At 63.6% G+C, this 48,106-nt stretch carries 46 protein-coding genes; 28 read left to right on the forward strand and 18 right to left on the reverse strand.

Features of this window, described 5'->3' with window-relative positions:
* Together MLGJGCBP_RS34355 and MLGJGCBP_RS34360 are read left to right on the forward strand one after the other, a co-directional pair.
* The coding region (locus MLGJGCBP_RS34355) for a hypothetical protein (RefSeq protein ID WP_236581532.1) at positions 1–902 on the forward strand (902 nt) is incomplete at its 5' end.
* A gap of 438 nt (positions 903–1,340) precedes the next feature.
* The gene (locus MLGJGCBP_RS34360; RefSeq protein ID WP_160101378.1) at positions 1,341–2,153 is read left to right on the forward strand and encodes a hypothetical protein; all 813 of its coding nucleotides are present in this window, start codon (positions 1,341–1,343) and stop codon (positions 2,151–2,153) included.
* Between the two features lie 1,099 nt (positions 2,154–3,252).
* Here the strand turns inward: MLGJGCBP_RS34360 and istB are convergent.
* A complete protein-coding gene (gene istB / locus MLGJGCBP_RS50780) occupies positions 3,253–4,017 on the reverse strand; it encodes an IS21-like element helper ATPase IstB (protein ID WP_201453287.1) in 765 nt (254 codons plus the stop codon).
* A gap of 66 nt (positions 4,018–4,083) precedes the next feature.
* A complete protein-coding gene (istA, locus tag MLGJGCBP_RS50785; RefSeq protein ID WP_201453288.1) occupies positions 4,084–5,622 on the reverse strand; it encodes an IS21 family transposase in 1,539 nt (512 codons plus the stop codon).
* 259 nt (positions 5,623–5,881) lie between these two features.
* Between istA and MLGJGCBP_RS52240 the strand changes: the two genes are divergently transcribed.
* The 15 genes from MLGJGCBP_RS52240 (at position 5,882) to MLGJGCBP_RS34440 (ending at position 18,602) form a co-directional block, all read left to right on the forward strand.
* The gene (locus tag MLGJGCBP_RS52240; protein WP_160101380.1) at positions 5,882–6,226 is read left to right on the forward strand and encodes a hypothetical protein; all 345 of its coding nucleotides are present in this window, start codon (positions 5,882–5,884) and stop codon (positions 6,224–6,226) included.
* Positions 6,183–6,371, forward strand: coding sequence for an SDR family oxidoreductase (locus MLGJGCBP_RS52245; protein ID WP_236581533.1), 189 nt, complete (start codon positions 6,183–6,185; stop codon positions 6,369–6,371). Before MLGJGCBP_RS52240 ends, MLGJGCBP_RS52245 begins: the two co-directional genes overlap by 44 nt.
* A 546-nt stretch (positions 6,372–6,917) precedes the next feature.
* A complete protein-coding gene (locus tag MLGJGCBP_RS34380; RefSeq protein ID WP_160101382.1) occupies positions 6,918–7,829 on the forward strand; it encodes a GAF domain-containing protein in 912 nt (303 codons plus the stop codon).
* Positions 7,802–8,683: a PucR family transcriptional regulator gene (locus tag MLGJGCBP_RS34385; RefSeq protein ID WP_160101384.1), complete on the forward strand. Its 882-nt coding sequence runs from the start codon at positions 7,802–7,804 to the stop codon at positions 8,681–8,683. Before MLGJGCBP_RS34380 ends, MLGJGCBP_RS34385 begins: the two co-directional genes overlap by 28 nt.
* Before the next feature lie 336 nt (positions 8,684–9,019).
* Positions 9,020–10,042 carry a fumarylacetoacetate hydrolase family protein gene (locus MLGJGCBP_RS34390; protein ID WP_160101386.1) on the forward strand — a complete coding sequence of 341 codons (1,023 nt, stop codon included), beginning with the start codon at positions 9,020–9,022 and terminating at the stop codon, positions 10,040–10,042.
* A gap of 14 nt (positions 10,043–10,056) precedes the next feature.
* Positions 10,057–10,209 (forward strand): hypothetical protein, encoded by a 153-nt coding sequence (locus tag MLGJGCBP_RS34395; RefSeq protein WP_160101388.1) that lies wholly within the window; start codon positions 10,057–10,059, stop codon positions 10,207–10,209.
* 279 nt (positions 10,210–10,488) lie between these two features.
* Complete coding sequence (locus MLGJGCBP_RS34400) at positions 10,489–11,349, forward strand: enoyl-CoA hydratase/isomerase family protein (protein WP_160101390.1); 861 nt, start codon at positions 10,489–10,491, stop codon at positions 11,347–11,349.
* A 634-nt stretch (positions 11,350–11,983) separates the two neighbouring features.
* Positions 11,984–12,388 carry a carboxymuconolactone decarboxylase family protein gene (locus tag MLGJGCBP_RS34405; RefSeq protein ID WP_160101392.1) on the forward strand — a complete coding sequence of 135 codons (405 nt, stop codon included), beginning with the start codon at positions 11,984–11,986 and terminating at the stop codon, positions 12,386–12,388.
* Between the two features lie 250 nt (positions 12,389–12,638).
* On the forward strand, positions 12,639–13,172 hold the full coding sequence (locus tag MLGJGCBP_RS34410; protein WP_160101394.1) for an SDR family NAD(P)-dependent oxidoreductase: 534 nt from the start codon (positions 12,639–12,641) through the stop codon (positions 13,170–13,172).
* A 22-nt stretch (positions 13,173–13,194) separates the two neighbouring features.
* On the forward strand, positions 13,195–13,659 hold the full coding sequence (locus MLGJGCBP_RS54430) for a hypothetical protein (RefSeq protein ID WP_160101396.1): 465 nt from the start codon (positions 13,195–13,197) through the stop codon (positions 13,657–13,659).
* Positions 13,660–13,964: 305 nt separating this feature from the next.
* On the forward strand, positions 13,965–14,387 hold the full coding sequence (locus tag MLGJGCBP_RS52255; protein WP_236581535.1) for a LuxR C-terminal-related transcriptional regulator: 423 nt from the start codon (positions 13,965–13,967) through the stop codon (positions 14,385–14,387).
* A gap of 189 nt (positions 14,388–14,576) precedes the next feature.
* Positions 14,577–15,692 carry a DUF7064 domain-containing protein gene (locus MLGJGCBP_RS34425; RefSeq protein ID WP_236581536.1) on the forward strand — a complete coding sequence of 372 codons (1,116 nt, stop codon included), beginning with the start codon at positions 14,577–14,579 and terminating at the stop codon, positions 15,690–15,692.
* A gap of 83 nt (positions 15,693–15,775) precedes the next feature.
* Complete coding sequence (locus MLGJGCBP_RS34430) at positions 15,776–16,927, forward strand: NAD(P)-dependent alcohol dehydrogenase (RefSeq protein ID WP_160101398.1); 1,152 nt, start codon at positions 15,776–15,778, stop codon at positions 16,925–16,927.
* 2 nt (positions 16,928–16,929) lie between these two features.
* Positions 16,930–18,096 carry a phosphotransferase family protein gene (locus MLGJGCBP_RS34435; protein WP_160101400.1) on the forward strand — a complete coding sequence of 389 codons (1,167 nt, stop codon included), beginning with the start codon at positions 16,930–16,932 and terminating at the stop codon, positions 18,094–18,096.
* Positions 18,097–18,104: 8 nt separating this feature from the next.
* The gene (locus MLGJGCBP_RS34440) at positions 18,105–18,602 is read left to right on the forward strand and encodes a hypothetical protein (protein ID WP_160101402.1); all 498 of its coding nucleotides are present in this window, start codon (positions 18,105–18,107) and stop codon (positions 18,600–18,602) included.
* 101 nt (positions 18,603–18,703) lie between these two features.
* Here the strand turns inward: MLGJGCBP_RS34440 and MLGJGCBP_RS34445 are convergent, their stop codons facing one another.
* The 7 genes from MLGJGCBP_RS34445 to MLGJGCBP_RS34475 form a co-directional block, all read right to left on the reverse strand.
* Complete coding sequence (locus tag MLGJGCBP_RS34445) at positions 18,704–19,579, reverse strand: helix-turn-helix transcriptional regulator (protein ID WP_160101404.1); 876 nt, start codon at positions 19,577–19,579, stop codon at positions 18,704–18,706.
* Positions 19,580–19,589: 10 nt separating this feature from the next.
* Positions 19,590–20,711 carry a helix-turn-helix transcriptional regulator gene (locus MLGJGCBP_RS53855; protein ID WP_328799659.1) on the reverse strand — a complete coding sequence of 374 codons (1,122 nt, stop codon included), beginning with the start codon at positions 20,709–20,711 and terminating at the stop codon, positions 19,590–19,592.
* Positions 20,712–20,778: 67 nt separating this feature from the next.
* The gene (locus tag MLGJGCBP_RS34455; RefSeq protein WP_160101408.1) at positions 20,779–22,236 is read right to left on the reverse strand and encodes an aldehyde dehydrogenase; all 1,458 of its coding nucleotides are present in this window, start codon (positions 22,234–22,236) and stop codon (positions 20,779–20,781) included.
* Between the two features lie 328 nt (positions 22,237–22,564).
* Positions 22,565–23,107: a hypothetical protein gene (locus MLGJGCBP_RS34460; RefSeq protein ID WP_160101410.1), complete on the reverse strand. Its 543-nt coding sequence runs from the start codon at positions 23,105–23,107 to the stop codon at positions 22,565–22,567.
* Positions 23,107–24,327 carry a phosphotransferase family protein gene (locus MLGJGCBP_RS34465; protein WP_160101412.1) on the reverse strand — a complete coding sequence of 407 codons (1,221 nt, stop codon included), beginning with the start codon at positions 24,325–24,327 and terminating at the stop codon, positions 23,107–23,109. The genes MLGJGCBP_RS34460 and MLGJGCBP_RS34465 overlap by 1 nt, the downstream gene beginning before the upstream one ends.
* A gap of 11 nt (positions 24,328–24,338) precedes the next feature.
* Entirely contained in the window at positions 24,339–25,328 is a 990-nt protein-coding gene (locus MLGJGCBP_RS34470) for a DUF7064 domain-containing protein (RefSeq protein ID WP_160101414.1), read from the reverse strand.
* A gap of 49 nt (positions 25,329–25,377) precedes the next feature.
* Positions 25,378–26,769 (reverse strand): MFS transporter, encoded by a 1,392-nt coding sequence (locus tag MLGJGCBP_RS34475; protein WP_160101416.1) that lies wholly within the window; start codon positions 26,767–26,769, stop codon positions 25,378–25,380.
* 404 nt (positions 26,770–27,173) lie between these two features.
* Between MLGJGCBP_RS34475 and MLGJGCBP_RS34480 the strand changes: the two genes are divergently transcribed.
* On the forward strand, positions 27,174–28,349 hold the full coding sequence (locus tag MLGJGCBP_RS34480) for an IS701 family transposase (protein ID WP_160101452.1): 1,176 nt from the start codon (positions 27,174–27,176) through the stop codon (positions 28,347–28,349).
* Here MLGJGCBP_RS34480 and MLGJGCBP_RS34485 read toward each other — a convergent pair.
* Positions 28,293–30,134, reverse strand: coding sequence for a PucR family transcriptional regulator (locus tag MLGJGCBP_RS34485; RefSeq protein WP_160101418.1), 1,842 nt, complete (start codon positions 30,132–30,134; stop codon positions 28,293–28,295). The two genes, MLGJGCBP_RS34480 and MLGJGCBP_RS34485, sit on opposite strands and share 57 nt — an antisense overlap.
* Positions 30,135–30,247: 113 nt before the next feature.
* Here MLGJGCBP_RS34485 and MLGJGCBP_RS53320 point away from each other — a divergent pair, with 113 nt between their 5' ends.
* Positions 30,248–30,370, forward strand: coding sequence for a hypothetical protein (locus MLGJGCBP_RS53320; protein ID WP_268960797.1), 123 nt, complete (start codon positions 30,248–30,250; stop codon positions 30,368–30,370).
* A gap of 77 nt (positions 30,371–30,447) precedes the next feature.
* Here MLGJGCBP_RS53320 and MLGJGCBP_RS34490 read toward each other — a convergent pair whose 3' ends face one another.
* From MLGJGCBP_RS34490 to MLGJGCBP_RS34520, 7 genes are all read right to left on the reverse strand, one after another.
* Positions 30,448–31,851, reverse strand: a complete 1,404-nt coding sequence (locus MLGJGCBP_RS34490) for an MFS transporter (RefSeq protein ID WP_160101420.1) — start codon at positions 31,849–31,851, stop codon at positions 30,448–30,450.
* Positions 31,852–32,132: 281 nt separating this feature from the next.
* Complete coding sequence (locus MLGJGCBP_RS34495) at positions 32,133–33,233, reverse strand: NAD(P)-dependent alcohol dehydrogenase (RefSeq protein ID WP_160101422.1); 1,101 nt, start codon at positions 33,231–33,233, stop codon at positions 32,133–32,135.
* A 43-nt stretch (positions 33,234–33,276) separates the two neighbouring features.
* A complete protein-coding gene (locus MLGJGCBP_RS34500) occupies positions 33,277–34,716 on the reverse strand; it encodes an aldehyde dehydrogenase (protein ID WP_160101424.1) in 1,440 nt (479 codons plus the stop codon).
* 254 nt (positions 34,717–34,970) lie between these two features.
* The gene (locus tag MLGJGCBP_RS34505) at positions 34,971–35,786 is read right to left on the reverse strand and encodes a mycofactocin-coupled SDR family oxidoreductase (RefSeq protein ID WP_160101426.1); all 816 of its coding nucleotides are present in this window, start codon (positions 35,784–35,786) and stop codon (positions 34,971–34,973) included.
* 240 nt (positions 35,787–36,026) lie between these two features.
* Positions 36,027–37,028 (reverse strand): CoA transferase, encoded by a 1,002-nt coding sequence (locus MLGJGCBP_RS34510; protein WP_160101428.1) that lies wholly within the window; start codon positions 37,026–37,028, stop codon positions 36,027–36,029.
* Entirely contained in the window at positions 37,028–38,185 is a 1,158-nt protein-coding gene (locus MLGJGCBP_RS34515; protein WP_160101430.1) for a CaiB/BaiF CoA transferase family protein, read from the reverse strand. Before MLGJGCBP_RS34515 ends, MLGJGCBP_RS34510 begins: the two co-directional genes overlap by 1 nt.
* Before the next feature lie 62 nt (positions 38,186–38,247).
* Positions 38,248–38,817 (reverse strand): MarR family transcriptional regulator, encoded by a 570-nt coding sequence (locus tag MLGJGCBP_RS34520; protein WP_160101432.1) that lies wholly within the window; start codon positions 38,815–38,817, stop codon positions 38,248–38,250.
* A gap of 235 nt (positions 38,818–39,052) precedes the next feature.
* Between MLGJGCBP_RS34520 and MLGJGCBP_RS34525 the strand changes: the two genes are divergently transcribed.
* The 3 genes from MLGJGCBP_RS34525 (at position 39,053) to MLGJGCBP_RS34535 (ending at position 42,413) form a co-directional block, all read left to right on the forward strand.
* The gene (locus MLGJGCBP_RS34525) at positions 39,053–40,096 is read left to right on the forward strand and encodes an NAD(P)H-dependent flavin oxidoreductase (protein ID WP_236581538.1); all 1,044 of its coding nucleotides are present in this window, start codon (positions 39,053–39,055) and stop codon (positions 40,094–40,096) included.
* The gene (locus MLGJGCBP_RS34530; RefSeq protein WP_160101436.1) at positions 40,093–40,950 is read left to right on the forward strand and encodes an enoyl-CoA hydratase/isomerase family protein; all 858 of its coding nucleotides are present in this window, start codon (positions 40,093–40,095) and stop codon (positions 40,948–40,950) included. The genes MLGJGCBP_RS34525 and MLGJGCBP_RS34530 overlap by 4 nt, the downstream gene beginning before the upstream one ends.
* 104 nt (positions 40,951–41,054) lie before the next feature.
* Complete coding sequence (locus MLGJGCBP_RS34535; RefSeq protein WP_160101438.1) at positions 41,055–42,413, forward strand: MFS transporter; 1,359 nt, start codon at positions 41,055–41,057, stop codon at positions 42,411–42,413.
* A 121-nt stretch (positions 42,414–42,534) separates the two neighbouring features.
* Here MLGJGCBP_RS34535 and MLGJGCBP_RS52260 read toward each other — a convergent pair whose 3' ends face one another.
* A complete protein-coding gene (locus MLGJGCBP_RS52260; protein WP_236581540.1) occupies positions 42,535–42,765 on the reverse strand; it encodes a hypothetical protein in 231 nt (76 codons plus the stop codon).
* Here MLGJGCBP_RS52260 and MLGJGCBP_RS34540 point away from each other — a divergent pair.
* The 6 genes from MLGJGCBP_RS34540 (at position 42,676) to MLGJGCBP_RS34560 (ending at position 47,901) form a co-directional block, all read left to right on the forward strand.
* Positions 42,676–43,641 (forward strand): phosphotransferase family protein, encoded by a 966-nt coding sequence (locus tag MLGJGCBP_RS34540; RefSeq protein WP_236581539.1) that lies wholly within the window; start codon positions 42,676–42,678, stop codon positions 43,639–43,641. The two genes, MLGJGCBP_RS52260 and MLGJGCBP_RS34540, sit on opposite strands and share 90 nt — an antisense overlap.
* The gene (locus MLGJGCBP_RS34545; protein WP_160101442.1) at positions 43,638–44,153 is read left to right on the forward strand and encodes a hypothetical protein; all 516 of its coding nucleotides are present in this window, start codon (positions 43,638–43,640) and stop codon (positions 44,151–44,153) included. The genes MLGJGCBP_RS34540 and MLGJGCBP_RS34545 overlap by 4 nt, the downstream gene beginning before the upstream one ends.
* Positions 44,150–45,604, forward strand: coding sequence for an aldehyde dehydrogenase (locus MLGJGCBP_RS34550; protein ID WP_160101444.1), 1,455 nt, complete (start codon positions 44,150–44,152; stop codon positions 45,602–45,604). Before MLGJGCBP_RS34545 ends, MLGJGCBP_RS34550 begins: the two co-directional genes overlap by 4 nt.
* A 44-nt stretch (positions 45,605–45,648) precedes the next feature.
* Positions 45,649–46,752, forward strand: coding sequence for an NAD(P)-dependent alcohol dehydrogenase (locus MLGJGCBP_RS34555; RefSeq protein WP_328799660.1), 1,104 nt, complete (start codon positions 45,649–45,651; stop codon positions 46,750–46,752).
* Positions 46,753–46,862: 110 nt separating this feature from the next.
* The gene (locus MLGJGCBP_RS53325) at positions 46,863–46,991 is read left to right on the forward strand and encodes a hypothetical protein (protein ID WP_268960798.1); all 129 of its coding nucleotides are present in this window, start codon (positions 46,863–46,865) and stop codon (positions 46,989–46,991) included.
* 43 nt (positions 46,992–47,034) lie between these two features.
* Positions 47,035–47,901, forward strand: a complete 867-nt coding sequence (locus MLGJGCBP_RS34560) for an enoyl-CoA hydratase-related protein (RefSeq protein ID WP_160101446.1) — start codon at positions 47,035–47,037, stop codon at positions 47,899–47,901.
* The last annotated feature ends 205 nt before the right edge of the window (positions 47,902–48,106 follow it).

The following is a 48,106-nucleotide window of genomic DNA, read 5'->3' on the forward strand; positions in this document are numbered from 1 at the left end:
CAACCGCTACAGTAATCACCGCTCACAGGTGGGCACTTTCACCGAGCAAGTCTGAGCACTTTCGCCGAGCGTCATCACCGTTGCTCGAGAACGCCGACGGCGACGCGATCGCAGTGATTTACCGACCACATCGAGGGGCATCCGAGGTCTGGTACCTGCCCGAGGAAGCGGCCGGCAACCTTGACCCGTTCTTGTTCGCGGCCTTCCGCGAATGGAACGAACAGGATCCGAAACGCTTTCCAGCCGCGCCTGGATGGCAGTCCGATGTGCGCTGGATGAGCGCGATCCAAGAGAAGCGGTACCGGGAGATCAGCGACAAGATCGGCGAAGCGGCGACAGAGATCGAACGTCTGCAGCGGGTAGTCGCGGATGCCGAGAATGCGCTCGACGCACTGAGCCGCGATGCGCAACTTTCCCAACAGCGACTGTTGACCGGCACTGACGACTCCCTTGTAGCCGCAGTGAAAGAAGCACTGGAGGGCCTCGGTTTCGCGGTTGTGGACCTCGATATTCGACTCGACAGGAATCAGGCGAAGGGGGCCGATCTGTCAGTATCCGACGGTGACTGGATGGCCGTCGTCGAGGTGAAAGGCTACGGCAAGGGCGCGAAGTCAAACGATCTGATCAAGGTCGGTCGACACCGACGCGTATATGAGAGGGCGGATGGGGAGGTTCAGCGCATGTGGTACGTCGCGAACTCGTTCCGGTTCGATAGCCCTGACAGCAGGGCGCAGATCCTAGACGGCGCTGACGAGCATGTTCAAGACTTCGCTGAAGATGACGGCTTGGTGATCGACACCCGAGACATCTTCCTTTTGCTGAAGTCGGTCGAATCAGGCGACCGACAGAAGGCTGAAGTCCGGGAAACCCTCAAGGACGCTACCGGCAGATTCACTCTTTAGCTCCTTGTGGCGCGGGCGCATCGGCCGGGCCGCTTGAACCCGGCATCAGCACCCACCCGGTGGCCATCCGCTGTGATCGCGCACAAGAGCATGCCGCCGCGACGAGGAAGCTGCACCGGGTGGTCGAGGATGTCGAGTTGGGATGCTCAAACAGCGAAGAGCCGTGCGTCGTTGACACCGCGATCCATCCAGATCTGTCCGAGTGGGCTGTAGGTATGAGACGCGGCGGATGTACCGGATAGCGCCAGCGCCGGAGAGTGTATGAGCACCGGCTGGCACAGATCCACCTGTTGGGGGCAGATGGACGCTACCCCGGGGATGCGCACAAGGCCGCGGCTATCAGTTCAACACGTGGATCGCCCGACAACAGACTGGAAGGGGAGACCAGGCTAACAGTCAGTAATCCGGACTGTCGGGTGTCACGGCTACTATTACGACATGGAAAATAGGCGTGAGCGCCGCGCTCGCAAGTCCGCTGGAAGTAACAGTGTCGGCAAGTACTATCCGCCGAGTCGTGATCTCGAGTACGACGAGTATGTCGGGGAACTGGGTCCGGCGCGCAACGGTATCCACACCGAAATGCACGTGAGGTACGGAGTGCTAAACGACCAGTATTTGGACTGGTCAGTAACCCTTTATGCTCGGCGCGGCGACCTCGACGAGATCTTGCGTACCCAGAAGCAACTCGAGCGTCGCAAGATCGAGTCGGTGGCGATCACCTCCACAGCGATTCAAAGGCAGACGTTTGACGTCGACAACCCCGACGCGCCCCCCACTACTGTGAATCTAGTGGCGCTCCGTGCAGGCTCGGAACACACCGTTGACACGCAATTCGATGAAACCCTCAAGGCGCTCAGTCACAAGTGGGCAAACAAATGCAACGTCCTCGGCCCCGGCGTAGCGCATCCGCGGACCGTCGCTACGTTCGCTTTCGCGCAAAACAATCGTGATCCGGAGTTTCGGAACGGCATCTACTCCTGGGTACGGAACACCATCATCGCGCACGACTCGGACACCGCCGAGGAGGTGCTCGTCGAGAGAGGCGGATACTACTTCCCCCGCCAACCCATCAGCGCTGCAGTTCGGGTCGGCGAACGCATGAAGTTCTTGAAGGCTAAGCGACCTGTGAGAAAGATAGCGTCAGAAGACCATCCAATCATTGCGACAACCGGCACCACGATGGGAATGATCGTCGAGGCAGTGAACAGCGGTGACTGGACGGACGAGATCGGCCAATTTCTCGACGACTGATCCCTCATGGCTCAAGGTGAGGTGACCGGGATGGCCGCCCCCCGCGGAAAGTGTCTCCGCTTGACGGGGCGGGAGGTCGACGTCCGGCAATTCGGGATCAGGGGCCGAGCCCCTCGCGTCTCGCGAGGGGGCGCTTGACCGCTTATGCCATCCGGGCGCACCCGCTTCGCGGCAAGACCACCCCATCTTCTCTGACAGGCAGAACGCACCGGCGTCCGGATATGGAGCAAACGTGTTAGAAGCAATACTGGCAATGCAGTCGGTACAGCGGACAGTAGTCGCGTCGACGGTGCTGGGAATCTCGGTCGACCTCGTTTCACGGAAGCAGCAATATACGACGACCAGCGCAGTTGGTGCTCTCCGGATCCTGGCGGAAATCCAAGCGACGGTCGACGGCACACCGATCGAGCGTGGCAAGCAGGCCGCGGAGCTCGGTTGGCTCGATAGCATCGATGGTGAGGTGGCATCCCGTACCGCTGATATCGTCCGGAGCACCGGCGGACTGGTGTTCGCGCCGCGGGCCATCTCCGGATCGTCGACGTCCCCAAAGCCACGACGAATAGTGGGCAGATGCTCGTGTACACCAAGGAGTCGTGAAAGGTAAGGCGGGTCGTGTGACCATGCCCGGACTACAACAGTCAATTGATCGATGCCCAACGCGAGTGTGTGAACCTCCCAAGGCCGCGAACCTGGAGTGCGGGCAGTGAGCCTCTGCGCCAGCGATGACAGGAAACGTAGCTCCCAGTCTCTCTGATCCGCGTCCCCATAGCGGTGCGCCGATCTATCGAATGCGGCGTCGTCGTATCCGACTGCCGACGATACGTCGCCACCTGCCTGATCCATAAACCCAAGTTTGCACCGCAACCGTCACTGCTGTCGGTTCTCCCCATCCTCGACCTGATAGGCGACCCCGACCTGCATGCGAATGTTCCAGACGGCCCGGTACGGGCTCTAGTTCCGTTGGCGGATCCACTTCCGGAACACATCGGTGAGACGGTTCCCTGTCGACCGTCACGTAATTCCCCAGGGGTTTCCGTCACGTAATTCCCCATGCTCGGGCGTGCTGAGTCGAGGGTAACCCGCGCGGTGGGGGCGCGGGTCAGGTTGCGCTGGCGGTGCGGTGCCCGGGTCGTTTGCGGGGTCGGTAGGACGGTCCGTCCATCAGGGTTTGATGGCTGGTGTTGATGAGGCGGTCGAGGAGCGATTCCGCAACGACCGGGTTCGGGAACAGCGGATACCAGTCCTTCGGGGCGCGGTTGCTCGTCAGAATCAGAGGTTTGCCGGCGATCGCCCGATCGGAAACCAGGTCGTAGAGGTCATCGGACTGGGTGGTGGTGTGCTCACGCATCGCGAAATCATCGATGATCAACACCAGCGGTCGGGTGTATTCCCGCATCCGCTGACCGATCGTGCGGTCGGCGTGGCCGCCGGCGAGGTCGGCGAGCATTCGGGAGCACTTGACGAACCGCACGTCCCCACCTCGGCGGGCCACATGATGCCCAAGTGCCTGTGCCACATGTGTTTTGCCGACACCTACGGGACCGTAGAGGATCACCGACTCGCCGGCGTCGAGCCAGCGCAGCGCGGCCAGGTCCCGCAGCATCGCCGCCGGCAGCTTCGGGTTCGCGGTGAAGTCGAAGTCCTCGAAGGTGGCCTGCTGTTCGAACTTCGCCCGCCGCAACCGGCGGGCCAGCGCCGCCGTTTCCCGGCGGGCGATCTCGTCCTCACACAGCACCTGCAGGAACTCGAGGTGTCCGAGCTGCCCGTCCCGGGTCTGGGCGAGCCGGGCGTCGAGGGTGTCGAGCATCCCGGTCAACTTCAACGTCTTCAGCGCAGCGCGCAGGCTGGGGTCGTGAATGGTCATGTCCTATTCCTCACGGCGTCTGGAAGTGATTGGAGTGCAATAGATATCGATGTGCGGGCGTACGTCTCAGGCGGTGCGTTCGGCGCCGAAGGCGTCGGGTCCGCGCAGGAACGCCGGCGCCTGCGCGACGGCCGGGGCGGGCCCTCCGTCATGTTCGGTGCCGGCGGCGAGGATGCCCTTGACGGTGCGGTAGCTGGGGTCACCGACCTCGAGGGCCCGGGCGCACGCCGCGTCCAGGCGGGCATCGTCGTAACGGTCCCGCAGCCGAACGATCCCCTGGATTGCTCGCAACCGGTGCAACGCGTTGACCTGCGACAACTCGGCGACGACCGCGACGGCGCCGGGACCGACCTGGTCGGCCTGCGCCCGGCACCAGGCCACCGTCTGCAGTGTGTAGGCGATCTTGTGCGGTGGGTAGTGCTCGACGTTCGTCGACCGCCCCGACAGGTGCAGCACATGGGTGGCGACCACCTGCTCGGAGTGAAAGATCTGCACCATGTCGTCGCTGGTGCGGGCCAGCACCTGCTGGCCGATCAGCCGCCAGGGCACCGAATACAGGGCCTTGCCGGCCTTGACGTGGCAGTCCGGGGCAACCTTGCCGACCTGGTATAGGACCGGTTCGAAAGGTCTGGGTGGAAGTGGTGTGAGACTGTGTTTTTCGATGGCATCGAAGACTGCAGTCGGCTGCGCTCCGTCGAGGCCGCGGTGGTTGTGTCGGCCGTACACATCGGTGCACCAGGCCAGGGCGGCGTCCTGCATCTGTGCCAGGGAGGTGAACTCTCGGCCCTTGAAGTACGAGTCGCGGATATAGGGCATCGGGCGTTCGATGCGGGGCTTGTCCTTGCGTTTACCGGCCCGGGCGGGGTCGATCAGGACCCCGTAGTAGGCGGCGAGTTCGGCGTAGGCGCGGTTGATCTTCGGGTCGTACAAATCCGGCCGTTCGACCCCGGTTTTGAGGTTGTCGCACACGATCCGGGCCGGGGTGCCGCCGAAGAACTCGAACGCCGCCACGTGCGAGGCACACCACGAGGACTGGTCCATCCGCAGCACCGGCTGGACGAACAGCATCCGTGAGCAGCTCAGGATGATCGCGAACGCCCACACCGCCACCCGACGGTCGGTGGCCGGGTCCCGCCACATCCCGAGCTTGCCGTAGTCCACCTGGGCCTCGTCGCCGGGCGGGACCGCACCCCGGGGCACCGTCACCTTCGACTCCGCGACCTGATCGGCGAATTGCGCTGCCACATAACGTCGCACCGTCGACTCGGACACCCTGACGCCGAGATCGTCACGCAGGCGTTGTGCGATCGTCGCGACCGTGACCGACGCCTTCAACTGTGCGTCGATCCAGTCGTGGTGCGCGGCAATCGCCGGCCACGTCACCGCCCGGGCCGCCGGGTCGCCGACCTCCGGGAACCACCCGGCGATCAACTCCCGCCACAGCGCCTCGTCGAACTTCCCGCCCTCGCCCGGCGCCAACCCGGCCGTCAACGCGGGAGCCAAGTACTTCCGGATCGTCTTACGATCGATCCCCAGGGCCGTCGAGATCTGCACCTGGGACCGGCCGGCATGCCAATGCCGAAACAACTCCATCAGATCGGTCATCGTCCACGTTCTCCTTGCCACCTCGGGCCCCTTCCCGGGCCCGTTGTCGGTGGCCCAGTCAGGAGCGAACCTCCAGCAGCGCCGGAACCCCGGCCGACACGCCCCAGGGTGGGGAATTACGTGACGGCCGGGTGGGGAATTACGTGACGGACAAACCTCTCAACCTGAGGAATTACATGACCGCTGACATGTAGCCGGGGTCGGACTGTGTGTCATGTTCATCGCCACATCGTCCGCGATCCTGAACTCGAAAGTGATCGTGGCCTTCGCCGCGTCGATGTTCGCAGTGACGCTGGCGAATCAGTCCATCCAAGCGGCAACCCAAACTCGAGCCCTGAACACGAACCCGACAAAACAGGCCCAAGCGAACACCGTCTACATGATGTTCGTCTTCCTCGGCGGTGCCGTCGGTGCCGTGCTCGGTCCCGCAGCCTTCGAAATCGGAGGCATGGCCCTCGTCGCCGCGCAAGCCTCAGCGCTCGTCGTGGCAGGGCTCATCGCCTGGGCTGCCGCCACACGCCGGAACCGGCAATCCCGACAACAGGACAAGGCCGATCACGTTGCAGTCGAAGCCGAGGACCGTCGCACGAGGCAAACAACCTGATGCCGATGAATTCGCACGGGTCGCACTATTCCTCGCCAGCGACGACTCGTCGTTCGTCACCGGCGTCGACGTGCCCGTCGACGGAGGCCTCGAATCCGTCAGCGCCTACCGGCGGGTGCGGCAAGTCGCCAGGGAAAAAGCATAGCCCGCGGCCGACCGAAGAGTGCCACAGCGACTGGCATTTTGCCGCAGCGCATTCGGTTCTTTGCCATAAGGAAGTCGGGCCCTGAACAGCACTTTCGGTGCCGCGGACCCGCCCGCGGTCACCCAGGCGGAAGCTCAATTCCCACATCCCCTGTCATCGCTGATCATCGATAGCGCGTCGAATCATCGGGTCTCGCCTCGGGCCGCCGGGTCAGTCATACTCCAACTCGTGCAACCTTCGCCCATTGGTGAGGCCGGATCGCCCCAGGACACCGCCGCGGGGCGGGCCATTCTTACCGTCGGAGCACCTGAGCGCGACGAGCTGCGGAGACTGTTGTCCATGATCGGCGATCTGGGGCTGGTTCGCCATTGTCTGCTGGCATTGGATGCTCATACACCGGGTGGGCCGCAACTTCTGGGCGCTGTCGAGGGAATTCCGCTCTCGGCTGCCTCAGTGCTCGCGGCTCTACCCCCCGGGACTGGACCGCACCGGATATCCTCCGGCTGGATCGCTCCCGTCATCGTGCACGGGGAAAGGATGGGCGCGGTGCTCGCAGACGGATCCGACTCGCGCGCCGCCCGGCAGGTCGTGGTCACGGTGGCCGCGGCAGCGGCCGACGTTCTCGAGACGTCCTCCGCCGAACTCGATAAGGCAGGTGCACTCCGCACCCTTGTCGAGGTCGCCAAACAGCTACACGCATCCGAGGCCGACGCGGACGCAGTCCTCGAGTTCATCGTGGAACGGGCTCACGAGTTGATCGGAGCCGATGTCACCTGGTTGGCCCTCGCCGACTACGAACACAACGAATCGCGTGTCACCGCGATGCGTGGTGCGCGGACTCCGGAGTTCGCTGCGATGCGGGTGCAGCTGGGACAGGGGATCACCGGACTCGCGCTGTCCGCTGGGGACGTGGTCACCCTCGACGATGAAGCCCACACCGACGACAGACTCCCGCCCCACATCCAGGACAGCATGCGCGGGGAGGGCCTCGTCTCACTGGTGTGTGCACCGCTGTTCCACAACGGAGACCTGATCGGCAATCTGCTCGTCGGGTTCCGCAGGCGTGCGGCGGTGCCACGCGACGCACAATACCTGCTCAGTGCGCTGAGCAGTCAGGCCGCGATCACGATTGCCAATGCCCGGCTCTACGCATCGCTACGCGAACAGAACGATCTACTCAAGCGGCACTCCGTGCTCAGCAGCGTCCTCACCGAGGCCTCACTCGCAGGCGGAGGCCAACACGCGGTCGCCGCGGAACTCGCCCGGGCGATCGGGAGCGACATCGTCGTCGAACGGGAGGACGACCATACGAGGGCCTGGAGATACCCGGCTGGAAGCGGAGCGCCCAGCGAGATCGAGGCCGATCCGCCCGGAGGGACGGACCGCGGTTCTGCGGCGGCGATCCGTGCGGGTGGGAGAGGCTCGGGTGGGTGCGTTTGGCCGAGTCCGGGCCACTGACCGACTTTCACCACGCGGCACTCAGTCTCGGAGCGACGGCCATCGCTCTCGAGCTGACCAAGGAGTTCGCGGCGTTGGAAGCCGAATGGCGCGTACGCGGGGAGCTTCTCGAAGAGCTGCTGCAAGCAGGTGCCCACTGGTCGGACAGCCTCCGCCGGCGCGCGCACCACGCCGGTATCGACGTCGCCGAGCCATGTGTGGTCGCGGTCGTCGAAGCGTTGCCCCGAGCCGATCAGGGGGCCATGCTCGCGATGTTCCGCGCCGCCGGCACGGCCCAAGGAATCTTGATCGGCACTCGCGGTGAGCGTGTGGTCGTGGCGCTTCCCCATTGCCACCGACCGCTGCGGTGGGTCCAAGAGGTGCTGGAGCGAGCCCGGGCGAAGGGCCTACCACTGATCGCCGGACTGAGCGAGGCGCACCCCGACCTCGCGCGGGGGCTGAACGAAGCACAGGCCGCGTTGCGGCTGGCCAGAGACAGCGGCAAGCCGGCGGTGGTTGTCGACGCGTCCGTTCTGGGGCCGTTACGCATCATGTTGGACGTTCAGGACACGACCCGGATGGTCGAACTCGTCCGGAACACGCTGGGTCCGCTGGCCGAATACGACCGCCGCCGTCAGGGCGACCTTCTCGAGACACTGCGCACCTTCCTCGACGTCGGGGGAAACCATCCAGCGACAGCTGAACGCTGCAAGGTCCACCTCAACACCGTCAAGTACCGTCTGTCGCGCGCAGCTGACATCCTCGATCGCCCGTTGGGAGACCACACGACGCGCTTCGAGTTGTCATTGGCCTATGCCGTGTGGGACGTGCTCGACGCACTCGAAATCACGCCATTCACCACCACCGAGGATTGACCCGCTGCCCGATGGGCGGGAATCGAAATCTGTTACTCAAAACGAAAACTCAGGATCCCGCACATCAACCGTCCTTCCCGGCGTTTGAAGAGCTCACGGTCCGCGGCCGTGCTCCATGAGATCGAGTCGGGGTGTCGGCGGGGTGGAAGCGTGTCCCCGCACCGCCTAACGCTGGTCGGATAGCGCTGCCAGCGATCTCAGTCCGAGGAGCCAGCGAACTGCGCCAGACTTCGTCCTCATCGACCATGGTTGACGAGGACGAACCAGAGCACTCTTCGTACTGGCGGTCATCGCAACTACTCGACCGCTTCCTACTGCGTTTGACGGAGGGTTTCCATGCGTTTCGCACGTCAACTCGTGCAGACTCCAGACGGTCCTATCGCCCGGGTAATCGCCGCGGGCAACGGCACGGACACATGGCATGACGTGCGCAGCAGCGTCCGCAGGCGTGCCCGGGCACGTGGGGCCACGACGGAGGGAGCGCTGCGGATCGCCGAAGCGCTCGTGCCGTCGAGCATGTCGGCGGCACTCGCACACGGCGAGTTGTTCCTCGATGCCGCCCGCGAGGCGGCCGACGACGCCGCCGAGGAGACCCGCGTGGACGACGTGGTCCTCACCAACGCTCTCGACCCCGTCAGCTACCGGGACTACATGGTCTTCCAAGAGCACTTCTCGTTCGGGTTTCGCTGGCAGAACAAACCTGTGCCCGATGTCATGTATGAGTTCCCCGTCTCCTACGCCGGTGACCCCCTGACCTTCCTCGGACCGCACGACGAAATTCCGTGGCCCTCCTACACCGAACGTCTGGACTACGAGCTCGAAATCGGCATTGTCATCGGGCGCACGGGTACCGCACTGACCCCCGACACCGCCCTCGACCACGTGCTGGGCCTGACAATCCTCAACGACGTCAGCGCCCGCGACATTCAGGCCCGCGAGATGACGAGCGGCCTGGGCCCGTCGAAAGGCAAGCACTTCGCCTGCGTCGCCGGCCCATACATCACCACTCTCGACGAGATCCCAGACGACGGTCTCCGTATGACCGCGCGGGTCAATGGCGAACCGTGGTGTGACACCAGCAGCGCGGAGATGGTGTGGTCGGTCGCCGAAATCGTCGCCTGGGCTTCCCAGGCCGAGATTCTGCGCCCAGGAGCATTGCTCGGGACGGGGACCTGCAACGGAGGCTCCACCGTCGAAATCGACCGGCGGCTGGCGCCCGGCGACGAGATCGAACTCGAGGTCGACAAACTCGGCGTGCTCCGCAACACCCTCGGCCGACCCGGAACCGGTTCCTGGCGCCCGGCCGCCCGCAACCGCGAATCCAACGGCCACGCAACCACCTTGCACTTCCTACGCTGATCCTGGGGAGCGCCATGTTCATCGCCATCATGACCTACACCTCCCCGCTAATACCGGACGATCCAAACGTGTCCGCACACCACGCCCATGTGGAGGACTGCTACCGGAAGCAGCTGCTGGTGGCGTCGGGGCCCCGCAAGAGCCACGGACCGGCGGACTCCTGGTAATCCGCGTAACTGACCGCCACTGTCGCGGGGAACTCATGGACCGTGATCCGCTCGTCGCGTCGGGACGCATCACCTACCAACTGATTCCGTCCACGCAGCGCGAGCGGTGGACCCCGCACTGGGGCACAACCCACCGCATTGACCGCACACCCTTGGACAACTGGCCGATCGAGCTAGCTTTCCCGGCCATGATCTGGCTGGCACGACCATGGGCCCATGCATTCCGCGCCACCAGAATTGGACGCACCACTTTCTCGAAAACAATCTGAAGGAGTTCTAATGGCCGAAATCTATCGAACCCACCTCGAGCAGTACTCGAAGCAGTTCGAATCGTTCCTCCGATTCCGGCGGGAGGACGGCATCCTCGAAGCGCGGCTGCACACCGACGACGGGCCGCTGCGCTGGAATCTCGAGGTTCACAGGGGCCTCATCCCGGCGATGGCCGCGATCAACGACGATCCCGAGAACGAATGCCTGATCCTCACCGGTACCGGTGATGCGTTCCTGGCCGAGTTCGACGGACCGAGTTGGCGAGACCACGGCTTTCACAAGCCGTTCAGCTCGTACCAGGGCTACGACATCTTCTACAAGGACCAGACCCGCGAGCCGTTCGCACTCCTCAACCTGCAGATTCCGGTCATCGCTGCCATCAACGGGCCCTCGATCGTGCACGCGGAACTAGCCCTACTCAACGACATCGTCATCGCCTCGGAGAACACGCACTTCTATGAGGGCCACTGGGACGGACTCGGCATCGTCCCCGGCGACGGAGTCCATACCCTGTTCCGGGAACTCCTTGGGCCCAACCGAGGACGGTACTTCCTGCTGATGGGGCAGCGCCTGTCCGCACACGAGGCGCGCGACCTCGGGCTGGTCGGCGAGGTTCTGCCCCGGGACCAGCTGCTGGACCGGGCATGGGAAATCGCACGAACTGTCTTCATGAGCAAGAACCGCATTCAACGGCGGCTCACCCGATCGCTGCTGATCCAACCGTGGCGCGAACTCTTCACGAAGGAACTCTCAGCAGGGATGGCTCACGAGAGCATGGCTTGCTTCGACTACTGGCCCATGTCCGACGAGCCCGGCTACGACATTGGCAGCCTCGTCAAACGGGATGTCAACGACTCGACCCCGGTGTAAGCAAGGACCCACCAGCGCTCACCGGCTCGGACTCCGGTCTCGAGCGTCTTCCCACACGCATGACTTACCGCCGGAACCCACCAAACCGAATCCAAGGCAAACGGTGGGGCACAATTGGTCCGATGCGCCGGAATGACGAAAAGGCCGTGACCGGGGTCTCAGGAGATTAGGACGCGACCTTCGTTTCCCACAGTGTGAGAAAGCGGCAGTGCCGTCTTCGCCGTATCAAACTCCGGGGACCGCGCGACAGGGTTGCCAGGCCAGACCCATGGGGTCCGGTGTCGGGCCGGGAACCCTGAGGTGGCGGATGCATGTGCGAGCATCGCCGCGGGTCAGGTGCGGTAGGCGTGAATGAGGTGGCGAGCGGTGTCCGGATCGCAGGTGGTGTTGGGTAGGTGCGCTCGAAGCACCTCGGCGAAACGGGATCTCGTCGTCCCGAATTGGATGAAGAGTTCGTCATCCGGCGCACCGCCGTGTGGCATCCAGGTCAGTGCGAACTCGAGGACGTATTCGGACTCCGGGGTGCCCTGCTGCGATCCGCTCCGACGTCGCGTCTGTTCCTCCCCTCTCCGCCGTAGTCGCTCGTACGCGCGGGTGGCGGCCTCGATCTCGCCCGCGCCGGCGCGGCGCGGAGTTGGAGCGTCAGCTCTACGGCGGCGACCTCGGCGAGGACATGACCAAGGCCTACCGGCGTAAATCTCCCGACATCGCCGACATGAGCACCGAATGGTGCGTCGGCGGCCTTCTCGCTCGTCCCGGACTCGACCTCAAGACGCGTGAGCTGATCTGTGTGACGCTCTGTGCGGTGGCCGGAATCGGTATGGGGTCGGTCAACGACCCCGTCATCGCCCACGCGAACGCCGCGCTGCGGGTCGGAGCCACGAAGCGGGAAATTTACGAGGCGCTGCTCCAGTGTGTCTGGTACACCGGTGCCGGCCCCATCCACGTCGCGCTCACCGCACTCAAGGACTTCTTCGACGAGGAGTTCTTCGAAACCGAATTCGATGACGACGATGCCCCCGTCAGCGTCACCGTGTGACACGCAGATTGCCTGATCACCGCCGCGCTGCGAATGCCTGACCGAGACAGATGCGCGCACCGGCCGAGCGTCCTCCTTCTGTCTGAGGGGAATGCTCGGCGGCGACGGCACCGACGAGCACATGCCTCGTAACATGCACCACCACGGCCGTCCCCGCGTGGAGCGCACCGCGGTGGGCGCGTACCCCCCGGGTGCATTTCCGCCGGTCACATCACTGAGCGACAGAACCATTCAGCCAAAGGAGATGCACATGTTGGACTTCGACGGCCGCGTCGCCGTGGTCACCGGCGCGGGCCGAGGCGTCGGCCGCGCCCACGCCAAGACGTTGGCCGCGCGCGGTTGCCGCGTCGTCGTCAACGACCTTCCCGGCACGGGGGCGTCCGGCGCCGCATCCGGACCTGCCCACGACGTCGTGAACGAGATCGTCGCGGCGGGCGGCACGGCCGTTGCGAGCGAACACAGCGTGACCGGGGGGAGTGCGCGCAACATCATCGCGGATGCGATCGAACAGTTCGGCCAACTCGACATCCTGATCAACAATGCCGGTGGCACCGATCATCGCGCGTTCGAGGACCACACCCCCGACTCATTTCGCGCCGACGTGGAACCGCACCTGTTCGGCGGTGTCGAGGTCTGCCGTGCGGCGTGGCCGCACCTGAAGCAGTCGGGAACCGGTCGGATCGTCAACACGATCTCCGCCGGAATCTTTCGGCAACGCCTTCATCGGGAGCTACTGTGCGGGCAAGGCAGGATTCCTCGGCTTCTCACGTGCACTCGCCAGTAGCGGCCCGATTCTCGTTTTTCACATGCGCTCGGCACCCTCCTCCGGTGACGGCTCCTCCGGTGACGGGCTCTCACCGATCCCGACCCGAACGGTTCCGCATGCCCCCCACGATGCTCGCACCCCCAAGTCCGCCGCGCTGATGATCGCGGGCGGCATCTTGTTCGCCGGGCTCGTCGCTCAACCGCCGGCCTCGGCCGACCCGCTGACGCTGCCAGGGGCCACCTTTCCGGGACTCGGTTCCGCAGACCCCGGCAGTGTGGGCATGGTGGTTGCCCCGACACCGCGACTGGCGTCGGTCGACAACTTCCGCGACGTCGCCGGCACCGGGGCGGGCTACCGCACCCTGCACCGCGGCGGCCTGGCCATCCTCGGCGACCCGCTTCCCGATCACCCGCTGATCGGCACACCGGACCCGCTCCACACACCGAGCCCGCTCGCTCATGGCGTCATCGACGGGGCGGGCGACCGAAGCGGCCGGGAGCGTTAAGGCCCTGCCTGAGCACCCGGCTGGAATACCACCGGGCGGCGCGGGTGTTGAACAGGCCGACGGTGGCGGGCATACCCCGGGTACCACACCAGAACAGTCGCTGCGAGCGACCACTTGCCGAGAGTCGATACGGCGTCACCGTCACCCTGACCGGGTCAGACCTTCACTGCGAAGCGTGCCTCGGGAAGGATGCGAAGCCGCGACGCCGGGGAAGGGGTCGCGGCTTCCCTTCCCTTTGACCACTCCCGATGATCTGCGTGCCCTCGGTGCGATCGTGCAACACGCCTTCCGGGAGGGAGCGGGAGTTGGCCTTCGTCGCTGCCGGCCTGCCTGCATCGATCAGCGATCTCCTGGGCGATGACGTCCTGACCTTCCTGCGGCGAGCTGACCGTCATTCCTTGGGCGCGGTGCCCCTCGACGAGGTGGCACAGGCCATCCGTGAGCCGCTCGAGGAAACCGGACGCTCGATCGGCGACGACGACTGCCGCACGGCGGCGGAGGCCACCAACGGATACCCATTTCTGATTCAACTTGTCGGATACCGCATTTGGAGGCAGAACCCGGCTGCGGCGGTGGTCTCCACCGGAGATGTCACCGTCGGGGTCGCCGAGCTAATAGCCGCAGGACTGACGAACAAGGAGATCGCCAACCGCCTGGTGCTCTCACCCCGCACAGCCCAGGGGCACGTTGAACACATCCTGACGGCGCACAGATCGCAGCGTGGGTAATCGAAACCCGCAGGCGCAATTCCTGAGATCGCGCATCACATACAGGCTCACGACCAAGTGAGACCATGCTCATGCGAGTGGTGTGCTCGGCAGCTCTGGGAAGAGTTTGACGGGACTGACCGACTTTCATTCGCACCCTCGGTAATTACCGACGACCGTCGGAGATTCCGCTCCGCCTCACCCTCACGGATGTATCACGGAACCTTCTGGGGTATTTCGCCCCGAGTTCGTAGCGTAGATCACATTGCGCTGCCTACGGTCGTCCTTACTCGACTCGAACCCGATGCCGGAGGAGCTGCTGTGATTACCGCTGCCGATGTGGATTACCACCCAAGTGAGCCGACGGCCCACACGTGGGCTGAAACGCAAGTCCTGGTCTTTTCAGTTCCAGAAGCCGGAATTCTGGGCAATGCCTACGTGCTGTCCCGGCCGAATGTCGGCGCCACCATTTCCTCGGTGGTTGTGCACTCCGGGTTCTGCACCCACCCGCATCAGATCGACTTCACCGACCCTCAGATGCATGTTCCGGCTCCGAAGACGTTCTCCAAATTCACGCTGGAGAGCGGCTTGAGTCTCGAGGCGACCAACGCTCCCCGTGACTTCCGCGTGTCGTATGAGCACGCACTCGGTGCTTGCCGTTTCGATCTCGAGTTCAGAGGGCTACACGAACCATTCGATGTTCACGATGCCGCGCAGAATCCACTAGTAGCCGGTTCGAAAGGTCCCATCGACACGGGACTCGGCGATGTGTGGGCGAACGGGCACTACGACATGATCGGGCATGTCACCGGATCACTGGAACTCCGTGGCAAGGAGTATCAGGTCGATTGCTACGACGGCATGGATCGCAGTTGGGGCCCGCGCGCCGAACTCGGCCACAGCGGTGCTGCCTGGATTCATGTGACGTTCGGCCCCGACTTCGGTCTCCACCTGGGGATGGCCTTGGACATCCGCGATGGTGAAGTGGTCTACGAGGGTCTGCGGTTCGGCTACGTGGTCGAGGACGGCGAGCTTTACGGGATCACCGAGGCGACCGTCGAGGCCGCCCGCGTCGACCTGGTCGCGGTGACCAACCACATCACGGCGGTAGACGTCCGGGGCAAGAAGCACGAGTTCTTCGGCACTGCCGTCGGTGGCGCACCGTGGTACAGCTTCAGCCCGGCATACGTCAGCTGCCAGAGCTTGTTTCGCTACCAGGACGGTAATCGGGTTGGCTACGCAGAGGCGACGGATGTCCTCGGCCTCGAATTTCTGGGAGAGCGTATGTCTCGTCACGGCCGGTTGCGCGTCGGAACTCGTCCCTGAAACCGGATCGTCCCGGCAATCTATCCGACTCGATCCGTTGCGGCACGCTGTGCTGCGGGCGGTCACGAAAGGCCCCTGTCTCCATGTCTCGTTCCATCACTGCCGCGGTGGTCACCGAACCCGGCGGTCCATTCACACTTCAAGAAGTAGAACTCGCCGATCCCGGGCCTCGGGAAGTCGTGGTCGAAATTCGTGGAATCGGTTTGTGCCATACCGATCTCGCGGCGCGTGACGGCATTTTCGGGCTGAAATACCCGATGGTCCTCGGGCACGAGGGCAGCGGCGTCGTCGTGGAGGTCGGCGCGCAGGTGACCGCGGTGGAGCCTGGTGACCACGTGGCCCTCTCGTTCGCATCGTGCGGAAGTTGCAGTACGTGCGGCGACGGTCAACCCGCCTACTGTGTCGAGTTCGGCGCGCGCAACTACGGCGCCGGACTGCGCGAGGACGGCACCAGCTCGATCAACCGAGACGGTGCTCAACTCACCGCAGCGTTCTTCGGGCAGTCGTCGTTCGCAACGCATGCGCTGACGTCCGAACACAATGTCGTCAAGGTGACCGCGGATGTGCCCGTTGAGCTCGTCGGTCCGCTCGGTTGCGGCATCCAGACCGGAGCCGGCGCGGTGTTCAACAGCCTGGACTGCAGAGAGGGCGAGTCCCTGCTGGTTCTCGGTGCCGGTCCCGTCGGTCTGGCGGCAGTGATGGCGGCCGCCGTACGCGGTTGCGCAACGATCATCGTCTCGGACCCCGATTCGCGGCGCCGTTCACTCGCCTCCGACCTCGGCGCGACCGCGACGCTGGATCCCACGGACGGACCACTCGCGGAGCAGGTCCGTGCCGTCGAAGGTGCCGGAGTGGACTACGCGTTCGACACGACCGGCGTCCCCGAAGTGGTGGAGGAGGCCCTCGGGGCTCTCGCGCCGCTCGGGACCCTCGGCTTGGTAGGGGTGCCGCACGACATGGCGGCCACCCTGCCGCTGCCCATCGTCCCGGCCATGGTGGCCGGTTTGACCGTGCGGGGCATCACCGAGGGTGACAGCGATCCCCGCACCTTTATCCCTTATCTGATCGACCTCTACCGAGCAGGCCAATTCCCATTCGACCGACTCATCGCGACGTTTCCGTTCGCCGACATCGAGTCCGCTGTCCAGGCACAACAGCGTGGTGACGTGGCGAAGGTGGTCCTGCTGCACAACGGATCGGCGGCCACGCCGTCGACCTACGAGACAGGAGCATGACCATGGTGGCAACAACAGATTCTGCCCGTTCCACCGGACGGGTGGAGCCCACGATCGACACCGTGCTGCGCCGAAAGATGGAACGGCGGGGGACGGTAACTCACGAGCAGCCCGTCATTGACGCAGTGTCGGCTCGGTTGCACGAATTTCTCTCCCGCCGGATCGATGGCGACTTCCGGATCGACGGCATCGCCCGACTCGCCGGGGGTGCATCGAAGGAACAGTTCGTCTTCGGCCTGGACTGGGAACAGAACGGGCGGCGGTTGCAGGACCGGATGGTGCTGCGCATGGATCCCCCGGGGTCGATGGTGGAGACACCGCGGCTTCGGGAGTTCGAGGTTCTGCACATGCTCGACGGTGTCATCCCCGTGCCCCGGGCGTACTGGGCTACTGACGATGCGACCGAGCTCGGCGCCCCATCGATGATCTGCGGCTATGTTCCGGGATCCGCTAGTGCGGCCGGTGCGTTGAAGACGGCCTCCGGGCTCGGGACGGTCTACGGGGCGCGATTGCGCCCGGTCCTGGGACCTCAGTTCGTTCGGCATCTGGCCCAACTGCATCGGTTCGACTGGAGCGACCACGATCTTCCGTCCTTCGAGCGTCCACGAGTCGGGTCGACCGACGCAATCGATTGGCGATTGGCAGCGACCGATCGTGCGTGGCGAGAAGACGCTTTCGAGGCGCATCCGGTGATCGCTCTGACCCAGCAGTGGCTGTGGGACCGACGACCGGCCGTCGACCACGTCTCGGTGGTGCATGGTGACTACCGAAATGGCAACTTCCTCTTCGACGAGGACTCCGGCGAGATCACCGCGCTGTTGGACTGGGAACTCACCTATCTCGGTGACCGCCATCATGATTTGGCCTACGCGATGATGGAGGGGTGGGGTGAGCACGATCCGGCGACGGGACAGTTCTACTGTTCGGCGTTGGTGACCCCGGACGAGATGATCGCGGAGTACGAGCAGATTTCCGGTCTGTCGGTGGATTCCGAACGACTGGAGTACTACACGGTCGTCAACATGTACTGGGCCGCGGTTGCTTTGATCGGCACCGGGCCGAGAAACGCGGCCGAGCGCCTGACCCACCTGGATGCGATGCAAACGTTCCTCGGCGGGCTCGGCGCGTTCTATCTCGATCAGTTGCTGACCATCGTCGGCAAGGACTAGGAGCCCCCATGATTCCTACTGTGGCACAGCAGATCGGCGCTGTCAGAACCACGATCGCAAAGACGGTCCTACCGGCGCTCGATCCGAACGACTCGTTCGCCGCGGAGCAGGCGGGACTTGTGCTTGCTTGCCTGGACTGGGTGCTGGATGTGCATCAGTTCGAGTACCCGTACGAGCGGGCAGAGCATACAGAAAATCGGAACACACTCAGTGCCTTGGCCGATATGGATCCGCAGATTGCCGATCAGGTACAGGAATTGCTCATCGAGACAGCTTCCTCTCCGTCTGATCTGGTTCATATGCGGGAGCAGGTGCGCCGACTGAAAGAGGCAGTCGCGCGGAGCTATCAGGTACTCGCTGCCGCCGGATCGCCCCTCACGGCCGCGGCCCGCCGCACACTGGCTGACGCTGCCGCGCGACAGGTGGCGCGGGAGCTTGCGTGGTGCCGGATGACGGGCTTCCCCCGCGGTGAGGTGCCGAATATTTCCGAGGTAGTCGCGACCTGAGCACGTCGCCGGCGGCAGATTCGATAGGACCGTCCACTTGACGGGAGTCAACGATGGTGGAGAGGAGGCGGATCCGGCCTAACCAGTCGGATCCGCCGCAATTACTGTTCTTGGATCGGCGGGTCGGTATCAAAGCGAGCGATGAGTTCGGCCCGGTTGGCGACGCCGCACTTACGCAGAACCTTTTTCACATGGGAGCGCACCGTCTCCACGGAGACGACCAGATCGGTCGCAATCGCAGCGTTCGAGGAACCGGTCAGCATCAACTCGAGGATCTCGCGCTCTCGGATGGTCAGGGCCTGGACGACCCCGGACGAGGGCGGGACCTGGGTTGACGCGAGGGGAGGAGAGGGCATCTCGGGTGCTGAATAGTCACGGCCCCAAAGCATGTGTAGGAGATCGCGCTGACGGTGGCGCCGCCGATCCAGGGCAGCGCACTCGAAGGCAGTGCCGACCAGTCCCGCGTAGGAGATCAGGGCATCGACGACCGGGACAGCGGGCGTTGCCCCGACGCGGATTACGGCCGCGGGTCTGCCGTCGATGTCAACGCGAAACACCATGAACTCCGCTCGAGGAAATACCGTAGGGATACCGGCAGACCCCGGGCCGGCAAACGCGGAGGGGAGTCGGAAGGGTGCGGGAAGCGGGAGACCCGGCGCGGCGCGCAGAGGGGTCGCGTGTAGTCCGTCGAGTTCGGAGAACACTACGTTGTCGCACTCGGCGATACCGGCGGCACCAGGGCAGATCGCGCAGACAACATCCTCGACGGTAGTGGCTCGCTGCAGGGTGGTCGCGGCCGAATGGAACGCCTTCGCTACGGCCTCCATACGGTCGAGCTCCGCGGACTGGGTCCGGTCGCGGCGCTCGATCAGGTCGGCAAGCCGGATCCCAGCCTCACGGGGATCGGCCGTAGAACCTGAGGTGAGCTCGGCCAGGATGCGGTCGATCTCGACAGTCATAGCTTCATGGGGTGCCATTCGATTCTCCTCAGCACCGGCCCCGCCCTTGGCGGTGCGATTTCCTGTACAGGGCAGCCGCTTCGGCGCGAGTGGACACAGCTAGTTTGCGATAGATCCGTTGAATATGAGACTTCACGGTTCCTTCGGAGACGAACAGTGCCCGCGCGATGTCGGCGGAGGGGGCGCCGTGGGCGACGAACTCGAAGATCTCATGTTCCCGGGCAGTCAGTGAGGTGCAGTGCAGGGCTCGGACGGGGCCGTCCGAGCAATCGGGTCGTTCGGATTCGGTGCCGAGTGCTTCAGCGAGGCTGAGCTGGGTCTGCTCGAGCTCATCGAGGGCGGTCCGCATCGCCGTGATCTCCTCGGCGACCCGATGGTTACGGGTCACGATCGCTGATCTGAGTGTCTCGTGCTCCTCGGTCAGCGCGCACACCGTGGCTGCGGCCCGCAACGTCATCATGTCGGTTTCGTCGACGTCAACGTCGTGGTGATCCGCGTGGAGCAGTGCAGTCACACGGCCAGCCGAAACAACCGGCACTGCGAGATAGCCTCGCGGACGGGATAATTCGACGAGCGGACGGTAGGTGTTCCGATAAACGTCGATCGAATCGACAGCGATCGCGCGTCCGCTTCGCATTACCTCCTCCTCACGTGGCGCCGCCCCGGGCGGAAGGGATAAGGTTTCTATCGCCCGACGCAAGGGGGTGAACGAGTCTCCCAGTTCGGGGTGAATCGCGATTGTGGTCGGCGACCACCCGGAACTCGAGGCTGGTGAGTACACAGATTTCCTGAAGCCCAAGTCCTGGCACAGTCGATCGGTCACAATGTAGGGGCGCTCGACCCACGACGCCCCGCGCAGTTGCGCGAGCAACGACCGGAGCCCGGTGAACCGGGAACTGTGGTCCGCGATTCTTCGTGCTTGGTGTCGTCGCCGGATTTCCTCGAGTTCGGTGAGAAGCTCAGCAGCACTGCGAAGTTCGTGACCGTCACCTCCGGAACGCAGAAGTGAGAGAAGGGCCTGACGGGTCCATTCGAGGGTGAGCGAATCCTCGGCGGCCTGCTCCGTCAGCCGTGCTGCGGCTCGGCTGTCGCCGCTCCGGACCGCAAGGTCGAACAAGAAGGTGAGCCGGTGATCGTGTGAGTGTGTCATCGAATTTCCTCAGGTCCTGTGCCACGCGCGACCGCGTGGTCCGCACGTTCACCGGGCGGCGGTGCGATCAGGCGCTTGCCGCGGGAAGGTAGACGGTCTTGAGTGTGCGGAACGCGTCCAGGCCCTCGGGGCCGAGTTCACGGCCCAGCCCGCTGGCTTTGACACCACCGAATGGGGCGTGCGGGTCGTTCGAGTAGTGGTTGACGCCGATCGTGCCCGAGCGGATTCGACGGGCGACGGCGGTAGCTCGTTCGACGTCCGCGGACCACACCGTGCCGCCGAGCCCGTAGTCACTGTCGTTCGCGATGGCGATCGCTTCGGCCTCGTCCTCGTAGGGAATAACCGTCAGCACTGGGCCGAAGATTTCCTCGCGGGCAATCGTCGCCGAGTTGGTGACGTCGGCGAAGACCGTGGGCTCGACGAACCATCCCTGATCGAGGCCTGCGATCCGCCCGCCGCCGGTCGTCAGACGGGCCCCTTCTGCGATCCCCTTCGCAATGTAACCCTCTACGCGGTCACGCTGCCTTTCGGATACCAGCGGGCCGATCTTGGTGCTCGGGTCGAGCGGATCTCCGATCGACAGAGATCGTGCGAGGTCGGTGATGGTGTCGACAATCTCGCCGTACCGGGAGCGCGGCGCGAGAACACGAGTGTTGAGCCAGCAGATCTGGCCGTTGTTGAGGAACGTGACGCCGAAGAAGTCCTCGATCGACGAGGCCAGGTCGGCGTCGTCGAGGACAACCGCCGCGGACTTGCCGCCGAGTTCGAGCGTGACCGGGCGCAACAGACGTCCGCACGTTTCGGCAATGGCACGGCCGGCGCCGGTGGAACCGGTGAACGAAACCTTGTCGACGCCTGGATGCGAGACAAGGTAGGCGCCGAGATCCCGGCCGCCCGGGACGATGTTGAGCACCCCGGCAGGTAGCCCGGCAGCGTGCGCCGCCTCCGCGACGAGGAAGGCGTCAAGCACTGTCTCCTCGGCCGGCTTGAGCACGACGGTGCATCCGGCGGCCAGCGCGGGGGCGATCTTGAGGAAGGAGATGGCCTGGGGAACGTTCCACGGCACGATCGCTGCGACGACACCGACCGCTTCGCGGGTCACGATCGCGGACCCACCCAGCATCCCGGGGCGGACCTCTTCGGCGGGTTCGGCGGTGGTCAGGCCGGCGTAGTAACGCACAAGTATGGGCGGGAACCCGCCCTCGAACTGGTCGGCGAGCCAGATCGGCATGCCGTTCTGCAGAGATACGCGCCGTGCTGTCTCCGGGCTACGGGACTCGAGTTCCTCGGCAAACCGTTCGAGGACCTTGCTGCGATCCGCGGGATCCCAAGCGGCCCAGCCGGTCGGATCATCGAAGGCTGCGCGAGCGGCCGCGACCGCGGCATCGATGTCGGTCTCCACGGCCCGTGGGACGGACCCGACTGTGCTGCCGTCGGCTGGGGAGTGCACGGTGATCGTCGCAGCGGACCGTGGGGTTGCCCACTCCCCACCGATGTACAGCTCGGAGTAGTCAATTGTGCTCATGGTCCTCCTCGGGCGAAGCCGCCGGAACCGGCGGAGAAACCCTCACGATGAGGGACAGGGCAACCTTGCTGGACGGCGACATTTGGATCAACAATTTTCGTTGGTTCCGGGCAAAGATCACCCAGAAGGAGTACTCCCTACCACCCACTTCGGCCCGGACGGACCGTTGCCGACGCGGATGAGTAGTGGCGGGGTATCACCGCCTCCGTTTGGTCTAATGTTAAATCCATATTAACCCTGTGGCAAGAGGCGCCCTCTCGGTGAGCCGACACGACGCGGACGGCGAACCTGGGCTCCGCATTCGGAGGATGAAGAGCCCAGGACCGCCCTATTGCGCGGCTGCGCAGGATCTCCCTGCCAGGAAATCATCGACGCTCCGGACACGATCCCGGCTGGACTCGAACCCGAACGGTGCGTACCACGATCGCTGGAACGCGAGGAGCTCGCGCGAGGATTCGACAACCCACCGGCCCAGCTCTTGGCGAACCTCGTCCGGAAGCGTTTCGTCCCGTACAACGGCGCTTACGGCCGCGGCGAGTGTGGCGCCCTGCTCGAGGAGTTCGGTGGTGCCCGTGGACGCGGCGTCGCGTGCAACCCGTGCAGCATCGACCTGCTTGGGCAGGTCGCCGACCGCAGCACCGACTGTTGCGGAGAGGCGCGTCAGCACACCCTCGGCCATCTGGAGATATTCGCCCAGTTCGAAGCGGGACCGTTCGTGGATCCGGTAGATCCGCGTACGCAGGAACTCCAGGTAGTCGGCGACGAGGGGCAGTTGCTCGGAGGCGAGCGGGTCATTCGGGTCCACGGCCGGTGCGACCGAGTCGAGGAGTGACTTGCGCAGGGCACCGAGAGTATTGCGCGAGTGGTCCATCAGAGCACCTCGCTCAGTAGGGTGTTCAGTTCGTCTGCAGCGACCGCGGCCATGCCCTTGACCCGGCACAGGACGACATCTTGATGGGATTTGCCGAGCTTGGCGACACGGTGCGCCGAGGCCAGGGTGGATACGACGATTTGGTAGGCGTTGAGAATCTTGTAGAAGGTGATCTTGTCCGGATCCACCGGTAGCCCGGTGGCCTGTTCGTACCGTCGGTAGAAGTCACCTTCAGGGATGAGTCCGCACACAAGGTAGTGGTCGAGTTCGTCGAAGTGACCGAACGTGGACTGCGTGGTCCAGGCAAGGTCTCGGTGCCGGTCACCGAGATGACCGCGTTCCCAGTCGAGCCAGGCGGTGATCTCGAGGGTGGATTCGTCGTAGAGGAAGTTTCCGCTGCGGTAATCGCCGTGAACGATGCCGACATGATCGAGGACGGGCAAGTGGTGGCGCATCCATTGTTCGGCCACGTCCATCAGCGGCAGGTCGGTCGCCCGGTCTTCTTCCCACGTGCGCCGGGCTTGGTTGAGCAGCCATCGTGCCGCGTCGTCGGTCCCGACCCGGGGTTGCGCAAGGCTGGTGAACGTCGCTGCGGACAGATCGAAGGTGTGAAGGGCAGCCAGGTAGGACAGAAACTGCTCGGCGAGTGGTTCGCGGGCATCGACTCCGAAATTTGTGCCCAGTCCGCTGATCTTCCCGGTGATGGTCGCCGACGGTTTGGTGATCCCGGAGACGTACGAGTAGATCAGTGCGGGTTCGGGAAAGAACTCTCCGTCGACGTCGATGAAGTACGGCCGTGGGACGGGAATTGTGTCCCGCACGGCGTCGACGAGTTCGAACTCGCGTAGCCGGCTGGTGGCATTCGACCCTTCGGCAGGGTCCATCCGGACCACCATCCGCTCACTCGTCCACGTATCGGACTTCTTGCGGTGCAGGGTGAAGCCCATCTGGATCTTGGACACACCACCGGTGAACCATCGAGCGTCCGACACTCGGAAGGGTCCATCGACGCGAGTGGAGAGGAACGACTCGACGCACCGAACGAACTCGTCGAGGTCCATCCGCCGGTAGGGGCCGAGTGCGCGCCGCTTCATCTTGCGTGTCAGTGTCCGATCCACTTCGGGTTCGGTCGGGTAGAGCCTTCGCAGATGTTCGATCTGTGTATCGGTGGGGTCGTCGGCCCAGTCCCGGTCGGGCAGGGGAAGAGTTGCTGTGGTCATGAGGTTCGCTCCTACTTCAACCGGCCGTGGCGGGACATCCGCTCGGCCATGTAGTCCAGGCCGAAGATGTCGCCCATCTCGCCGTAACCGACGGCGGAGCCGCGCTCGTAGCGGAACAACGACTGGTAGCAGACGTGGGACGGGTTGAACGTGTACCACGGGTGGCCGGCGATCGCGCTGCCGAAGAACTCGTACTTCTTGCCGCGGACGTCGGTGGCTGTGACGTGGTTGCTGAACGCGAGCATGTCGACGCGCTCGGCCTGGATTGTTCCGTCGACCAGGCCGTGGACCTCACCCTGGTCTACGACGTACCCGAAGCGGATCTTGTCGTAGAACACCTGGCCTCGTTCGATCCGCATCGGCACCGCCATGTGCATGGCGAAGTCCTCACCGAAGTTGATCGAGACCCAGGAGACTGAGCGGGTGCCGATTTCGGTGCGGGGGCCCCAGCTGTGGTCCATCCCCTCGTAGGACTCGACCTGGTAGGTCTTTCCCCGTAGTTCCAGCTCGCCGCGGATCCGGCCTTTGACCTCGAAATGGCCGTTTTCCCACTCGTCACCCTTGCGGGCGTCGTCCGAAGAGGCGAGGTCATGCTCGAGGAGTGGGTTCTGATCGGGGTCGTGTGGGTCGAACGGGTCATGCAATCCTTCGAAGGTGAGATCGAAACTCGCTGCGCCGAGTGCGTTCTTGTATTGCATGCGGTAGTTGCGCGGACCGTCCGAGGAGACGGTCAATCCGTTGTCCAGGGAGTAGTTGCTGAACGACTCGGGGCAGGGGAGGTGCATCTGGGGGTCGGTGAAGTCGACTTCGTAGGGTTGGCGGCAGAAGCCCTGGCCCAGGATCACCGAGGACAGGGTGACGCCGAGGTTCGGACGGGCCAGCACGTAGGCGTTTCCGAAGATTGCTGCTTCGGGTACGGAGATGATCAGGACCGTGGTTTCGGTCCAGGTCCGATCGGTGAGGTCGCGGGGGTGGAATTCGGTGTCGGTGTAGTTGATCACAGTGGTTCCTCGTGTGTGGAGTCAGTTGGGTCTGATGTGGTCAGTGAATTCAGTCGTGTTGTAGTTGTGCGGTTTTCGTGCTCGTTGGTGTCGTCGTGGGAAGAGTCTTCGAGATAGCGATCATGAGGATGCCCCCGATGCCCAGCACGATCGCGCCGACGAGGAAGGACAGCCGATTGCCGGCATCGCCGGGGAACGCATCGCGGATGATGCCGAACATGTACGGCGAGACGAATCCTCCGATGTTGCCGATGCTGCTGATCAATGCGATTCCGGAGGCGGCGGCCGCGCCGGAGACGACCTTCGGTGCGGTGGTCCAGAACGTTGGAATGGTGGCCATCGCGCCGACGGTGCCGACGCAGATCGCGATGGCGGCGACGACCGGATTCGACGATACGGTGGCGGCGGCGACCACCCATCCGCTCGCGCCGATAAGAGTGGGAACGGAGAAGTGCCACATGCGTTCCTGGGTTCGGTCCGAGCTCCGGGAGATCAGGACCATGGCGATTCCGGTAAAGATGTACGGTACTGCCGCGATGTAGCCGATGCCGATCGTGCCGATGGTACCGCCGGTCATCTCCTTGATGATCGACGGAAGGAAGAAGCCCATGAGATAGATGGGTACGACCATCGAGAAGTACACGACCGAGAGCATGAGCACCCGGTAGTTCTTCAGTCCGTCCGTCCACGAGGAATGTCGGGCTCCGTCCCCTGTGGTATCGGGGCTCTCGCGGCGAATCGTGTCGGTAATCCACTGCGCCTCAGAGGTGTCGAGCCATCGTGCGTCGCTGGGCTCGTTCGGAAGGAATTTGAGGATGACGGCGGCGAGCACCAGGCAGGGCAGTCCTTCGGCGATGAACATGAACTGCCATCCCGTGAAGCCCCAGGGGTGGAACGACATGAGAGTGCTTGTGAGGGGGGAGCCGATGGCCGAGGCGACCGGGATGGCAAGGAAGAACAGTCCGAGGATTCGTCCCCGGTTCGCCGACGGTACCCACCGGGTCAGGTAGTAGACCACGCCGGGGAGTAGGCCTGCTTCGGCGGCGCCGAGGAGGAACCGCATCCCATAGAACATCCAGAGGTTGTCGACCAAGGACATCAGTGCGGTGATCAGTCCCCAGGTCACCATGATCCGGGCAATCCAGATCCGGGCGCCGACTCGGTGGAGTGCGATGTTGCTCGGGACCTCGAAAAGCACGTACGCGATGAAGAAGATGCCGGCGCCGAGACCGAATGCGGCTTCGGTGAGGCCGAGGTCCGCCTGCATCTCGAGTTTGGCAACGCCGATGTTCGTGCGGTCCACGTAGCTGAGGAGTGCTCCGAGGAACAACATGGGAACGATCCGGAGCGCGATCTTTCGGGAAACTGCGGATTCCAGATTCTCGGTGGGCGAGCCGGGTGTCTGCACGGCGGTGTTCAGCCGATGTTTATCCATGGTCATCTGAACCTTCTGAGGATGGATCGCGGAGGGGTTGGTGTCCCAGCGGGAAGTGACGACGTCACCGCGAACCATAAGAACGCTCCGGGGTGGAGGACAATGACATGCCAGGTTGCGGCTGACATGACGGGTGCGCGCAGACTGTCCGGTCCGACAGCGATGTGCTGAAGCACGGTGGTTCATCCGTGGGTGATCTGGTAGTGGGCATGTTCTGGAATAGGCCCGAAGATCGACGATTATTGCCGAAGTACAGGTGTCTCGCGATTCCCGTGGTGAGCGAGAGCACAATTTCGCCCATATCGGTGACCACAGTCACTGTAAACGGGGGGACTTCCGGAACTGCTCACGATGTACTACAACGACATATTGTGACAAACAACGGGAATCGAGCCAGATCGGCCGCCGATATCGGGGGCCGCGATCTGTCGCCGGGGCTCGCTGTCTTCTGCGCCCACTTCGCGCACCGATTCCTCCGTGTCGAACCGCGTCGACGAATGTCGGCCTACATCCGCGGGTTGGTGAGCGGCGGCGAACGCAAGAACGGGTGGGTCCAGGCCGAATCGGCGGGTGAGGCCGGCCCGGAAGGCATGCAGCGGTTGTTGAACGCGGCGACGTGGGACGAAGACGGCGTCCGTGACGACGTGCGTGAGGTGGTTGTCGGGGCGATCGGCGACATCTGGCAGGGGCGGTTGATAGTGGGTCAGACGCCTTTTCTGAAGCGAGGGAGTCGATCCGCCGGGGTGACCACCAGGATCTCGGAGGAAACCGGGAGACACGAGAACGCTCAAATCGGTGTCTTTCTGGCGTACGCGTCCGAAGCGGGATGTGGCCTGATCGACCGCGAGCTCTACCTACCGCAAGAGTGGACGGACAACAGGGGTCGATGTCGCGGGGCTGGTGTCGACGACTCGGTGGGTTACCGGAGCCCGTCAGAGCTGGCTCAGGTGATGATCGGTCGGGCTCTCGACGCGGATGTGCCGTTCGGGTGGGTGACGGCCGGTGTTTGCCATGGACGGTCGGAGCAACTGCGGAGTTGGCTGGAGGAACGCGGCGTGCCGCATGTGGTCGAGGTTCCAGGCGAGTGCCGGGTTGCCACTGCAAACCTGCAGGTCCGTCCTGCATCGGAGGTGATCGACGAACTGTCGGAATCGGTGTGGCACCGTCTCAGTCACCTCGACGATGTCGCAGGTCTTCGTGTCCGGGACTGGGCGGCGGTGGACCTGTACAGATCGGGACGGCAACACGGGAACTGGCTGCTCGCCGGTCGATCGATCACCGACCCGTCCGATGTCAGCTATCACCTGTGCTTCGGTCCGATCGGCAGCATCCTGTCGGAGCTTGCTCGCATTGCAGACGGTCGGCGGGCAATCGACGAATGCGTTCGATCGGCGCGCCTCGAGTCCGGGCTCTCGGACTATCAAGTCCGGGGGTACCGGCCGTGGTACCGGCACATCACGTTGGCGATGGTGGCATCGGCGTACCAGTTGATCCTGCGCGGAAAGAATGCGGACCGGGGTGAAGACGGCTTATCCCGCATTCGGCCGGTTCGCTCCCGGCCGAATGCGGTCGCACCCTGGTGGTGAGACGGCAGTGCCAGTGCGGTCTCCGACGGCGTGGTCGAGACCCATCTCGCCCTCCTCGCGTCGGTCGAGGACGGCGAGTGCGGGGTGGCCCTGAAAGCGAAGTACGAGAAGTGCGGTCTGGATGCTCAATTGGTCCGCTGCATTTCCCACGACGTCGAGGCCGATCATGGCCCGAACGCGCGAGAGGCGTAGCCGCACCGTGTTCTCGTGCACGCCGAGCTGGTGTGCGGCACCGCGTGGGCTGCGACCGGTGTCGAACCAGCACTGCAGAGTGCGCAGTAAGTCGGCGCAGCCGGGATCGTCGACCAGGATGGGGCCGAGGACATCGTCGGCGTAATGTCGCAGGGCCGCAACGTCACCGTTCGCCAGAAATACACGAGCCGGCCCAAGATCGTCGACCGAGAGAATTCGGTGCGTCGACCGTTCCGAGAAACGGTCCATACATTTCACGACTTCGCGTGCCTCACGGTACGCACGGGAGAACGCAGCCGGTTCGCACACCGACGACACGCCGGCGATCAGTCCTGGCGGCGGGCACAATTCGGCAGTCGCCTGTGCGACCGCGGTCTTGACCCGCGACACTGACACCACCGATCCGACATCGTCCGAGGACTCCACCAGCAGAAGCAGCCCCTCCGATCCTCGAGTCGACAGCACCTCGACGCCAAGGGAATTCTCCAGATGTTCGACCATGGCATGGTCGAGACCTTCGGCCTCCCCGTCCGGCACCTGTATGAAAACGAGTACACGCTGGGCCTCCGTGTTCACGCCCAGATACTCACCGCTCGCGGCGAGATCCTCCTGGACACCCGTTCCATCGACGAGTTGTCGGGTAAGAGCAGACTTGGCGTTCCACGCGACACGAGCAATGCGCCGTTGAATCAAGAACTGGGAGCCGATACGGCGTGCACTGCGAGCCGCGGTGTACTCATCGGTGGGGCGCAGCGGCGTGGGATGCTCATCGAGCACCAGCCATCCGAAGAGCTCACCACGCTCCACAATCGGGGTGACGATCTTGCGGCGGACAAGATCTGTCGCCGGTCCGGCAGACAAAACGATGGGTTTCGGTCCCACAGTCGCGTCCGGAGGGTATGAACGGAGGATTGTTCCGAGCGAGGGCATCGAGACTCGTCCTGCGGAATGTGGGCCCGCGGCGGTGATCATTCGCTCCCGCAGGTCGAACAGAACTACGGCTTTGCCCGTCAACTCCGCGCAGACTCGGACGATCGCGGACATGGTGTCGGCGGTGGCAACGGCATCGTCGAGTCGCTCGACGACCGCGGCACGCTCGTCGGCGAGCAATCTGCCGTGCTCGAGGTCCCGCCGGCGACGTCGTTGTTCCTCGGCGTCGAGGACGGTGAGCGCTGCTGAATCGACAAGTGGGCGGAGCGCGAGCAGTGCGGTGGAGTGTTGGGTGGTGAACTCGACTCCCGGCCGTGAATCGCCGAGGAGAAGAAGGCGGACAGGCGACGATCCGGGATCGGACACGCGAAGCAGAACTACCCGGGCGAAATCAGTTTCGCGCGGGGAGACGTGCGTCAGGGCTCTGTCGGACGCGACGATCGGCTCCGTGGATGCCAACGCCCGGCGAACAAGCGGGTCTTCGGGTAGCACGCGAAGGGGCGATGAATGAGACCCGTTGTGGGGGAGGGGGATGAATACTCCACGGGCACCGTCTTCCACCAGGATGCTCGCCGTTTCGAATCCGGCCTGCGTGGCAGTGCGGATGAGAATGTCGTCGAGTAGACGTAGATGCGGGGAATTCGCGGGCAAGTGTGCAGTCATGTGTACCTCGGCCCTGCGGCGCAGCGCACAGCCGACCCATCTCGTCGGAGTAAGGACGATCGAACATCTATGTCATAGGTCTGACCATAACTATCCCCGGGAAGGTTGGCAAGATGCGGATTGTCGCAGGTCGGCGCGGCGACTCACCGGTGCGGTACACGCGGACGATCTCGGGCAGCCTGGAGCGCACGTGGCACGCGGCCGGGGCCTCGAGGAGCAGCAGCGGCGGCTTCTGACCCGCTCGTCGCTCGTCGACGCGTAGGAGAAGATGTGCCCTCCGTCAGGTTGGACACCTTCCCGGGTATGGCGCGAGCTACAGTCCGATCGTGTCGGCCGGCGCGGAGCGTTCGGGTACATCGACCGAAGGAGGCAGTGCCGGCACGTGGGCGGCGCCCTCCACCGAGTGACGCGTGTCGCTCAGTTGGCGGACGCACACTATCGCCAACGCGGTCGCGCCGGCAACCACGAAATAGATGAGGTTGTCGCTGCCCAACGCACTCAGAATAGTGCCGGCAATGAACGGACCGAGAACTCCGCCCCAGTAGCCGACCCCGAACATCAAACCCTCGCCAGTACTCCTGGCTTCGACGGGGTAGGACTGGGCGCAGACGCTGAAGAGCACCCACAGTGCGCCTTGAATAAAGAGTCCGGCGGCCATCACCGTAATCACGACGAGTGTCACGGGACCCGATAGAGCGACGCCCACTGACGAGCCTGCGCCGAGCACGCACCACAGCATCACCAAATGCCCTGCGCCCATACTCTTGTCCGCGAAGAATGCTCCGAGAAGTCCGCCCGCGATCGCCATGCACTGCAACGTCGACCCCAAGACGAATGCTGTGTTGATCCCGAGCCCGCGGTCAATCATCAGCGTCGGAGTCCATGCGGTCAGTCCGTAGGCGGCAAACATCAGTAAGAACACTGCTCCCCAGAGGAAAAGGGTGTGGGTCCGGTATGGCCGACTGAGCGGAAGTCGCCAGTCCTGTGGGACAGCATCTTCCTGTCGTCCCACCACCAAAGTCGACTGCTGGTAGGCGTCCACGTTTTCGGGACGCATCCGCGCGAGGATCGCAAAGGCTTTCTCCGTCCTTCCCTGAGCGACCAGGAACTCTGGGGATTCCGGCAGTGCGAAAAAGTAGATCGGTGCGAGTAGGACCATGATTCCGCCGAGATAGAACAACGACTGCCATCCAACCGCAGACGTCAGTGCGATGCCGAGGACGCCTGCGAGAACACCACCCAGAGAGAAGCCAGTGGCGGACAGGATGGTGAGACGATGGCGAGACCGGATCGGCATCGTCTCATTGAGATAAGCGATTCCGAGGGGAAGGAGCATTCCGATGCTCAAACCGGTGACGATCCGCAGCGCGACAAACACCTCGAAGGAATCGGCAATTGCACTTGTGGCAACACTGAGGATGCCCGAGATTGCCATTCCGGCGATAAATGTTGGTCGTCGACCGAAGCGATCTGCAATTGGCCCGTGAAGGAGCGCACCGAATGAAACACCGATAAGGCCGGACGAGACGAGCATACCGCTCTGGCCGCCGGAGAGATTCCAGGGCTCCCTGACAAACGGGAGGACGAACGAGGGCACCAGATTATTGATGCCATCGATCACGAGTCCGAGCGAGATGAGAACAATCAGGCGCCAATGGAATGGTCGGACTGTCGCCTGGGCAACTTCGTCACGCACGTCGAGTGCAATGGGGGGCATCGATTATCCGTTTCTCCGGGATTCCCGGTTAGCACAGTCAGCCAGACGGGTGCAGGACGGTGTCAGTCCGACTGGCCTTGGAAATGCAGCGGTTCGGGCAAGTGCCGCGAGGAACCGGCCCTGTTTCTCCGAGAATCCTCTCCACTCAGCCAAGGAACTGGCAGTACGGGACTAGCTCGCACCGGGCAGGTCGAATTCGCGTGCGATTGCCGCTTCGCAGCACCAGCCGTTCGAATTCGTTGCCGCACGTGAGGGTGCCCTCTTCTCCTGGCGAGCCGCGTTCACTTCATCTTGAGGACAGGTTTGATGGTCTTGCCCGAGTCGGAGTCGTCGGCCGCCTGATTGATGTCGGCGAAATCGTAAAAGTCGATCATCTTCTCGAAGGGGAACTGGCCCCGGCGGTGCAGGTCGATCAGTTTCGGGATGAATTCGTCCGGTCGAGCATCGCCCTCGGTGACTCCGACGATCGTGCGCCCGGCGGTGAGGAGCTCGATCATGTCGACAGCGACGTCCGTCCCTGCCGGTCCAAAACCGAGGATGGCGCACGTTCCGGTCGGTGCGAGCGCGCTCACCGCCTGTCTGACCACGCTGGTCACCGCGGTCGTATCGATGGCGTAATCCGCACCCAAACCGGTGATCTGTTGAATTGCTGCGACCATATCCGGAGTTGTCGTCGCATCGAGGACGTGGGTGGCGCCGAGCTCGGTCGCCAATTCGAGGCGGGCTGGTACGCGGTCGACTGCGATGATCTTGGTGCAACCGACCACTTTCGCGGCCATGAGGGCGGACAGACCGACCGCGCCGGCGCCGAACACAACCAGGCTCGAACCGGCACTGGGCGCGAGGCGATTGATGACGGTGCCGGCGCCTGTCTGAATTCCGCAGCCGAGTGGTCCGACGATCGCGAGGTCGACGTCGTCATCCAGCCTGACCACATTCCGATCAGTGGCGATCGCGTAAGTAGCGAATGAGGACTGACTGAAGAACGCACCGTGAAGGTCACCGTCGCCGTGAAGTGCGTTGGTCCCATCAGGGCGGCCGCCGCTGGTGTTGCGCTGAGCAAACTCTCGGCAGTAGCTGGGAAGTCCGCGACTGCACATGACGCATGAGCCGCAAGAGTCGAAGGTCATTACCACTTTGTCGCCGGGTGCCACCTTCGTGACGCCCTCGCCGACCGCCTTGACGACGCCGGCGCCTTCATGCCCTAGGACGAGAGGCAATGGAATCGGCATCCACTGATTGCGGACTCCGATATCGGTGTGGCACAGACCCGAGGCGTGCACTTCAACCAAGACCTCGCCGGGGAGGGGGTCGTCGAGTTCGACTTCTTCCATGAGGAAGGGCTTTTCGGCCTCGCGTGCGACTGCGGCGGTGATACGCATGATGGATCTCTTTCTGTGGTTTGGGCGAAAGCGATGGCGATGCTCATCCCGCCTGGTAGATGGACTTGAGCTGCTGGTATCCGGCGATTGCCTCAGGACCGAACTCGCGGCCGAGACCGCTGGACTTCACACCACCGAACGGCGCGTTGTAGTCGAGGACGTAGCCGTTGATGCCGAGCGTGCCGGTGTCGACTCGGCGCGCGACCTCCAGCGCTCGTTCGTGATCTGCAGACCAGACGGTTCCGCCGAGGCCGTAGTCGGAGTCGTTCGCGATCCGGACGGCATCGTCTTCGCCGTCGTACTTCAGGATGGCAAGAACCGGCCCGAAGATTTCGTCTCGGGCGATAACCTCGCTGTTCGTGACATTGGCGAAGACAGTGGGCTCGACAAACCAGCCACGGGGATGAGTTGCGGGACGACCGCCGCCCGCGACAACGCGCGCGCCGCTGTCGCGGCCCAACGCGATGTAACGCTCGACACGATCGCGGTGCTCCTTCGATGCGAGCGGCCCGATCTGTGTGCCGGATTCCAGAGGATCACCTACGGTGAGGGACGAGGCCCATGTCGCAATCGCGTCGACGACCTCGTCGTACCGACTACTGGGGGCGAGGATGCGTGTGCACGCCATGCACGTCTGCCCGTTGTTCGGAAGTGAGGCACCCATCAGGCCCTCGGTCACACTGCCGAGGTCCGCATCGTCGAGAATGATTGCTGCCGACTTGCCTCCGAGCTCGAGGCTGACTGGCCGAAGCAGCCGTCCACACACCTCACCGATCGCGCGTCCCGCGCCGGTGGAACCCGTGAACGCGACCTTGTCCACGCCTGGGTGAGACACCAGGTACGCGCCGAGCTCGCGACCGCCGGGCACCCAATTCACGACGCCGTCGGGAATCTGTGCCTCTCTCGCGGCTTCGGCGAGCACGAAGCTGTCCAGGACCGTACCCGGTGACGGCTTGATCACGATGGTGCAGCCCGCCGCTAACGCAGGTGCGATCTTCGTCGCGGCAAGCAGCACAGGGTAGTTCCAGGGCACGATGCCGGCCACGACGCCGACCGGGTGCCGGCGTACCGCAGTCGAGAAGCCGAGCGGAGACGGACGTAGCTCTTCGAACTGCATCTTCCTGGTGAGCTCCGCATAGTATCGGAACACCGCGATGACATAACTGCCCTCGAACTGCTCACTCAGGTCATGAGGCATTCCGTTCTGCTGACTGACGAGTCGTGTCAACTCCGGGCCACGCTTCTCCAACGCATCGGCGAATCGGTCGAGTACGTCAGCGCGCACCGACGGATCGCTCTGTCCCCAACCTGATTCGAATGCCGTGCGTGCTGAATTCACCGCATGGTCGACGTCGGATTCACAGGCCTCGGGCACGGTACCCAGGACGTCTTCGGTTGTTGCGTTGATGACATCGATCCGTCCGGACGCGCGCGGCTCCACCCATTCGCCACCGATGAACAGGAATTGACGATCCAACGACATGAAGAACTCCTTGATTGTCTGGTAGCAACATCCAGCACCCGAGACGAATCCTCCCGACGGATGCGAGGGCAGGGGCCGGAGATGTTGGCAGAGAACGACGTCCGTAGACGTTACGCAAATCACGGTATGTCGACGAACCATGAGAGTCAACAGAAACTTTGTTCAATGCAATGTCTGTGTAGAACATTTCTTTCGGGTGTTCCGCGCCCGGCTTCTCGACGGCGTCGTCGAAACATGCTGATTTCGAATCTAATTCAAAAGTTCGTGTTTCCGGCATCTACAACCAATTCTGTGCCAGTTACGAATCGAGCCTCGTCGGAGGCAAGGAATAGGACCGCGTTACTGATGTCGTTCGATTCGAGCCTCTCGACCGGCAAGGCATTGACAAACGTCCCAGCGAGGTGCGGATTCGTCTCAATCAGCTCGCCGATACGTGCGAGCCCCTGGGTCAGATCTGTCGACACACCCGCCGGGTGGACTACGTTCGCTCGGACGTTGTATTGAGCGAGTTCGTTGGCGAGAGTCTTCACCACACCGACCAAGCCGTGCTTCGATGCGACATAGGGGGCGAAGAAGGGAACACCTCTGACGCCGCAGGTGGAGCCTGTGGCGATGATCGAGCCACCACCAGCGGAGATCAAGTGCTGCGCAGACATGGACATGGTGTTCCATGCGCCGGTGAGGTTTGTGCCGATCGTGTCGTTCCAAGCCTCGGGAGTTACCGCATCCCAGGAGTCGAGGATGCAGATTCCTGCATTGGCAACGACAATGTCGAGTCGACCGAGCTGACCAACCCCACCGTCGATCGCCGCCGCGAGCTGTTCCCGATCGCGAACATCGGCGGTATAGGTTGCGACCTGTCGGCCGACGCTTCGGACCTGTTCGGCTGTGCTCTCCAGATCTCTCTCCGTAGCCATCGGATATGCCGTGGTTGCGTAGTCCGCACACACGTCGACAGCGATGATGTCAGCACCTTCGTTGGCGAGCCGGAGTGCATGCGCGCGCCCCTGTCCGCGAGCGGCACCGGTAATGAGGGCGACCTTGCCGGCGAGTCGTGCACCACTTGTCATCTGATTCCCCTATCTCATTCTGCTACAAGAAGATTGATATCGATCTGTTATCCGTGAACGGCGATTCTGAGGCGAACGTTTCGTGCGACTGAGGTGGTGGCTGAAGCACCCAGGATTAGGGAGGACCGCTATTCGAAAGAGCTCCTTGGAGTCACCCCCTGGCCTCGCAATGAGGTCGAGTTCGACCATCAGACACAATGCATTCCGAGCGGAGCTGATTGCTGACCGAAATCGGAAGATCTACATCGATTCGACCCACGGCCGGCCGGGCACCGTGGCGGGGGTGCCGTCTGCGAGGGTGGTGGTTTCGAAGAAGTTCCGGTACTGCATCTGGATGTCGTCGGTGAGTTCGTCCACGCGGCGCACGGGTGCCATCGGAACCTTGTGCTGTTGGGCTAGTTCGAGAAGTTCATTGCGGGTGTGACGTTGCAACCAGGGGACGACAAGCCCGTCCACTTCGTCCGGGTAGTCCATTGCCATTGCCCGGGCATCGGTATATCGGGGAAGGGAGGCCCACTCCGGAGAACCCATCATCGCGACGAACCGGTCCCACTCGGCGGCAGTCCTGGCGATGAGTGCGACATGTCCGTCCTTGCAGGGGAAGATCCCGAACGGATAGCGCCCCCCGGAGCCGGGGGCTCGATGGCCGGCTCTGTTGAGCTCGATTCCGTAATATTCGCCGACGGCACCGTAGATGCGTACGTACGAAGCGAGCACTTCGGCGCCGCTGATTTCGACCATCGCGCCGATGCCGGATCGGCGGGCACGGAACACCGCCGCACAGGTGGCTCCCGCGCCACTGATCCCCAACTGCAGGGCCCCCAGCCCGTACGGAGCGGCGAGTGGCTCGCGGTCCGGATAACCGGTGACGTGCATCAGCCCGGACATCGCTTGCATGGCGATCTCGTCGGCGTTCCAGCTTGCTCGGTGTCCGGTGCGGCCCAACGGTGACAGGGCGGTGACGACGAGTGCAGGGTGATCGTGACGCAGTCCGTCGAGGGTCACGCCGTGGTTTGTCAAGCCCTCGTCATCGAGGTCGGTGAGGAGTACCTCGGCGCCGGCGAGTAGGTCGGTGACCGGGCTGGTGCTCACAAGTTTTCGGGCGTCGAGATATGGGTCGGGATCGGAGATTCCGAACCGCACGACGGTAGCGCCGACGTCGGCGAGCAGTTTTCCGGCGAAGGCCGCAGCCTGACTGCCTGCGAGTTCAATGACGGTGATTCCGGCCATCGAGTCGTACATCAGTGAAACGCTCCTTCGGTGGTCAGACGGTCGAACTCTTCCGAGGTGACACCGAGAAGCCGGGTCATCACGTCCTCGGTGTCCACCCCTAGTAGCGGGGAGGACGAGCGGACACCAGGAACGGATCCGTCGAGGTGCCACGGAATGCTGGTTGTCGTCAACTCGCCGAGAACGGGATGGTCGACTTGCTGGAAGAGTCCGCGGTCGCGGAAGCCTGGATCCTGCAGAACCTCTTGCGGGGTCAGTACAGGCGTCGCGACGCTTCCTGCCGAGTGGAGGCGCGTCACCAATTCATCGCGGTCGAGGAGTTCGCTGCCTTCCGGTGCGTCGTCAACGACTGCCCACCGGCCGTCTTTGCAGGGCACCACTTCGCGGCTACCGGTCGGGCCGGAATTTCCGGTAGGGCCCGGCACCTTTCCCGTGGTCGCGTACTCGACCATGGCCTCGCCGAGCAGCGCGACGCACGCCTCGGTCTGGGAGAGATCGAGGTGCCGTCCTCCACCGGTCTCGGTGCGTCCATTGAGGGCGGCGAGCACGAGGTAGGCGCCATAGAACGAACAGTTGAGGTCGGCCATCGCGGTTGCCGACGCTCCGACGACCGCGCCGTCCTCGTAACCGATCACGCCCTCCAGTCCGGCGAGCGAACTCATGATCGGTGCGTAGGCGCGTTGCTGGCACAGCGGACCGTCCTGGCCGTAGCCCGTGGCCGACAACACCACCAGGCGTGGACACTGGTGCAGCAGGTCGTCGACGGACAGGCCGAGTCGTTCGAGCCAACCGGGTGCGAAGTTCTGGACGAAGACGTCGGCTTCGCTAAGGAGATGCAGGAACAGCTCGCGCCCGGCCTCGGTCTTCAGGTTCAAGGTGACGCTGCGCTTGCTGGCACTTGCCTCGTGGAGTAGGCCGAAGCCCTCCAGTTGCAACGTCTCGGGGTCGGCGAGACCCGACATCTCCTCTCGTGGCACCCGCACTCGGTTGACGTCCAATTTGGCGCGGGATTCGACTTTGATCACGTCGGCGCCGAGTTCGGCGAGGATACGGCCGGTCAGCGGACCCGCGACCCCCGTCGAGACCTCGACGACCCGGATGCCGGACAGCCAATCAAGTGGACGGGGCGGTGTGGAGATCTCACATAATTGCTTCGTTACGCGAACCATTTTTCAAGAGTGAGTGTGATCGCCGTAACTGTCAAGGGGGGCGAACTAAATTCTGACGCGCGTTACTCCGGCCGAGTGGGTTGCGCCTGTCGGCGGGGGCGCTTGGTGGTGCGCCCATGGACTCGTGGCCACAAGTGAGGATCGATGTCGGCGATCTTCCACAGGGCGGGGAGTGCGGCGGCGAGTGCGACGCGTTCGTGATCGGCCAGGTTGGCGATGCGCCCGGCGAGAGTTTGGTTGCGCAACTGTTGGTTCTCTTCGAGAATCCGCCGGCCCTCCGTGGTGATCGCGACGCGCACCTGGCGGCGATCCTCGATACCCTCGCGCTTCTCGACCCATCCGGCCTTGGCCAATCGACCGACGATTTCGGTCATGGTCGAGATTGCGCGGCCATCGGCGGCCGCCAGTTCGGTGATCGGCATCGAATCTGCGGCTGTGAGCTGGCTCAATACCAAGCTTTGGGCGGGGCCGAGGGGGGCATTGGCGTTCGTTTCCCGCAGCCGATTGCCGATCATGGTCAGCGGGGGGCGGCTCGCCGCTGCGATCTCCGCGGAATCGAGGGCGGCAGGGTTCCGGCTCAGTAGGCCTGGAATGGACAGCTGGTCAGCCTCGGAATTGGGTTCACTATCCATCAGCGTCACCTGTGTGTCTCCTCGGGTTGGTAAGTCCATCGGCGGTCCGTCTACGCCCTCTTGACAGCGAACGCATCAAGCGTAATAGTACGGGAACTATGATTCGTGTCACGAAGTTATTTGCGATCGGCGAACGGCAGTGACGCAGGGTGGCGATGGTGCGGCGTGGACGGTTCAACCCTTCCGGCACGGGCCATCACACCCTCAGCCGTGGCGGCATCGATGCGAAAGGCACATGATGAGCGACAACGTGCGCGGTCCCCTCGCCAACCGCTACACCGATCTGGTCGGGATTCGGCATCCGGTGATTCAGGAAGGAATGGGTCCCTTCAGCACCACCAGACTGGCCGCGGCGGTGTCGAACGCGGGCGGTCTGGGCACGGTGAGCGTGCCCGGAACGGACGGCGACCTTCACGCCGCCGCGGCCGAACTGCGCCGCAGCATCGAGGACTGCGCGACCCGCACCTCGGCCCCGTTCGCGGTGAACATTCCTGTGGGCCACGACCGTAACGGTGGAATCGCGACGTTTGCGCGCATCTATCTCGACGCGGTGTTCGCGGCACGACGGGCCGATGCCGGGGTCGAAAGCCGCTTGCGCGTTCTGACCACCTCTGCAGGGTTCCCCGCCGGCCTGACTGCGAGAATCCACGAGGAGGGCATGGTCCACCAGCACAAGGTGGGTGCCACGCGGCATGCAGTGAAGGCCGTCGAGGCCGGCGTCGACGTCGTCATTGCCGCTGGTTCGGAGATGGGTGGGCACGCACCGGCGAGCGGTATGCACACCTTCGTGCTCGTTCCGAACGTCGCCGCGGCGGTTGATGTGCCCGTGGTGCTCACCGGCGGCGTGCGAGACGGCCGCGGGTTGGCCGCCGCCCTCTGTCTCGGCGCCGATGCCGTCGCTCTCGGTACCCGATTTGCTGCGACCACCGACAACACCGAATGGCACCCCGCCTACCGAGACGCCCTCGTCGCAGCACAGGAAGGTGACGACCTGTTGATCGACGGCGTCTTCGGGCCGTGCCGGATGCTGCGCAACTCGGCCGCGGAGAAGATGCGGTCCGGAACCGTCACCCCGGCCGAGAAGATCGCCGCAATGCGTCGAGCCCAAATGGAGGGCGACACCGACAACGGACTTGTACTGATGGGGCAGGTGGCCAGCGGAATCTCCGACGTTGTCGATGTCGCGGAATACCTGCCTCGGATGGTTGACGAGGCGGCGGAGATCCTCACCTCGATCCAACCGACTCCCAACATGCCGATGAAAGGATCCAAACGATGAGCACTGCCATCCTGGTGGAGCGCGAGGGGCCGGTCGCCCGACTCGTCATGAACCGTCCCGAGAAGCACAACGCACTCCGGTTCGCCGATCTCGATCTGCTGGTCGAGAAACTGCACGAGTTGGAGGACGACGACGACGTCAAGGTCATCGTCCTCAAAGGAAATGGACGGTCCTTCTGCTCCGGACACGACTACAACGACGCCGCCAAGTCCTACGGACTCGAACCGGGTGTTGACGGATCGAAGCCGCGCCGGCCGAGCCAACGCTCTCGGCTGTCGCGAGATCGCAAACTGGGGGAGAACTACAAGGCGTTCCACTTCTCGCTCAAGCCGGTCATCGCGCAGGTCCACGGTGTGTGCACCGGTGCGGGGATGTACCTCGTGGAACTGGTCGATCTCGCCATCGCCGCGGACACTGCCCGATTCAGTCATGCCGAGCAACGACTGGGATTGGCCGGAAACACCTGGCATCTGAACACCCAGATCCTGAAGTATGGTCCGAAGCGGGCCCGCGAGATCCTTCTGCTCGGAGACGAATTCGATGGCCAAGATGCGGAGCGATTCGGGACGGTGAACCGGTCGGTGCCGGAGGCCGACCTCGAGGGCACCGTCCAAGCATGGGCCGAGCGGATCGCCCAGCATCCCAGAGATGCCTTGGTGACCGGACGGGCCATGTGGCAGCAGGCGATGGAGAGTCTGGGCGGAAGTGAACAGTTCGCGCGCGGGTATGCCGGTCACACCCTGGGCACGAATCTCAGGTTCGAAGAGGACGAATTCAACTTCCTACGAGAGCGCCGTCGGAGCGGCACCAAGAACGCCTTCGCGCAACGGGAAGGCCACTACTCAGTCAAGTGACGTTCAGGGCCTGCAAATGTCGCTGAACAACCGGGACCTCGTCAGGAGGACCCGAGGAACGGATCACCCCAGATCGGACCCGGATAAGGATGCATGAAGGCGCTATGACTACTTCGACCTCCTGGCAGCAAGACTCGACCGCCATTCTCAAAGCCCGAATTGATCGACTTCCGCTCGCGACCGCCACACACAAAAAGTGGATGGTTCTCCTTGCCTTCTTCTTCTTCTTCGACACACTGGACGCCGCAATGCTCGGCTACACGGCGCCGGCACTACGGGCCGAATGGGGACTATCCATCTCCACAATCGGGCTTCTCTCGTCTGTCACCTTTGTAGGAATGATGATCGGTGCAGTGCTAGGAGGAAGACTGGCCGACCGGCTGGGTCGGCGGAAAATAATACTATCGGCTGTAGTCTTCTACTCGGTTTTCTCCTTGGCGGCGGCCCTCTCGCCAAATGTAATTTTTCTCGGTGCCTTCCGAGTCCTCACGGGAGTGGGCCTCCAGGCGATGACCGGAGTATTGCTTGTATTTGTCAGCGAAATGTACCCGAAGCATCTGCGGGGTCGCTATCAAGCCCTCCTCCTCGGTTTCGGCTGTATAGGAATTCCGGCAGTCGCAGGAATTTCCAGCATCGTCATAGCAATGGGCCCCGGCATGTGGCGGTGGGTATTCGTTGTCGGAGGCCTGGGAATCATCGGAAGCCTGATCGGCATGCGCATCCTCCCCGAGTCGGTGCGATGGCAGATCGATAACGGACGAAAGGCCGAAGCCGAGACGCTGATCGCCAAGCTCGAGGACGAGGCGCGCCGCAAGACCGGAGGAGAGCTCCCCGATGTTGTCGTAGCTGAACCGGTTCCGACCGGCCGGGTGTCGGAGTTGTTCTCTCGTAAGTATCTTGGTCGTCTGATCGTTCTCTCCGTCTGCATGATCTGCTTCATCTTGATCAACTACGGCTTCAACGGATGGGTAGCGACCCTCCTCGTCGAGCGCGGGCTCGCTCAAACGCAAGCCCTGCACATAGCGTTCATGGTGTCGCTGGCAAGCGTCCCCGGTTCCTTCTTGGCGTACCCCATCATCGACAAATTTGAACGCCGCCGGGTGGGCGCGATCAGCATGGTGCTTGTCGCGGTATTCCTTCTTGTCTTCGCTGTCGTGGACAATCTGACCCTGATTGTCATCTCAGGGTTTCTGTTGACCGCGTTCTCATACGTCGCACTGTCGGTTCTCTATACCTATGCGCCGGAAATTTTCCCGACCAATCTTCGCGGCCTGGGTGCGGGGATTGGAAACGGGATGGGGCGCGTTGCCGGACTAGCGCAGGGATTTCTCGTAGCCGGTATCTACAACGGCTTCGGATTCGCCCCCGTCTTCGCCTACATGGCGGTCTGCGCTCTGATATTCGCGATCACGATGGGATTCTTCGGAATGAATACTTCGAACCGGAGCTTGGACGAAGTCTGACCTCGCCCCTTTCATACCAATGAGGAGAAATTCTGTGAAACTCACGACCGAACCGCCGACGGGTCTTCGCTACGGCAACGACGCGCCCGGTGCCGATGCAATCGAAAGAAACCTGCACGAGTTACTCGACGCTCGGGCGCGCCGCCGCACCCTGGGCCCACGAAGTCGGGCCGGGATCACCCCCGAAGAGGCCGAGGTACGAATTACTCGTTTCCTCCGCAACCGCCTCGATGAGGAGTTCGAAGTCACCGACGTCGTTCAGTTGTCCGGTGGCGGTGCCAACGAGTGCTACTCGTTCCGCCTGTCCCGTGGCGGAGGATCCGAGCGTCTCGTACTCCGGATCAAGTCCCACGGCGCTTGCTGTGAGACGAATGTCCAGCGTGAGTTCTCCATGCTGAACGCCGTGAAGTCGGCGCTGCCGGTTCCGACGGCACACTGGATATCCCCGGGCTCGGACGACTTCGGCTCACCCGCGATGATCACCAGCTTCGTCGAGGGCGTTTCTGCACCAACCGATGCCGTGCCCCTGGCCACCGGGCTAGGGACGGTGTACGGCCCGAGGCTGCAGAAATTGCTCGCGCCCCAGTTCGTTGAACACCTCGCCCACCTGCACGCCTACGACTGGTCCGAAGCGGACCTCGAGGGATTCGACATTCCGAGGGCCCAGACAACCCAAGCACTGGACTGGCGGTTGACCTTCTGGGACCGGGCATGGGACGAGGATTCCTTCGAACCCCATCCGACGATCACACTTACTCGGGAGTGGCTCTGGCGGAATCGGCCACCTGTCGATCGAGTGTCGTTGCTGCACGGTGACTACCGAAACGGGAACTTCCTCTTCGACGAACACAGCGGCGAGATCAAGTCCGTAATCGACTGGGAACTCTGCTATCTAGGTGACCGCCATTCCGATCTTGCATACGCCATGCTCCCCGCATGGGGTTCGGCGGGGGAATCAGGAGAGTTCCTCAATTCAGGTCTGGTTGAAACAGAGCAATTCATTGCAGACTACGAGCGGATCTCGGGGCTCACAGTCGACCGAGATCGCCTGAACTACTACATGGTCTATGCCCTCTACTGGTCAGTGATCTCGCTGATCGGAACGGCCCCACGCAATGCAGACCTCAGGATGACCCAGCTCGATGTCATGTACAACTTCATCTATCCGGGCCTGGGCGCGTACTTCTCGAAAGAACTCAACCGACTCGTATCTGGAGTTTCCGCATGATTCCGACCGTTACTCAGCAACTTGAAGCGATTCGACGCCGGCTCACCGAGACCGTCGTACCCGCACTGCCCGAAAGCGCACATTTCGCCCACGAGCAGGTTCTCTTGATCGATGCCACCCTCGGGTCCCTGATCGAATGCCACGAACACGAATATCGATACGCGGTGGTCGAGTATCAGGACTACCGGACGACCCTTACTGAGTTCGCCCAGATGATCGCGTCGGACGAGCGCGAGGTCATCGACATCCTGAACGAGGACGGACCAAGTGCCACGGAGGCAGCAACACCGCTTCACGTGATCACCGAAAAGACGCGGCGGATGAAGGTGCTCACCGAGCAGCTCTATCAGCAACTGAGCGGCCGGCGCGCCGGAGGAGATTCATCCGCCACTGCTCTCATGGCGAGTCTCGCCGCGCGGCAGGTCGAACGCGAGTCCTCCTGGTTCCGTCAGGCTGGATTCACCCGGGACGACGCGATGCCGATCGGCGCGCTGCTGGAGGGTTACCGGTGATCGAGCACAAGTCCCTCTATGTCGACGGCCAGTGGGTGCCGACCGACAGCACGGATTCGGTGGAGGTGATCGAGGCCGCCACCGAGGAGTCGATCGGCTGGGCTCCCCTGGGAAACCGCCGTGACATCGGGCGGGCGGTGGAGTCGGCACGACACGCTCTGGACGACGGCCCCTGGGGTCGCATGGGTGCGACCGAACGCGCCTCGCTGCTGCTCGGCTTCGCCGACGAACTCGAGGCACGCGCAGACGACACTGCCACCCTGGTCAGCCGAGAGAACGGTATGCCGATCACGCTCTCGCGGGTGGCCAATGGATCCGCACCTGCGGCGACGCTTCGGATGTACGCCAACTTGGTGGCGGACGCGGAGATCGAGGACGTCCGGGCCAGTCAGCGGGGTTCGACCATCGTCCGCCGCGAGCCGGTTGGTGTGGTGGGTGCGATCACGCCGTGGAATTCTCCGCAGACGCTGGCGGTCATGAAGATCGCGCCCGCACTCGCCATGGGGTGCACTGTCGTCCTCAAGCCCTCACCCGAAACCTCGCTGGATGCCTTCGTGTTCGGGGAAGCGGCGAGCGCGGCCGGTATTCCCGGTGGGGTACTCAACATTGTGCCGGGCGATCGCGATGCCGGTGCTGCACTCGTCTCACACCCTTCCGTCGACAAGATTGCGTTCACTGGTTCCACGGTGGCGGGGCGAGCAATCGGTGCCGAGTGCGGTCGGTTGATCCGACCGTGCACATTGGAACTCGGAGGCAAATCGGCATCGATCGTCCTTGACGACGCCGACCTGGATGTCTTCGTCGCCGGCCTGCCGGATTCGAGTTTCCGCAACAACGGCCAAATTTGCGCGCTGCAATCCCGAATCCTCGCTCCGCGCAGTCGATATGACGAAATCGTCGATGCTGTCGCCGACCATGCGCGCAACCTCGTGATCGGAAATCCGTTGGATCCAACGGTGACCTGCGGTCCGATGGTGAGTGCCGTGCACCGCTCGCGGGTGCTGGCCCACATCGATGGTGCGCGTTCGGGAGGAGCCGTGCTCGTGACGGGGGGCGGCAGGCCAGCTGATCAGGAGCGTGGGTGGTTCGTCGAACCGACCGTGTTTGCCGGTGTCTCGAACTCGGATCCCATCGCCCGGGAGGAAGTCTTCGGCCCCGTCATCGTCGTGATCCCCTATGACGGAGACGACGACGCAGTCCGGATCGCCAACGACAGCAACTACGGACTGGGCGGCTCGGTCTGGACACAAGACGAGACTCGCGGGCTCGAGATCGCTCGACGCGTACGGACTGGCTCGTTCGGGATCAACTACTACACCCTCGACCCCGGCGCGCCGTTCGGTGGGATGAAGGACAGCGGCCTCGGCCGCGAGCTCGGCCCCGAAGCACTGGAGGCGTACACCGAGTACAAGTCCATCTACGCGAGCGACCACTGGCTACACAAGCAGTAGGTCGGCCACACTTCAGGTTCTGCCCCTCATCGGAAGGAGTAAGCATGTTGCGGATCCGTGCCGCCGTGGCGAGAGAGAAGGAGGCACCGCTATCCCTCGAGGACCTGACGCTCGACGACCCACGATCCGATGAGGTACTCGTCGAGGTGTCGGCCGTCGGGCTCTGCCACACCGATGTCGCAGTCCGAAACCAGTGGATGCCTGTGCCGTTGCCGATCGTCCTCGGACATGAGGGTGCCGGCATCGTCCGCGCCGTGGGCAAATCGGTCACCAAGGTCGCCCCCGGGGATCACGTCGTAATGACCTACTGGCACTGCGGCGAATGCCACTACTGCGCAAGCGGGCACCCGGCCTACTGCGTCGACCACGCGACGTGGACGACGGGCGGGAGCAGACCGGACGGGACCAATGCTCTACACGGAGACGGTTCTGTCCACGGATTCTTCTTCGCGCAGTCGTCCTTCGCCTCTCATGCGATTGCGACCGAACGCAATGTGGTCAAGGTCGGCGCGGACGCGGACCTCATTGTGGCAGGCCCGCTGGCGTGCGGACTGCAAACAGGCGCCGGAACCGTCATGAACAGACTGGCTCCACCAGTGGGGTCCAGCATCGCCGTCTTCGGTGCCGGAGCTGTGGGACTAGCGGCTGTCATGGCAGCCAAGGTCGTCGGGTGTACCACCATCATCGCTGTCGATGTCCATCCTTCTCGGCTGGACTTGGCGCAGGAACTAGGTGCTACACACACTATCGACGCCTCGGCTGGAAGAGACGTCACGCAGGCCCTCCGCGCTGTCGCGCCGTCGGGTGTGAACTACAGCGTGGAGACGAGCGCGGTACCAGCGGTGGCAGCACAGGCAATCGACTGTCTGGCTCCCACCGGGACCTGCGCAATTCTCGGTGTAGGCCCCAGGGGAACAGCGCTTTCGACAGATATGACACGCCTTCTTTCCACCGGCCGCACCATCACAGGCGTGGCGATGGGTGACACCCGGCCTGACAAGTTCATCCCTGTTCTGCTCGACCTCCACCGGCAGGGCCGATTTCCGGCGGACCGGCTGATCACCACGTACTCCCTCGACGAGATCAACCAAGCCATCGACGACGCCGAGTCCGGAAAAATCGTGAAAGCAGTACTCGTCCCGGGGTGAACACAGTTCGGCAAGTCCAGCCGAGGTGGCCTCGGACGATCATCGAATTTCATTGCCTCATAGGCGGAGCCACTCAGAACCCGATCATCGCGACGATGATGCGTTCGCTGATGGATCTGCTCACCGAGTTCACCCTGCGCTTCGGTGCCGAGGTGCCGATCGGTGATGCGCTGCACAGCCTGCGCACCTTGCTCGAACACATTGGACACCGAGCGCCGGCAACACACACCAGGGTCTGACCAGTTCATGGTCGGCCACTTCCACCCGCGAGAGGGAATCATCATGGATCTGAAGGTCACCCGCTACGAAATCCGCGACAACGGCGTCGCCACGGTGTGGCTCGACCGGCCCGGCCGCGGCAACTCCTGGACCTCCCGCATGAATGCGGAACTGCGCTGGACGATGGCAACCCTCGACGCCGATCCCACCGTCCGGGTCGTGGTCCTGACCGGCGGTGGCGACCAGTTCTGCGTCGGCGCCGACGCCAAGGCGCTCGACTTCTACACCGAGACCGAGGAAAAGTATGCCGACACCGTCAACAAGCCCGACTTCGCCCGCCCCGGCCACGGGGTCAACCCCGAGTTCGACCACGACCTGGTGTGGATGTGGGGCCTGCGCGTCCCGCTGATCGCCGCCATCAACGGACCGTGCGCCGGTATCGCGGTCGCCCTGGCCGGGTACTGCGACCTCCGCTACGCCGTCGAGGGCGCCAAGTTCACCACCGCGACCCCGCGCCTGGGACTGCCCGCCGAGTACGGTCTGGCCTGGCTGCTGCCCCGCATCGTCGGATTGGCGAACGCCGCCGACATCCTCATCACCGGACGCATCCTGCGCTCCGAAGAACTCCTGCGGATGGGTTTCCTCAACGGCGTGCACCCGCGGGACGAGCACTTCCTGGGCACGGTCTACGAGGTCGCCGACTACATCGCCACCCAGGTGTCCCCGGCCTCGGCGACGGGCGCCAAACGCCAGATCTACGCCGAGCTCCTGCACTCGAACGTCGGCACCGCCGTGGAGGATTCGAAAGCTCTCATCGAGCAGTTCATGCGGCAGCCCGATTTCAAGGAAGGCGTCGCCGCCATGGCCGAACGCCGTGCCCCGCAGTTCGCGGCACCCGCCCCCGACACCCTGCCCGCACCTCCCGCCTGAGCCTCCCGCCCCCTGCGCAACCGCACGAAACGGACCACACCTGATGAACACACCCTCGACCACAGTGGACGACCACACCGACCCCACCGCCGACGGTTTCCGGTGGAGCCGGGAGACCACCGACGACATCGTGCACGGCCGCCCGTGCCGGGTCTACCGCCACCGGCGCACCGCCGTCGCGCAACTGTTGCTCGACGCCCGCCAC

Source organism: Rhodococcus sp. T7 (genome assembly GCF_009872365.1).
Taxonomy (GTDB): Bacteria; Actinomycetota; Actinomycetes; order Mycobacteriales; family Mycobacteriaceae; genus Rhodococcus_F.

Bases quoted from the DNA above. Each gene is read 5' to 3' on its own strand.
- MLGJGCBP_RS34360 (WP_160101378.1), top strand. From the start codon at position 1,341: ATGGAAAATAGGCGTGAGCGCCGCGCTCGCAAGTCCGCTGGAAGTAAC.
- istB (WP_201453287.1), bottom strand. From the start codon at position 4,017: ATGACCATTCACGACCCCAGCCTGCGCGCTGCGCTGAAGACGTTGAAG.
- istA (WP_201453288.1), bottom strand. From the start codon at position 5,622: ATGACCGATCTGATGGAGTTGTTTCGGCATTGGCATGCCGGCCGGTCC.
- MLGJGCBP_RS34390 (WP_160101386.1), top strand. From the start codon at position 9,020: ATGCGTTTCGCACGTCAACTCGTGCAGACTCCAGACGGTCCTATCGCC.
- MLGJGCBP_RS34395 (WP_160101388.1), top strand. From the start codon at position 10,057: ATGTTCATCGCCATCATGACCTACACCTCCCCGCTAATACCGGACGAT.
- MLGJGCBP_RS34400 (WP_160101390.1), top strand. From the start codon at position 10,489: ATGGCCGAAATCTATCGAACCCACCTCGAGCAGTACTCGAAGCAGTTC.
- MLGJGCBP_RS34410 (WP_160101394.1), top strand. From the start codon at position 12,639: ATGTTGGACTTCGACGGCCGCGTCGCCGTGGTCACCGGCGCGGGCCGA.
- MLGJGCBP_RS54430 (WP_160101396.1), top strand. From the start codon at position 13,195: ATGCGCTCGGCACCCTCCTCCGGTGACGGCTCCTCCGGTGACGGGCTC.
- MLGJGCBP_RS34425 (WP_236581536.1), top strand. From the start codon at position 14,577: ATGTATCACGGAACCTTCTGGGGTATTTCGCCCCGAGTTCGTAGCGTA.
- MLGJGCBP_RS34430 (WP_160101398.1), top strand. From the start codon at position 15,776: ATGTCTCGTTCCATCACTGCCGCGGTGGTCACCGAACCCGGCGGTCCA.
- MLGJGCBP_RS34435 (WP_160101400.1), top strand. From the start codon at position 16,930: ATGGTGGCAACAACAGATTCTGCCCGTTCCACCGGACGGGTGGAGCCC.
- MLGJGCBP_RS34440 (WP_160101402.1), top strand. From the start codon at position 18,105: ATGATTCCTACTGTGGCACAGCAGATCGGCGCTGTCAGAACCACGATC.
- MLGJGCBP_RS34445 (WP_160101404.1), bottom strand. From the start codon at position 19,579: ATGGCACCCCATGAAGCTATGACTGTCGAGATCGACCGCATCCTGGCC.
- MLGJGCBP_RS53855 (WP_328799659.1), bottom strand. From the start codon at position 20,711: ATGACACACTCACACGATCACCGGCTCACCTTCTTGTTCGACCTTGCG.
- MLGJGCBP_RS34455 (WP_160101408.1), bottom strand. From the start codon at position 22,236: ATGAGCACAATTGACTACTCCGAGCTGTACATCGGTGGGGAGTGGGCA.
- MLGJGCBP_RS34460 (WP_160101410.1), bottom strand. From the start codon at position 23,107: ATGGACCACTCGCGCAATACTCTCGGTGCCCTGCGCAAGTCACTCCTC.
- MLGJGCBP_RS34465 (WP_160101412.1), bottom strand. From the start codon at position 24,327: ATGACCACAGCAACTCTTCCCCTGCCCGACCGGGACTGGGCCGACGAC.
- MLGJGCBP_RS34475 (WP_160101416.1), bottom strand. From the start codon at position 26,769: ATGACCATGGATAAACATCGGCTGAACACCGCCGTGCAGACACCCGGC.
- MLGJGCBP_RS34485 (WP_160101418.1), bottom strand. From the start codon at position 30,134: ATGACTGCACACTTGCCCGCGAATTCCCCGCATCTACGTCTACTCGAC.
- MLGJGCBP_RS53320 (WP_268960797.1), top strand. From the start codon at position 30,248: ATGCGGATTGTCGCAGGTCGGCGCGGCGACTCACCGGTGCGGTACACG.
- MLGJGCBP_RS34490 (WP_160101420.1), bottom strand. From the start codon at position 31,851: ATGCCCCCCATTGCACTCGACGTGCGTGACGAAGTTGCCCAGGCGACA.
- MLGJGCBP_RS34495 (WP_160101422.1), bottom strand. From the start codon at position 33,233: ATGCGTATCACCGCCGCAGTCGCACGCGAGGCCGAAAAGCCCTTCCTC.
- MLGJGCBP_RS34500 (WP_160101424.1), bottom strand. From the start codon at position 34,716: ATGTCGTTGGATCGTCAATTCCTGTTCATCGGTGGCGAATGGGTGGAG.
- MLGJGCBP_RS34505 (WP_160101426.1), bottom strand. From the start codon at position 35,786: ATGACAAGTGGTGCACGACTCGCCGGCAAGGTCGCCCTCATTACCGGT.
- MLGJGCBP_RS34510 (WP_160101428.1), bottom strand. From the start codon at position 37,028: ATGTACGACTCGATGGCCGGAATCACCGTCATTGAACTCGCAGGCAGT.
- MLGJGCBP_RS34515 (WP_160101430.1), bottom strand. From the start codon at position 38,185: ATGGTTCGCGTAACGAAGCAATTATGTGAGATCTCCACACCGCCCCGT.
- MLGJGCBP_RS34520 (WP_160101432.1), bottom strand. From the start codon at position 38,817: ATGGATAGTGAACCCAATTCCGAGGCTGACCAGCTGTCCATTCCAGGC.
- MLGJGCBP_RS34525 (WP_236581538.1), top strand. From the start codon at position 39,053: ATGATGAGCGACAACGTGCGCGGTCCCCTCGCCAACCGCTACACCGAT.
- MLGJGCBP_RS34530 (WP_160101436.1), top strand. From the start codon at position 40,093: ATGAGCACTGCCATCCTGGTGGAGCGCGAGGGGCCGGTCGCCCGACTC.
- MLGJGCBP_RS34535 (WP_160101438.1), top strand. From the start codon at position 41,055: ATGACTACTTCGACCTCCTGGCAGCAAGACTCGACCGCCATTCTCAAA.
- MLGJGCBP_RS34545 (WP_160101442.1), top strand. From the start codon at position 43,638: ATGATTCCGACCGTTACTCAGCAACTTGAAGCGATTCGACGCCGGCTC.
- MLGJGCBP_RS34555 (WP_328799660.1), top strand. From the start codon at position 45,649: ATGTTGCGGATCCGTGCCGCCGTGGCGAGAGAGAAGGAGGCACCGCTA.
- MLGJGCBP_RS53325 (WP_268960798.1), top strand. From the start codon at position 46,863: ATGGATCTGCTCACCGAGTTCACCCTGCGCTTCGGTGCCGAGGTGCCG.
- MLGJGCBP_RS34560 (WP_160101446.1), top strand. From the start codon at position 47,035: ATGGATCTGAAGGTCACCCGCTACGAAATCCGCGACAACGGCGTCGCC.